The sequence below is a fragment of the Spirochaetota bacterium genome (genome assembly GCA_004297825.1).
Lineage (GTDB): Bacteria > Spirochaetota > UBA4802 > UBA4802 > UBA5368 > FW300-bin19.
On the sequence record SCSX01000080.1, the window covers coordinates 1 to 57,671 of the forward strand.

Sequence of the window (57,671 nt, forward strand, 5' to 3'; positions counted from 1 at the left end):
TGAAATATATTGAGGATCAAGGCAAGGAGCCCACAGATACCGACTTTAAAACTGATGATGATCTTTAGTCGGCTTTAGCCGAACACGAAGCCACCGCCTTCAGGCGGTGTGTGGTTCACTCCCGCATCATGCTCTCTGGACCCGATTTCCCCGCTGCCGCATTCCTGACAATGATACTATACCGGCAATAATAACCAGGGTGAGTGAAACAATGCCGAATATCCAGGGGGTGCGCGCGCCCGTCGTATGCCGGATGTACAGTGCCGCAGCCAGTCCCATCGCGTTGTAGAAAGCGCCGGTCACGGCAACGGTGACTATCGCCCACGGCTCGCTTTTCCGGAAGGGAACGAGGAGCAGGGTCATGATTGTGCCTGAAAAAAGAATCGTGACGCCGCCGATAAGCTTCACCATCACACGGAGCAGGTCCCTCGTACCCGCCGGAAGCGCGCTCCAGGGGATGCCGATCGCTTCCAGGTGGTAGGGCATGACGTCTGGAGTAACGATATACAGCATCCCGCCGAGTATCCCCGCGAAGGAAAGAAGGGCGTAGATATAAAATGAGACTTGTTGTGCCTTGGTCATCAGGTTAACCTTTTTATGTACCCTGCGAACGCGATGCCGGCCCCATGCTCATGGAAGCTGGTCTATGTAAAGCCGCGATTAATCGCGGCTTTACATAGAGGATCAATTCATTTGGGCCAGCCGCAAACCGGAATCCGTCTGGTAATCTATATATGGGTAATGCAACTTACCAGCCAGAGACAAAATTAGAAAGTGAATGACCTTTGTGGGCTCGCATGCGTAAGTTCGCCATTTGAGTCATAACCGTAAACCGCCCAATGGTAGGTAATTCCAAGTGGCGTGAAAGAATTCGTTTCGTCAACGTCATTCGTACTTGGGTCATAGACATAGAGGTCGCTTTGATCAACACTATCGCGAGTGAATCCAGGCAAGGTTGTATGGTTACCTGCCCTATAATTACCCTCATTAATAATTGTTTTCTGGTCAGTTTGAATGGTACTATCAAATACCGCAATTACTGCAAATTCAACTTCAGATGGAAGGTTAAATGTAAATTTACCTCCATTTGCGCTGAGATCCGTATTATTCAAGGGCATCACAAGTTCAATACTTTCGACTCCTGAAAAAATAAGAGTCGAGGGCTGTTCTTCCGGTTGAGGTTGGCACCCAGTCAAAATTAACGCCACGGAAATTATTGCAGCAGAAATCGATTTAATAATTAGTATTCTCATCTCACCCCTCCACATTAAAAGAAATACTTCACGCCGCCGCCGAAGGTGATGTGATTGAAAGAATATTCGGTGTCATGCGATTTAAGTCCGCCAAGTAAACCCTGGCTCTCGAATACCTCGCGCGTAGCCTTGACGGGATAGTAATAATATCGTCCCTCAAGGAAAATACCGATTTTAGCGAACGGTGCGATTGTCGCGCCCAGTTTCAACCCCATGTGCATAAGGCTCTGGCTGGCGAGTTTTTCCCGGTCATTGTCCCTGCTCTTGTTCGTGCGGAAATCCGTGAGCGATGTGTATCCTATGAACGCACCCCCGTACGGGGTTACATAGCTTGATATCTCGAAGGGTATCACCGCCGCGTGAGCCGTAAGGCTGAAGTACCGATACCAGCGCTCCTGGGTGATGTCCCCGAACGGGGTGTCGATGACCTGGTTGTGGTCGATTACGGCGTAGCCCATCTCACCCGAAATGTTCAGCCGGTTATAGGTATGTCCCACAAAAAGGGTGAAGAGCGGGGCGCCGTCCAGCTCCTTGTAGAACGGTTTCAGGTAGCTCACCCCCAGCCCTATTTCCGACCTGTTACGTACCCGGCTCTCGCCCAGGTAGGGGGTCCAGTTCTCCCGCGCGTCCTTCGCGATAGTAAGCTCGGTTTCCGCGTCAAGGTAGCCGCTCTTGACGGCCTTCAGTCTATGGGCGCCCGCGGCGAGCTTGTAGTCTACCAGGGGTGCCTTTCCCGCGAGAAGCCCGTCCACATAGACGTCGGCGCCGTCGGGGGTGGTGGAGACGCTCAGGATGCCCAGCGCCTCGCCGGAAATGACCGCGGCCATGGAGAGGGCCGCCTGGTTGGCCATGTCGAAGAGGTCGGCGAGCGGGGCCTTGACCACGCGTCCGTCCAGGACCCGGCCGGTGGCGATATCCACGGCCTTGATGGTGAGCACTATGTTCTCGGGATTGCCGGAGTACGATCCCAGGATGAGCACGTCGGCCTTGACCAGGGTGCCCGCGCCCGTGACCATCTGTTCGTCGAAAAGCCCGGTCTGGCTCAGGGCGATCTCGCTAATGATCGCTCCTATCTGACCCCGCTCCACGATCCTTATGCCCTGCGCCTGCGCAAGGCCCGCGGAGATGGATTCCGGAAGCGAATTAGTCAGATACTGGAGGCCCTTCCCGCCCGTGTGGTTGGTGAAATTCACGACCGCGACCGCACGGGGCGCTGCGAGCGCGCCGTATGACCACAGCATGGTCCCCGCGAAAAGGAGCAGAATCGATAATCGTTTCATAATGATACCGTTACCCGTAATATCTTACCCGTGTATCGGCGCCCGCGCCTGAATAATGCCGTTTTAAGCGGCCCGGTGCACGACAACTATTCCGGGGTACATGGCCCGGTCCCTGATAGAATTATCCATGATTTGCCCGCCAATGCAATTATTTCTTGAAAAACTCGTTAAAATATATGCAAATATAATAGAATTGATGCGAAACTGCCGTCTTAAGGAATGGGAGAGGGCGCGCCAAGTGGCGCCAAGGACCGCATTCAATCAGGAGAAGCACATGGAGGATGCCATGAACGGGGACGCTCCCGCAGCACCGCGTTATACGGGGATCGGCGCGAAGGACACGCCGCCGGCAATGCTCGCGATCATTGAAAAGATCGGGACGCACATGGCGAAAGCCGGTTACATCCTGCGTTCCGGGGGGGCCCTGGGGGCCAGCGCCTCGTTCGAGCTCGCCTGCGACAGGGCGGGGGGCAAGAAGGAGATATACCTGCCGTGGCAGGGGTTCAACAAGAACCGGTCCATGTTCTACAATGTCCCGGACAGGGCCCACATGTTCGTCAAGGAGTTCAATCCCCAGTGGTCGACGCAGAGCGACGCCTCCCGGAAGGTCCAGGCCCGTTATGCGCAGGCGTTCCTGGGCCAGGACCTGGGCCGCGCCTCCGTGTGCGTTATCTGCTACACAAAAGAGGGCAAGCTCAAGGGCGGCACCGGGCAGGCCCTCCAGGTGGCCCTCAAGCACGGCATCCCCGTGTTCAACCTCGGGGAGTTCGAGTCCGATACCGCCCTCCTGGCCGAAAAGCTCCGTGGGTTCCTCAAGGGGCTGTCCATCCCGGACGAGGGCCTCGCAATCTGACTGTCGCGCTTTTCCCGCGACTCCCGGACGCCGATAATTAATCCATGAAGATACGCGTTATCGGCGGGCGGGCGCTCGTCGTTTTCCTCGCCATGATGCTCGCGGGCATGGCGGCATGTTCGCCCCCCCACCTGCGCGGCGGGAGGACGTTCAGCAGCGCGGACCGCGCCAGGATCGTCGCCACGGCGGAGCGCTGCCTGGGGACGCCGTACCGCTACGGCGGGGAAAGCCCCGGCGGCTTCGACTGCTCGGGGCTCGTGATGTATGTATTCGGGAAGCATGGGATCGCGCTGCCCCGCACCGCTGGCGATCAGTTCGAGGACGGCGCGCGCGTGCCCCTCGCCGCGCTCCAGCCGGGGGATCTCGTGTTTTTCCGCACGGCCGGCGGGCGCGGCATTTCCCACGTGGGGATCTATACGGGAAAGGGCGAATTCATACACGCGCCGCGCACGGGGACGACGGTGTCCTATGCCCGCCTGGACAATAAATACTGGAAGAGGCATTATGCGGGCGCGGTGACCTATTTCAGGCGAAAAAACGCCGCAGGAACCGGATAAATCCCCGAGAACGGGGAAAATCGTGTAAAACACCCGGTAGGCCCTCTGTTTGTCAACTTATTTCTTGACAAAAACTACATGCGCTGCTAACGTGAGAGGGCTGGAAAGGTACTGGTTGACTTTTTATGCGGATTGGGATATACCCCGGATCGTTTGATCCGTTAACGAATGGACACATCGACATTATTGAAAGAGCCCGGCAGCTCTGCGATAAGCTTTTCATCGCGGTTGCTAAGAACACCTCCAAGAACCCCTTCTTCAGCATGGAAGAAAGGGTGGAGATGCTCCAGTTCTGCTGCTCCGGAGATAGTTCTCAACTGGAAATCGTTGCTTTCGAGGGCCTGCTGGTAGACCTTTGCCGCAGGCAAAACGTGTCGTTTATAATACGCGGACTCAGGGCCCTGGTGGATTTCGATTACGAATACGCCATCGCGCTCATGAACCGCAAGCTGGCCCCCGAGGTTGAGACGGTGTTCCTCATGGCGCGGAGTGAATACTCCTTCGTCTCCTCGAATATCGTGAAAGAAGTCGCGTATTTCGGGGGGGATATATCCACGCTCGTTCCCCAATTCGTCCATAAAAGGCTCCAGGAGAAACTTTCCAGGAAAACTTAATCCTGGTGGGTAGTCATTCTCGAATCGTTTAAAAACCGGGTCCGTTCCAAACCGAAACGGATCGTATTCGCCGAAGGCGATGACCCGCGGGTTATCCAGGCCGTCGTACGCATGCGCGCCGATAAACTCCTGGGCGAAGCCGTGCTCCTGGGTCCCGGTGAGGCCATAACCCGCTCCCTTTTCGAGCACGGCAAGCCCGACGGCGTGACCGTCGTCGATACGGGAGCCATTTCCGGGACGGCGAAGTACCGGAACGAGTATATCAAGGCGCGCAACCTGAGCGTGCTCGAGAACGAGATACTTTCGGCCGCGATGAAAAACCCGGTGGTACTGGGCGCCCTCATGCTCCGCATGGGCGAGGCGGACGGGTTTATCGGCGGGGTACGGACGAACACATCGGAAATCCTGAGCAACGGCCTGCACATCATCAAGGCGCACCGCAGCGCGGGCGTCGTCACCTCGCTGTGCGTGATATCGGCCCCCGACAAATCCCTGGGAAGCGACGGCATCCTCGTCATCGCCGATCCCGTGGTGAACCCGGACCCCTCGGTCGGGGTTCTGGTCAAGATTGCCGAGGCGGCCGCGCGCTTCGCCCGTAGCTTCCTGAAGATAACCCCCCGGGTCGCGTTCCTCTCCTATTCGACGAAGGGAAGCGGCATGGGCAAATCCGTCGACAAGATGCGCATCGCCGCGGACCGCGCGCGCGCCCGCATGCCCGAAATAGTGGTGGACGGCGAGCTCCAGCTTGACGCGGCGATCTCGCCGGAGGTCGCCGCGCGCAAGGCGCCGGGAAGCCCCCTCGCGGGAAGCGCGAACGTGCTCATATTCCCGAATCTCGACAGCGCGAACCTGGCATGCAAAATCCTCAGCTTTTTCGGGAACGCGGTTATTATCGGACCCATCATCTACGGGCTGTCGAAGCCGTATAACGACATTTCACGGGCAGCCCGCGTCGAAGATATCATAAATTTATCCGTCATTACACAGCTCCAGGAGTAGCAAACCAATGGTCTTATATAGTCGAAAGAATCGGTTGCTCAATAAATTATAAGGAGGATTGTTATGGAACTATCGACAATTCTCCTGGTTTTAGCGATCCCCGTTGTTGGCTCGGCGGGCTTTGCGGTCCGCGCCTATCTTGGAAAGGCGCGGCTCAGCTCAGCGGAGGCCGAAGCCCGCAGGATCAGGCAGGATTCCATCAAGGACGCCGAAGCGAAGCGGAAAGAACTCCTTATCGAAGCGAAAGACCAGATTTTGAAGGAAAAGAACACCTTCGAAAAGGAGATCAGGGACCGCCGGCAGGAGCTCCAGTCCATAGAGAAAAGGATACTGCAAAAGGAGGAGTCCCTCGAGAACCGGGGTGAAAATCTCGAGAAGAGGGAAAAAGTCCTGCAGCACAGGGAGACTGAAAATCAGGAAAAAGATGAAGAATTAAAAAGGGAATTCGAAAAACATCGTAAAGAGCTGGAGCGGATTTCAGGGCTCACGACGGACCAGGCCAAAGACATACTCCTGAAAAACGTCGAGAATGAAGCGCGCTTCGAATCGATCAAGCTCATCAACAAGATCGAGGAGGAGGCGAAACGCACTGCCGAGAAAAAGGCGAAGGAGATCGTGCTTTCGGCGATCCAGCGGAACGCCTCCGACTTCACCTCGGAATGCACCATCACGACGGTATCCCTTCCCTCCGACGACATGAAGGGAAGGATTATCGGGCGTGAGGGACGCAACATCCGCACCCTGGAAAACCTCACGGGCGTTGACATGATCATCGACGACACCCCCGAGGTCGTGGTGATATCGGGTTTCGACCCGGTGCGCCGCGAAATCGCGAGGCTCTCTCTCGAGAGGCTCATCCAGAACGGCCGCATCCACCCCGCCCGCATCGAGGAGGTCGTGGAGAAGGTAACCACCGAGCTCGAGGAGAATATGCTCGAGGAAGGGGAAAAGGCCGCGTTCGAGCTGGGCATTCCCGGGCTTTCGAAGGACGCGCTTTATCACGTGGGAAAGCTCCGCTACCGGCTGAGCTACGGGCAGAACATCCTGGCCCACAGCAAGGAGGTCGCCAACCTTTCCGGCATCATGGCCGGGGAGATGGGGCTCGACGTGCTGCTGGCGAAGCGTTCGGGCCTTTTGCATGATATCGGCAAGGGGAGCATTGTCGAGGGCGAAGGGGCGCACGCGCTTATCGGCGCCGATATGGCGAAGAAGTTCGGGGAAAGCGGTCACGTGGTGAACATCATCGCGGCGCACCACAACGACCGGGAGCCCGAGAGCTTCGAGGCGGTGCTCATCCAGGTCGCCGACGCGATCTCGGCCTCGAGGCCGGGGGCGCGCCGTGAATCGCTCGAGACCTACCTGAAGCGCCTGGAAAATCTTGAGTCCATCGCATACGGATTCAAGGGCGTGGAGAAATGCTACGCGATCCAGGCGGGAAGGGAGCTCCGGGTTCTTGTTGCCAACGATCTCGTGACCGACGAGCGCGCCGAGCTGCTGGCGCGCGAGATCGCGCAGAAGATCGAATCGGAGCTCAAGTACCCGGGCATCGTCCGCGTGACGCTGATACGGGAGAAGAGGATAGTCGAATACGCGAAATAGGCGCGCGCCCGCGGCGCGATAGAACGCACGAAGGGCAAGCCATAGGTGCCGGAAATATCGGTACCTATGGTCTTTGCTTTTTCAAGGATTTCAAATTCCGTGGGTGTTGCTGAACTTACACGTCTGTTAAATTCAGGACGTTACGGAAAGGAGATGAGGAGATAAAGGATTCACGGCGATTGAAGAGACAGGGATCACCTCTTTTCATTAACATGTTTCGTGATGAAAAGAACAGTTTTGCCGGAGGAAGGATTAATGGACGATAAGCTTGTCGTGCTCGTGATAGGCGACGTCGTGGGCAAGCCGGGGCGCAAGATCATCTCCCGGAAGCTCGTCGACCTGCGCAACGAGTACGGGGCGGACCTGGTGATCGCGAACGGCGAGAACGGGGCCGGGGGAAACGCGATCACCCCGGGGGTCTGTCACGAGCTTTTCAACTGTGGCGTCGACGTGATCACCACGGGCAACCATATCTGGGACAACAGGGACATCCTCCAGGTCATCGACACCGAGCCTCGTCTCCTGCGTCCCGCGAACTTCCCCCCGGGAGTCCCGGGGCACGGGGTGTTCACCGGGATCGCGAACGGATGGCCGGTGTGCGTGGTCAACCTCCAGGGCCGCGTGAATCTGCCCCCGCTGGACGATCCCTTCCGGGCGTTCGACGCGATACACGCGCGCTATTCAAAGGATTACCGCATCATGCTGGTGGACCTTCACGCGGAAGCGACCTCGGAGAAGAGGGCGTTCGGCTGGTACGTCGACGGAAGGGCCTCGGCGGTGTACGGAACCCACACGCACGTCCAGACATCCGACGAGGAGGTCCTGCCCCGCGGTACCGCCTACATAACGGACATAGGCATGACCGGATCGTTCAACTCCGTGATAGGCATGGACAAGCAGAAATCGATAGAGCGATTCATCACGCAGGCGCGGGTGAAATACGAAATTGCCGAGGGAAACGTGAAGCTCAACGGCGCGGTCATCACGATAAGGCCCGACGGGAAGGCGGAGAGAATTACTAGACTTATCGTAACGGAGTAGGTAGCTTATCCTCGGGAACCGGGAACGGCATGGTACTGGATACGATACATAAGATTCGGGATTTGAAAAAGCTCTCGATCGAAGAGCTTGAAACGCTCGGTGACGAGGTGCGCGAGCGGATCATCGACGTGGTGTCCAGGAACGGGGGACACCTTTCCTCTTCGCTGGGCGTCGTCGAGCTCACCGTTGCGCTTCACTACGTGTTCAACACCCCGACGGACAAGCTCATATGGGACGTAGGCCACCAGAGTTATGCCCACAAGATCCTTACCGGCCGCGCGGAGCGTTTCTCCACGATCCGGACCCTGGGCGGGATCAGCGGCTTTCCCAAGATGTCGGAAAGCCCGTTCGATTCGTTCAATACCGGGCATTCGAGCACGAGCCTTTCGCTCGCGCTGGGCGAAGCGGTCGCGCGCGATTTGAAGCGGGAGAAGCACAGCGTAATCGCGGTGATCGGGGACGGCTCGCTCACCGGCGGCATGGCCTTCGAGGCGCTCAACCAGATAGGGCATCTGAAAAAGGACATAATTATCGTCCTCAACGACAATGAGCATTCAATCTCGAAGAACGTGGGCGCGATCTCCGAGTACCTGCTGCGCATCATTACCGGCGGGCTGTATAACCGGCTGCGGCGCCGCTCCTACGACATCATCCGGAAGATTCCCCGGTTCGGGGACGGGCTCTACGATTTTATCTACAAGCAGGAGGCCCGGCTCAAGGGCCTGTTCGTCCCGGGTCTCATTTTCGAGGAGATGGGCCTGCGCTACTTCGGGCCTATCGACGGGCACAACACCGGGCTTCTCATCGAGATATTCGAGGGCATCAAGAACATCAAGAACGGTCCCAAGATCGTACATGTCATCACCAAGAAGGGCAGGGGATTCGCGCCGGCCGAGCACCACCCGGCGAAATTTCACGGGGTAGGGCCCTTCGAACGGTCGACCGGGCTATCGATCAAACCGGCCTCGCTCTCCTATTCGGAGATCGCGGGACGGACGCTCGCGGAGCTTTCACGGACCGATAAAAAGATACTCGCGATCACCGCCGCGATGAAGCTCGGCACCGGGCTCTACGAGTTCGAGAAGCGCGCGCCCTCCCGGTTCTTCGACGTAGGTATCGCGGAACAGCACGCGGTCACCTTTTCGGCCGCGCTTGCCGCCAGGGGGTTCAAGCCCTTCGTCTCGATATACTCGACGTTCCTCCAGAGGGCGATAGACCAGCTCATCCATGACGTGGCGACCATGAACCTGCCCGTACGGCTGCTCGTGGACCGCGCGGGGATCGTGGGGGAAGACGGCGAGACCCATCACGGGCTTTTCGATATCGGGATCATCAAGAACATCCCGAACTTCATGTTCCTGGCGCCCTCCAGCGGCATGGAACTGCGCGACATGATTCACTTCGCCGCCGCGTACGACAAGGGCCCTATAGCCATCCGCTACGCCCGCGGCGGTGAGGCGGCGGGGGAGATGGATTTCGCGTCCCACGAGCGCTTCACCCCCAGCAAAATAAAGCGGCTCACGAAGGGAAAGGACATCGCCGTTTTCGCGGTGGGAGACATGGTTCAGCCCGCGCTGCGGCTCGCGGCGATCCTCGCCGAATCGGGATACAAGGCCGGCGTGGTGAACCTGCTTTCGATCAAGCCCCTGGATCTTCGCGGTATCGAGCGGGTGATCCTGGAATCCGGCGGCTTCATCACCATGGAGAACGGGTACCTCTCGGGCGGGATCGGGGAATACCTGCTTTCGCGCATCCGCCCGGAGCTCAGGGAGAAATTTTTATGGTCGGCGGGATTCCCGGACGAGTTTATCGGCCAGGGGAAAAACAGGGAGCTTTTCGCGCTCCACGGAATGGACCCGGAGTCGCTCGCAAAGCGGCTCGCGCCGGCGCTCGCACGCACGCGGTACAATGAAAAAAGGGACACGATTAGACGCGTATCTGGCTGAGAAGGGCCTCTCGGACTCCAGGGAGAAGGCGAAGCGCGAGATTCTCGCGGGCTGGGTCAAGGTGGACGGCGAGACCGTGAGAGAGCCCGCGCGCCCGGTGGGTGAAAACCGCGATGTCGCGGTAGAGCGTCCGGGGGGCGTGTTCGCGAGCCGGGGCGGCGAAAAGCTTGCGCATGCGCTCGAGCATTTCGGCATCGATGTGCGCGGGAGGGTCGTCGCCGACCTGGGGGCCTCTACCGGCGGCTTCACCGACTGCCTGCTTGAGCGCGGCGCCTCGCTCGTATACGCGATCGACGTCGGGTACGGCCAGCTCGATTACAGGCTTCGCCGGGACCCCCGCGTCGTGGTTCGCGAACGGACCAACGTACGGCATGTCGGCCGTGCGGAATTCGAGCAGCAGCCCGGTTTCGTTACCGCCGATCTTTCCTTCATCTCCATCGTCAAGGTGGCGCCCGTCATCAGGGACGTATTCGGTCCCGTCGAAGGCGTGGTATTGGTCAAGCCCCAGTTCGAAGCCGAAAAACATGAACAAAAGAAGGGTGTGGTCAGGAAACCCGATATCCACGAGCGCATCCTGGGCCGCGTAATCGACGGCCTTCTGGACGCCGGGTGGGCAATCCGGGGGCTGTGTTATTCGCCCCTGAAGGGCCCGGCAGGCAATATCGAGTTTTTATTGTACTTCAGCGTGGGAATTCCGGGAAGTCCTGAAACCCCGATGGCCGATATCGGACAAATTATAAATCGTGTTGTGCGTGAAGCGCACATGAATCTTGATATTTAATGTTTGAAATATTCGGGAGGACAGCTATAGTATTTACAGGGCGGCCTGGTGCGTTCGTCCTCTTTTTTTATAAATAACGGAACTGGAATGGGAAAACACAGGATACTGGTTGTCGAGGACGAAGCGATCGTCTCGATGGAAATTAAGTACATGATCGAGAGCATGGGCTACGAGGTCGCGGGATCGGCCTCGAACGGCGATGACGCGGTCAAGCTCGCGGGCAAGCTGGGACCCGATCTCATCCTCATGGACATTCTCCTGCAGGGGGACCGCGACGGCATCGACACCGCCGAGGAGATTCGCAAGGATTACAGCATTCCCATCATTTACGTGACGGCATTCGCCGACGATTCCACCCTGCAGCGGGCAAAGATCACGAGCCCGTACGGGTACGTGATCAAGCCCATACAGTACAAGGAGCTCAATACCGCGATCGAGATCGCCCTCTACAAGCACCGCGCGGACATGCAGCTGCAGCAGCATATAGAGAAGCTGCACAAGACTATCGAGGGAATCATAAACGCGATGGCCAAGACGGTCGAGATACGCGATCCCTATACGGCGGGCCACCAGCGCCGGGTGGCCAGACTCGCGAAGCTCATATCGGAACGCCTGGGGCTCAGTGAGGCGGAGATAGACGGGGTATACATGGCGAGCATGATCCACGATATCGGCAAGCTTTCGATACCGTCGGAAATACTCAGCAAGCCGGGAAAGCTCTCGGAGACCGAGTTTAACATCCTGAAAATCCATCCCGAATCCGGTCACGAGATACTCAAGAACATCGAATTTCCCTGGCCCATAGCCGAGATGGTGCTGCAGCATCATGAGAGGCTCAACGGAAGCGGGTACCCGCAGGGCCTGACGGGCGATAAAATGCTCGCGGGCGCACGGGTGATGGTCGTATCGGACGTAGTGGAGGCGATGGCCTCTCACCGTCCCTACCGCGCGGCCCTGGGGGTCGGCCGCGCGCTTGAGGAGATCACCCAGAACCGGGGCATCCTGTACGATCCCATAGTCGTCGACGCCTGCATAAACCTCGTGAATCACCCGGGATTTGATTTAAACACGGAACTCGACAAATAATTCTTGACCGTCCACTTCTTGTCTGTTGGGGTATTCCGTACTAAATAACATGTGAAGCGCCCCTTGAAGAAAACAATCGCGATACTTGTAACCTTGATTCTATTTAGTGCCACGGGCGTTCACGCCCTGAACCTTGGCAAGGTGGTCGCATACCCTGTTCCCTTTAATCCCAACGCTGGATCGGGTCTTCTGAAACTGCTGGATAAAAGCGGGAGCGTGACGGGGCCCTTTTCGGTAACACTTGAAATATTCGATATCAACGGTGACAAGGTACTGGGTAAAAACTATTCAGGCGTTAATTTAGCCAGTGCGTTGAATCCGGTTGTTTGGAATGGCAGGAACGGCGCCGGTAAAAAGGTGAAGCCCGGCTTCTACATCATCAAGCTCACGGTTGAAGACCCCGCTTCCAACGCTTTTAGCAGCACGACCATTCGTATACTAATCGACTACTAGCATGGGAAAGAATGCGATGCGGCCGACAGTTCCGATACTCATGAATCCCGCACGGTGCAGGCAGGCGGTAGTTGACCGCGCAGGAAAGCTCGCTGCGACGGCCGTAATTATCGGCGCGCTAGCGCTTAACCTTGGAATCCCCGGGAAATTGTACGCCCAGGACGCGGGAAGCCGCGCCTCCTACACCCGCGGGGGCTGGGTGGGGGCCAAGTATGTGGGAATGGGAAAGGCCGCCGAGGTGGTCGCCGACGACGTGTTCGCGATTTACTGGAACCCGGCGGGGCTTCCCGAGCTCAAGAACCTTGAACGCCTGACCCCCGACGAGATTCGGGAAAAGGTGAAGAAGGGCGACGTGAAGGGAATATCCGAGGAGGACCTCCTCAAGTTTTCGGAAGACACGAAGGCGAAGAATTTTTTCCATATTGGCGTTTCGGGCGGGATGCTCGACATCGAGCGGGAGACGGGGTTCGCGGGGGTCGCGTTCAACCTCTTTTCCGGGGTTGCGGGCGCGGGCGTGTACTCGATCCAGTCGCGCGACATTACGGCCACGGACGAGTCGGGGAGCATCACCGGGTCGCTCGATTACACGGCGTCGGTGGGATTTCTTTCGTACGGATGGTCGACCGGCGCGGCGCAGGTGGGCTTCTCCGTCAAGGGGCTCCAGGAAACGATCGGGAAACGCACCTATTATGGGGGCGGGGTCGATTTCGGCACGATCGTGGACGTGCTTCCGTTCCTGAAGCTGGCCTTCGTGCTGCAAGACATCGGGACCGGCCTGTACACGGACAGGCACACCGCGACGGGCACCGACAAGTTCGATTTCGCGTACCCTTCCATGAAGCTTTCGGCGTCGCTGGCGAGCTCCCAGGAGTTCATTTTCGCGGTAACATTGGTGAAGAAACTGGAACAAAAGGATTATCAGGCAAACGCGGGGCTTCGCTACAGCCTCACGAAGAGGTTCGACCTTTACCTGGGGATGAGCGATACCAGCCTGTCCTCGGGGTTCAGCCTGAAGCTGCTCAACATGAACGTCGGCTATGCCTTCGCGATCGACAACGTCAACCTGGGATACAACAATATCGTATCCCTGACCATGGTGTTCTAGTGAGCGCCGCAACGCACCGGACGCTCATTATGGGCATACTCAACGTGACGCCGGACTCCTTCCACGACGGCGGCCGCTACGCGGATACTGAATGTGCCGTGGCGCGCGCACATGAGATGATCGCGGAAGGCGCGGACATCGTGGACGTGGGAGGGGAATCGAGCAGGCCGGGCGCCGTCCCGGTTTCCGCACAGGAGGAAATCGACCGGGTGTGCCCGGTGATCGAGCGCATCGCGCGCGAGTGGGACGCCGTGATCTCGGTCGACACGTACAAATCCCGGGTCGCGCGGGAAGCGCTCCGTGCGGGGGCGCGCATCGTCAACGATATCAGCGGGCTCGGGGGCGACGAGGCCATGGCCGGTGTGGTCGCGGAACACGGCGCGCGGATCGTCGTCATGCACATGAAGGGAACACCGGCGACCATGCAGCAGTCTCCCGCGTACCGCGATCTCCTGGCGGAGGTGCGTGAGGGCCTGGAGAGGGGAATTTCACGTGCGCGCGCGGCGGGCATTCCGGCCGATACTATAATCGTCGATCCGGGAATCGGATTCGGGAAGACCATGGAGCACAATTACGAAATTCTCAGAAATATCCCCTTTTTTAAAGCGATGGGATACCCGGTGCTCATAGGTCTTTCCAGGAAATCGCTCATCAAGGGGCTCTATGAGGGCGAGGCCGACAGGCTTCCCGCGACGATCGCGCTTAACGCGGCCGCGGTAATGACGGGCGCGGACATTATCCGCGTGCACGACGTGAAGGAACACAGGCTCGCAATGGCCGCGATAGAAATGCTTAAAAGGGTACCGGCGGAGAATGGAAGCGCTGTTCGATAAAATAATGTACATCGTCCTCTCGTTCTGGGACTATTTCCGCATCGTCCTGGACGTGATGCTGGTCGCGCTTCTCTTTTACTGGGTCTACGTATTCATATCCAATACGCGCGCGCTGCAACTGGTCAAGGGGCTCGTGGCGATCCTGGTGGTCGCGATTTTGTCGCAACTCCTGCGCCTGGATACCCTGAGCTGGCTCATCACGAACATCACCTCCTACGTCGTGATCGCGGTCATCATCCTCTTCCAGCCGGAGCTCAGGCGGCTTCTCACGCAGTTCGGACAGCGCAACTGGTTCGCGGGCGCGATCGCGACCGACACCTTTCCCCTGGACGAGATCGTGAGCGCGCTTGTGTCCATGTCCGAGGAACGGGTGGGCTCGCTCATCGTGATCGAGCGCAACGCGAACCTGCGTACCTACATCGAATCGGGCGTGCCCATTAATTCGCAGATATCCGAGGAGGTGATAAGGACCGTGTTTTTTCCCAATACGCCGCTGCACGACGGCGCGATCATCATCCAGAGCGCGCGTATCGCCGCGGCGGCCTGCTACTTGCCCCTCTCGGATTCGCGCCAGCTCAAGAAAAACCACGGCGCCCGCCACCGCGCCGCCCTGGGGATCGCGGAGGAGACGGACGCGCTCGTGCTCGTCACGTCGGAAGAGACCGGCGGGATTTCGATCATGGTCAACGGCAAGCTCTATTCCAAGCTCAAGATCACGGACCTGAAAAACATGATCCTCTACTTCATGAACCCGAAAACGGCGTTCGAGGAGAAGTACCCGATCAAATGAAACGCCTTCTGGAAAAACTCCTGGTGATCCTGCGTGAGCGCAATATCGCCGCCAAGCTCGTCTGCCTGGTGCTGGCCGTGGTGCTGTGGGCCTATATCAGCAGCACCAAGATGGGGGATCTCAAGTACCGCATCCGCGTGGAATTCAAGAATACGCCGCACACGCTCGTGGTTACCTCCCCGCAAAATCCGTATATTACGGTCATGGTGAGCGGCACGAAGGACCTCCTGAAAGACGTGCGCCCGGAAAAGATCAAGGCGTTCGTCAACCTTGATCGCGCCGTTGCGGGGGAGGATCAGAAATTCACGGTCGAGATTACGAGGACCGAGCTCCCGGACAACCTGAGCGTGGGCACGGCAACCCACCGGATAGGCGTGACCATCGAGAAGCGGCTGGTCCGGCGGGTGCGCGTGGTCCCGAAGATTACGGGGGACGTCCAGGACGGGTTTATCGCGGGCTCCCCGCGCGCGGTGCCGGAGTCGGTGACGGTAACCGGGGCGGAATCGGTCGTGTCGAAGATGGACGCGGTCTACACGAAACCCGTTTCCATCGACAAACTCGCAAAGACGGCGAACCGTGACGCGATCCTGGACGCCGGGGACAATGGCGCGATCACCCTCGACACGCAGAAGGTCGTCGTCGTCGTGCCGGTGTACCCGGGCAAGGACCTGGTCAAGATCGAGAAAAAAGCGACGGTCAAAGACGCGGGGGGCCGATATCGCCTTTCGATTCCGGAGGACCTCGTCGTCCTCTACGTGCGCAAGCTTCAGCACGACGCTGAAATCGAGCCCGATGATTTCGACGTAACGATAGACCCGGAGGTTCACACCGTCGCCGAACAGCTTGACAAGGGCGACGAACGCGAGATACATAAGCTTTGTCTGGTGAACGCTTTCCAGAAGGCGCATTTCGAGCGGGTACGGCTCGTGCTGGTCGTTCCGGACATGATCTGGGTGAAGATCGCGAAGAAAAACTGAGTGCGGGTGGAGAGTATCATGCTTGGCGGAATATTCAGATTCGTAATATTATTCATAGTCATCTATATAATTTATTCGCTTATAGTCAACGCGATCGGTATTTACAGGAAAATACGGCGCGAACAGGCCGAGATGCGCTCCCGCACGGAGAAGGCCAAAAAGCGCGATAAGGTGATCGAACTTGATAAAGACCAGTATAAAGTCGAGTAGCCCGGGCAGGTACGCCATCGCGATTCTGTTCGCGGGGGCCCTCGCGGTGCTTTCATGCGGCAAGCCGGGAGGGGATTTCGCGTTCAAGAAACCAATGGAGGACGTGTACCGCAAGGTCGCCCAGCCGCCCGAGTTCGAACGCGAGGAGGCCGTGGACTGGGTATTCGCGCTGAAAGGGCTCGGGGGCTCGCCCGTGAAACTGGCCGTATTTCTCGTAAAGAAGGAGCTCGTATGGGTTGAGCTGCATACCCGGACCGAATCGGTTACCAGGGACAGGGCATTTATCTACGGCACGATCGAGGGACTGAAAAAAGGACGCTACAAGATCATCATCGCGCGCGGGGGGGACGTCGTGGGAGAGCAGGAATTCGACATCTACGACGAGACCGACGACGGGGTCTTCGATTGACCTTCGCGGCCGGTCAGTAAATCCCCAGCGCGAGACAGAGCGCGACAAACACCACGAAGTTGAAATCCACGATGAATTCGTATTTCAGCGCGAAAAAATAGCTCTTCGAGGGGAATCGCACGAAGAGTATCCCCAGGTAAACCAGGTTAACGAGGAAGTACAGGTATATCGGCGCCCCGCGCGCCAGCACGAGCGCGGCGTACAGGAGAGACGTCGCGACCACGATTATGGCACCCAGGCGCTGGGTCTGCCGCGGGCCTATCGTTACGGGAAGCGTCTGCCTGCCCAGTATGAGGTCGCCCTGCGACGCAATGATGTCGAGGAGCAGGTAGCGCAGGAGTATCATCGAAAACACGAAGGCGTTGAGCGCGATCATCGCCGGGGCCTGCGCGCCGCGCCCCAGGAGCGGCAGGAGCGCGACGGCGATGGTCCATCCGACCGACGAGATGATGTTCTTCTCCGAATAGACGAGCCTCGCCAATCGCACCGGCACGAGCTGTACCGCTTTTTTTATGAGTCCGGTCGAATACACGCACCCGAGAAGCGCGGAAACCCCGTATACCGCCCCGATCCACCACGGGTGGGAGGATAGTACGAGCCCGGAGACGGCCAGCGAGAGCGCGGCCATCGGGAGGAGGAGGTATCTCGATCTTTTCAGGAGCGCGTATTTAACCGGGTTGCGCACCAGGAGCCATTGCATCTCGAGGAAATTGTTCACCGTGTACATCGAAAAAATGTAGAGCATCGATACCAGGCAAAGCCCCCTGTCCGGTACGAGTCCCGCATAGGATTGCACGAAGGCGGTTATGAAATACGCGGTGACGGCGGAAAAAATGTTCGTGCGCAGCATGAATTGAAGGAGGCGAATAGGGATGTTCACCAGGAAAAAGCTGTTACGGAAATTGATATCGTACAGCCGTTCCATGACGTTGTTGATGATCCAGCCCGGGGTCGAGGCGCCGGCGGTGACCAGCACCTTGCGGACGTTCCTGAAATCAGCGTGAAGAAGCTCCTCCTCGGTCTCGATGTGAAAGGTCTTCACGCCGTACTCGCGTCCCATCTGCGCGAGACGCTGGGTGTTCGCCGATTTTCGCCCGCCCACGACGACGAGAGCGTCCGCGCCGCCCTTGACGCCCTCGGTGACGTCGGATTGGCGGTTGTGCGTCGATTCACAAATCGTGTTGAACACGGTAAGCCCGGGGAAGCGCGCCTGTATCCCCGTAACGATCTCGTCGAAACGGTCGGCGTCCTGGGTCGTCTGCGAAACCACCAGGTGGTTGGCGGCGGGGGGAATTAAAGGAATCTCCTGAACGTCCGATATCACGGAAACCCCCGCCTGCGCGTAGCTCTTGAGGCCGAGCACCTCCGCGTGGTCATGGTCGCCCACGATGATCGTATAGTACCCCATGCCGGAGTATTTGCGGATAATGCCCTGGACGCGCGACACCTTGGGGCAGGTCAGGTTGTAGTACCGCGCCGCGCGTCCCTTGATTTCCCGGAGCTTGTCGGCGGTTATGCCATGGGTGCGGATCGCGATGGTTTTCCCGGCGATTCCGTCCAGGTCGTGAACGGTGCGGAGTCCCCTGGTTTCCAGGATCTGGGTCGTTTGCGGGTTGTGGATGAGCGGGCCATACACGAGAATTTCGTCGTCCGAGTGATTAAGCTCCCGCACGATTCGGAGTATCGCGTCGCGTACCCCCATGCAGAAGCCGGAGTGGCAGGCAAGCTCAATCTTCAACAGGCTGATCCTTTTCCGTTTCCGGGACCGGGGCCTTACCCTTTTCCCTTGGCCTGTCTTTCTCCTTTTCCTTGCCCCCCTTCGTCCAGGGGAACGTCGCCTTGGGATTTTTAAGGGGTCCGGTGAGCGTGATCTTGAGATTTTCCCCGTTTTTCTTCGCACCGCCCAGGAGGATGGCGTAATCCTCGAGGACGCGCGAGTCGGGGTCCAGTTCTATGGTGAGGTTCAGGTTCGAGCTCGCGATGCCCTTGGCGAGCGAGAGCATGCCGTGAATATTGCCCTGGAGATCGGGCCCGGCAATTTTCATGCTCGCAAGGCGCAGGTTGCCGCGCTGAATGGTCGAATCGCCCCGGATGGATGAAAATTTTATCGGCGGAACGTCGAAGTCCTTGATCTTAATCCCCTTCAGAAACGCGTTGTTGAGTTCGAGCTTGAGAAAACCGTCCGCGGGAGGTCCCGATTCCGGAAACGCGAGATCGAAGTCGCTCTTGAGGGCGGCGGTTACGGTGGTATCGGTGAGCGTATAGCGGAAATCCTGGATGGAAATCATTCCCCGCAGGGTCTTTTTCACGAGCGTGGTATACGGGTTGATGGCGATGTTGAACTTGATATCCTTCAGCACAAGCTCGCCGTCCTGAAGGCTTATGACGATGGAATCTATCTCGGAATTGCCGAACAGGCTGAAATCGATCTCCCCCACGGCGATCGAGCGCCCCATGGACTTTTCGAGGTTGTGAAACTGTTCGCGAATAAGCAGCTCGTACGGGAATGTCATTACGAAAAAGACGAGCGTCAGGACCACCGCCGCGGCGAGATAGAGTTTCACGTAGGGGAGCTTCCACATCTCCCGGAGCCTGCCGCCCAGCGACTGGAAAAAAGCGCGAATACCCGCCCGTATCGAATTTACATCCATGGCTCTCCCGTCATTGCTGAGTGAAACTGTCGATTTTTATGATTACATCGTACGTATCGGCGCCCTTCATTCCCTGGTAAATCTTCAGGTAGCTGACTTTTAGAAGGCTGTTGGAATTCTCAATCTCGTAAAGGAACCGGAAAAATTTCTGGACGGGCACCGCGTCCAGCTTGATATCCGAAGTGAACTTCGTGTACTTGTTCTGGATGTTCGCCTGCGTGCGGCGGTTATACGCGATGTTCTTCGAGACATCGGCGGTGTTCGCCCATTGCTCGATCAATGTGCTGATGTTTTCGTTCCGGTTTCCCAGCTGGGTCTGGTAGCGCGTTTTGCGCTGCTTGATATCGCGGTACTGGTCGTAGAGCGCCTCCAGCCGGGTGATGTCGCTCACGTTCTTGCGCGTCTCCTGCTGCGTGGACGAGCGGTATTCCACGAGCGGCATTATGATCAGGTAATAGGCGAGCGTGAACGCCAGCATCCCGCCCAGGGCGTAAAGAAGGTATTTTTCCCTTGACGAGAGCTTCATTTTGCTTCACCCCGTTCCGCGGGTTTCGCCTTTCCGCCCCGGATTTTCTGCTTGATGATCATGGTGAATGTGGTCTGATTCGCGCGCGCCTGGTTGGTGGTAAAATTCACCGAATCGTATTTTTTCGTGTCGACCAGGCGGTTGCGGTAGTCATCCAGGGTTTTCACCGTTCCCACGGTCCCGTCGATACGGACGGAATTGTCGTTTACCACGACGCTGGTAAGAACGAATCCATCGTCCCCCGGGAATGCGGTGACCACCCCTTTCATGAGATCGATAAGCCTCTCGTCGGACTGGATGATGTTGTCGATCGCCTCCACGTCCTTCTTCTCGTCGTTGACGAGCTTCTGCGCGGCTTTCACCGGGTCGGCCTCGGCGGGTTTGGTGTGAAAGTATTTCTGAAACCGGTCGTTCAGGAGCGCCGAATATTCCGAGCTCGTTCTATAATTGATGACCGCCGCGGTCACGAGGTTCACGGCAAGTACGATCGCGGCGGCGACCCCTACCGCTCCCGCGAAATAATAGATCTTGCGCGAATTGGAAACGAAGTCGGGGAGGAATTCACCCTTCAGGAAGTTGATGGACGCCTGCCTGCGATCGAGGTAGGAGAGCACGGTTCCGAACACTATGGGGAACTGCGATTGGATTTTACGCTCGGTATAGTCCGGAAGGAAGGGGAGACCGGCTACCGGTACGTTGAAACTCCTGGACAGCAGCATGCCCAATCCCGCGATGTTGGAGCCCCCGCCCGATATGAGCATGCGGCCGAACTCGATGCTGCCGTATTCCACCGCGAAGGATTTGAGCGTGATCGCCACCTGCTCTATGAGCTGGTCCACGACCGCGCACGACGTTTCATAGATGCGTTTCAGCCTGGGACGGGTGATGCCCAGGGTCTTGTAGTATTCGCGCTGGAGGTTGTTTTCCAGGGACGTGAGATCCAGGTTGAGCTCCTCGAAAAGCCGGCCGGCCTCCGCGAGCGTCATCTTGTGAGCCGTGGCGATCTCCCGGTAGATGTCCGATGTGCCCAGGGTTATGCAGCGGGTGTAGATGAGGAAATTGTCCCGTATGACGTTGACGACGGTTTTCGAATGCCCGATATCGAGCTGGATGACGGATTCGCCCCCGACCCGGTTGAAATATCGGTAACACTCGAAGAGGGCGTTCGCCTCGAGTCCCATGCGCACGGGCTGTATGCCGCATTCCTGGAGCGCGGCGAGCAGGTCGCGCAGCTGGTCCTTGTGGGAGGCCGCCAGGAGGATGCGGCCCTCTTCAGGGTTCGATCCCCTGAGCGACTGGAAGTCCATTGAAAGCTCGTCCATCCGGAAGGGGATGTTTTCCTCGGCCTCGAAGGGAATCGCCGATCGTATCTTTTCGAGATCGCTGAAGGGAAAGGTTATGTTCCTGATAATCGCCTTCTCCATGGGAAGGTTGACGAATACCGTGTATCCCTTGAGGGGATTCTCCTCCAGCATTTTACCGAGCGTCGCGGCAATGGGCGACGCATCCTCCGTGTCCCCGGGGCCTATGTCCTCGTAGGTCATGGAGGTAATCTGGAAATTCCTGAGGCTCGTCCGGATGGTGATCATCTTTATGGAGGATGACCCTATATCCAGCGCCGCGATGTTCTCAAACAAGGCAGGTCCTCCGTCCAGGCGGCGTCATTGCTCGCCCACATAATAATACTTCTTGGTGTCACGGTTGTATACGGCCACGATGGTGACCTCGGTGTCGTTCACGGTCCCCGTCGAATCGATCCTGAAAATGAAGGAGCGCACGGAGAGGTGATTTTTTCGAAAGGTGTCATCCGGAACGAGGTCCTTTATTTCGTCAACGGTCTCGAAGGGCTTCTGCTGCCGCCTCCGGACGAGCTCGGTCACGATATCATCGGTCATGGTATCTGTCAACGCCGATAAGACGCGGTATGACGCGGTGTTGATATTTATTTTATTCAGGTCGCTCAGGTAGTCGGTCCGGTCGCCGTGAACGCGAAAGTAATCGGAAAGCCTGCGGCTCCGCTCCTTTCCTATGGGGCGCTCGAGCCCCTTGAAGCTCATGGTCTTTTCCGCGAGACCCTTGTTTCCCGGGGCGAATTTTTCCACGGCGGCCGCGTCCAGGTTCTGGTTACCGCGATTGTCGTCAACGAGGTTCGTCTCGTTGACGGGCGGGTCGCCCAGGCCGTAATAGATCTCCGGCGTAATCCCCCTGACAAGCAGCATCTCCTGGATGCTGTCCATTTCGCGGTTCTTCGCGTGGTAGGGGGAGGGCAGGGTCAGGTAATAATCCGAAGACTCCGCGCCGTAGGGAGACCGCGAATCATCCAGGTCCACCCAGTCGAGCAGGCAGTCGGCGAGGTCCATGGGAAGGCCCATGTTCAGGAAGAAGCGCTGGGTAATTGAATAGTAGGGCGTGCGATCCACCACCTCGGTGCCCAGCACGCTCAGGTTGATCTTCGAATTTTCGTCGTTGATGCGCAGCTTCAGGTCCCCGTATTCAAGGGGAATCTCCGGGAAGTTGAGGGCCCAGAGATCCTGGTATGAATCGACCGCGGAATTCGAGGACGCCCCCTGCATGATGCTCGAGGAGCCCCCCTTCTTGTCGGCGTCCAGTATGTAGGCGCACAGGGCCGTCCCCGCCTTCGCGAGCGTCCAGGCCTTGAGCTTCTGGTCGAACCCGCGCTTGTAGTGCATGTTGGTGACCGCGGTGATGAAGAACTCCGACGACACCGATACGAGCAGCGTGATCATGAGAAAGACGATCACGAGCACGAACCCCCGGGAGCCGCGCATCCGAACGAATACGCCGTGCGCGCGAAGGTCCGCGGCCCTCCGGGCATAGTCGTGCCGGAAGGCTGACGCATAACGCGCCATGAGGCCGCGGATCTTCATGGAGTATTTCATCATGGTCATCGTGTTCTCGCTCAGTTCATGGGGGTCAGGTAACTCACCAGGGTGAACGATTCCTCGGCCTGCTTCCCGGGCTCGTCGGCGGACATGCGGTAGCTTTTCATCTTGAGGGTCGTACGCACGGCGACCGGGAACTTCTTGTCGTTCTTCGAGTCCCAGTGCGAGCTCCAGTCGTTCCGCAGCCAGAATTCGAACTTGATATCGGCGACGTGTTTTAGCAGGATGCTCGACGCGCCCCCGGTCTGCGGGGCGTCGTCGTAGGTGAGCTTTTCACGCCGCATTAAAAGGTAGCTTCCCTCGAACCCGGGATCGGGCGTTTTATCCTCCATGAGATAGTATCCCACTTCCTTGACGTCGCTTCGGGGAAAGGATTCACGGGGGTCCGATGATACCGTCGACGCGACGCGATTCACGGCGACGAATGAGATCTTCCCGTTGGAAAAGGTGCCGGAAGAATTTTCGCCCGATATCTGTACGTTCGGGTTCAGCTTGTTGGAGAACGCGTAGGTCAGGTCCTTGTCAACGCGGTAGAGCGCGAGGTTCAGGCTTTCGTAGAATCCCGCCACCCCGGCCGAGTGGCGGATAGACGCGATCACCGAGCGGTGCGCCGTATAGGCCATGATGAGGATGAGGGAGGATACCGACATCGCGACCACCATCTCGATGAGCGAGAACCCCTGGTCTTCCGCGAGGAGCGAGTGTAATCGTGTGAAAAGGCGCCGCATCTCCGTCATTTCTCCGGGTAAATGTAACTGATGGAATAGTTTCTCTGCGTGCCGCGCTCCTCCCATTTCACGGTAATTTCGAGCTTCTTGGCCGCGAGCGGCCCGAAAAATTCATGCTCGAAACGGGTGACCGTGCGGCTGTAGGTGAAACCCTCGTACTCCTTCACTATATCGTTCTGTATATCGGGGGCGCGCATGCGCATGATCTGGAATTCGGCGAGCTTGTTTTTCGCGATGAGCATCGCCTTGGTGATATTGCGATTCTGCGCGATCGCGAGAATTCCCTTCGATACCCCCGAGATGATTCCCAGCAGCACGATCGAGAGTATCGTGATGGCGATGAGAAGCTCGATTATCGCGAAGCCCTCGTGCGGGCCGCGGCGCGTTTCCCGTCTATTCGTAGCGCGCATAGCCCTGCTCGATTGACGGCTCTTTTAGAAACTTTGATATCCGCACGGACCGCTGATCCGTGCCGTTCACCAGTACGTGGACGATCACGTCGTCGGAATAGCCCGCGGGGTGGAAGGGAACGAGCACGTTCCCGCGCCTCACGACCTGGCCCCCGGCGAAGAGGACCTCCTCGATGCGAAAGGCGTCGGAGAACTCATGGAAGCGGAGCAGGCGCTGGGGAGAGTCCGTGAATTTTCCCTCGGGGGAAAGATTCAGGACCGAGATGGCGTTCTTCCGTTCGAACACGCCCTCGTTGAATTTTGAAAGTTCCATATCGCGCTCGTAGAGGTGGAATACGACGTAGTTGGTCCGTCCCTTTACGAACGCGTCGTCGAACGCCTTGGAGATGAGCGCGCGCACCACGATGAGCCCGCTCCGCTCGGCGTTCATGAAATTGGCGATGCGGGGGGCGACGACCATCGCCATGACCGAGAGTATCGAAATGACGATGATGAGCTCTACCAGCGTGAATCCCTCACGGCCGGAGAGCGCGCGGATGAACGGTCGGCGGCTCACGTCGGGACGGCCGGGCTATTCCCAGCTCCTGATATCGGCGTTTTCGCCCTCGCCGCCGTCCTTCCCGTCGGCGCCCAGGCTCACGAGCTCGTAATCCTTGCTCTGCTCGCCGGGCGAGCGGTACAGGAACGCGCGTCCCCACGGGTCCTTGGGCACCTCCCGCTTTTTCAGGTAGCCGCCCTCGTTGTAATTCTGCGGTGAGGGCTCGCTGGACGGCTTGTTTATCAGCGCCTCGAGACCCTGCTCGGTCGTGGGATAGTTTCCATTGTCGCTGCTGTACATCTCGAGGGCCATGCCTATATCGGCGATCTGCTGTTTCGCCGCGGCCACTCGCGCCTTCTTGGGAAGGTCCATGAATCGCGGGACCACCATCACCGCGAGGATGCCGAGAATGGTTATCACGATCATGATCTCCAGGAGCGAAAAGCCGCCCCGTCCCGCGAGATCGCGCCCGAGCCTCGAGATCCGGTTCATACACGCGCGCATCAGCTGTTTCATGCTTATTCTCCTTATTGTAGAATCAGGTTCATTTCGAATATGGGGAGGAGTACCGATACCACCAGCAGGCCGATAAAAAGCCCCATCACCACTATGATGATGGGCTCGATAAGCCGGGTGAGGCTCGATATGGTAAGGTCCAGCTCCGTTTCGTAGACATTGCCGATCTTCACGAGCATAGTATCGAGCGTGTCGCTCGCCTCGCCCGCGGCGATCATGCCCATCACGAGCCGGGGAAGGAACCCGCTCTTCGCGAGGGCCGTCGATACGGTCGCCCCCTCGCGGATCTTTTTCGCCGCCTCGTCGATGCGCTCCTCGACGACGGAATTGACGACGATCTTTTTCACGATCTCGAACGATTTTAAGATGTCGACGCGGTTGTTCAATAATATTCCCAGGTTCTGCGTGAAACGGAGCACCAGGAGCTTTTTATAGAGCTGGCTCACCAGGGGCAGCGTGAGCTTGAGCTCGTCCATCTTCCGCCTTCCCTCGGGGGTCTTCCGATACTGGTTAAAGAAGTATCCCCCGGTGATGAGCAGGGTGAGCGGGATGAACCAGTAGTTCGCCAGGAAGTCGCTCACCGCCATGACGATCCGCGTGGGCAGGGGCAGGCTCTTGCCCAGGTCCAGGAAAAGGCGCGAGAGCGAGGGGATCACGTATATCATTATCAGGAAGATGACCACGAACGAGACGATCACCAGGAACGCGGGATACCATAGGGCCGCGTTGATCTTGCTTTTCAGGACGGTCCTCTTTTCTTCCAGGTCGGCGAGGCGCTCCATGACCTGGTCGAGCGAGCCCAGGCTCTCTCCGACGCGCACCATGCTTATAAACATGTCCGAGAATAAAACCTTGTGTCGCTCCAGGCAGTTCGAGAACGAGGAGCCTTCCTCGAGCTTGCCCTTGATGTCGACGATAATGCTCTTGAATACCTGGTTGTCAATCTGGTCGATGATATCGGTGATCGCGACCAGCAGCGGCATGCCGGCGTTCAGGAGCGTCGCGAGCTGGCGGGAGAAGATGCCCACCTCCTTCACGCTCATGCGAAGGCTCACGTAATGAGAAAGCCGGTCGTAATAGGCGCGTAAGGCGCTCCCGCCTTCGGAGGGACCCGTTCCCATGACCGCGTGCGGCTTGATGCTCGTCACGTAGAGCCCCTGCGCGCGGAGCCTCTGTCGCGCGGCGACGTCGCTCGTCGCGTCTATGAGATCGGAAACAGCCGTCCCCTTGCGGTCCAGGGCCTGGTATTCATAGATCATGTCAGCTCACCCGCCGGACTTCTTCGATGGTGGTGATTCCCTGGAAGGCTTTTTCGAGCCCGTCGGTGAGGAGCGTGGGCATGCCCTCGGTTATGGCCTGCTGCTTGATCTCCTGGGCCTCGGAGCGCGAGAGAATCATGCGCCGGATATCCGCCGAAAGCGGCAGGAACTCGTAGATTCCAGTCCTTCCCAGGTATCCCGTGTTGAGACATTTCTCGCAGCCTTTCCCGCGATAGAGCTTGTTGCCCTTGATATGCGTCCGGTCCGCGCCGAGCTCTTTCAGCATCGCGGCCGTGGGCTTGTAGCTCTCCCGGCAGTGCGGGCATATCGTGCGCACCAGGCGCTGGGCCAGAAACGCGTTCACCGATGAGGTGATGAGGAAGGGCTCCACGCCCATGTCGATGAGGCGCGTGATGCCGCTCGCGGCGTCGTTGGTATGCAGCGTTGAAAACACCCGGTGTCCCGTGAGCGCCGACTGCACCGCGATTTCGGCGGTTTCCAGGTCGCGGATTTCCCCGATCATGATCACGTCGGGGTCCTGCCGCAGTATGGAGCGAAGACCGTTCGCGAAGGTGAGATCGATCTTGGGCTTCACCTGCATCTGGCCTATGCCCGGGATCTGGTACTCGATGGGGTCCTCGACCGTGAGGATGTTGATGTCCGCGCTCTTGAGCGACGAAAGCACCGCATAGAGCGTCGTGCTCTTTCCGCTTCCCGTGGGACCGGTCACCAGCACCACGCCGAATGTCTTGCGGATGATCTGATTGAACCCCGCGAGCGTCGATGCGGAAAATCCGAGCGACGACAGGTCGAAGCTCATATCGGTCTTGTTCAGGAGACGGAGCACCACGCGCTCGCCGTAGTAGGTGGGGAATATCGAAACGCGGATGTCGATGTCTTTCCCCCCGATCTTGATCTGGATGCGCCCGTCTTGCGGAAGGCGGTTCTCGGCGATGTTCAGGTTCGCCATGATCTTGATACGGGATATTATCGCCCCCTGGTATTTCTTGGGCGGCGTGAACATCTGGTACAGTATACCGTCGATACGGTACCGCACGACAAGTTCCTTCTCGTAGGGCTCAAGGTGAATGTCGCTCGCGCGGTCCTGCACCGCCTGTGAGACGACCATGTTGACGAGCTTGATGATGGGGGCCTCATTCGCGAGGTCCATTATGTCCTCGGTCTCCATGATGGGCGAGGTGAGGATCTCGAACTCGGACTCTTCGAGGGTCTCGATGACCTCCCCGGTCGTATCGCCCTTCATCATCTCGAAATGGGCGGCGATGACGCGCTGTATCTCGAGCTCGCCGGAGAGCGCGAATTCCAACGTATATCCCGGAAAAATCATCTTGAGATCGTCGAAGGGATGGAAATTGAGCGGGTCAGAGATCGCGACATGTATTAATGTGCCCGATACGCGGTAAGGCGCCACGCGATTCTTCCTGAGAAAGTACACGGGGACTTGCGAGAAAACGCCGTCCTTGTCCTCGAAGTGAAGCGATTTCACGTAGGGCATGCCAAACTGCGCGGCCAGTGCGTCAAGTACGTCGTCCTCGGCAGCGAGCCCCTTTTTCACGACGATGGCGCCCAGGCGCAGGGTCGTGCCTTTCTGCGCAAGCAAAAGCTCCTGGAGCTGTTCGACCGTGAGCACGCCGCGCTCGACGAGAATGGCCCCCAGCATCTTGTTCTTCTTGGAAGGCATGGCGTCCCTAGTTACCCCTGATCCGGCGCTGCTCCTCGCGCTTCTGCTCGGTGATGGCGTCCATGCGATCCTGCTTCGTCAGCAGGTGCGGCGTTATGAACACGAGCAGGTTCGTCTTGCTGTAGGAAACGTTCTTCCGCTTGAAGAACCACCCCAGGAGCGGGATGTCGCCGAGCACCGGGACCTTCGTTTCCTCGACGTTCTTGTTATTGCGGATGAGGCCGCCCACCACGATCGTCTTGCCGTCGTGCACCGTGATCTTGGTCTTGATGTCGCGCTTGCCCAGGCTGGGCGGAATGACCGCGCCCGTGCTCGTTGTCGTGGTCGCGCCCAGCACGGAGTTGACCTCCTGGTAAAGGTCCAGGGTGATCTGGTCCGCCTTGGTGATGTGGGGCGTGATCTTGAGCTTTACGCCCACGGATTTGTATTCGAAGGTGTAGAAGGCGACGCCCGTGTCGCTGATGCGGTTGTTCGTGGGCACCGGGATTTCCTCGCCCACGTTCAGCTCCGCCTCCTGGTTGTCTATGGTAAGGATCTGGGGGGTCGATAGGATATTGAAATTTTTATCGGTGCCCGTGGCGTTAAGGAGCACGAAGCCCAGCATGTCGGTATCGCTCAGGTAGCCCAGCTGGAGTCCCGTCGCGAGCGGGACCGCGATTTTCTTGCCCGTGAGCCCGGTGGGAACCGAGTAGCTCGGCACACCCCCCATGATGGACGATCCCCCGAACAGGTTCGAACCCGCCTGGCCGCCCAGCATCCAGTCGATGCCCAGCCCCCAGCCGTTTTCCGCCGAGACCTCGACGATGAGGGCCTCGATAAGCACCTGCTCGCGTACGATGTCGAGCTCCTTGATGACGCGCTTGATCTCGTTGAACTCCTCCTGCGTCGCGGTGATGATGAGCGAGTTGGTCTCCTTGTTTGCGACGATGGAAAGCTTCGCCTGCGTTTTCTGTTGCCCGGGCTGGACGGTAACGGGCTTGGGTTTCGCTTCGCCCGGTTTTCGCTCGTCGGCCTGGGGCTGTTCCGTGTGCAGGGGGCTTGTGTCGATCTTCGCCGCGTCCGAGAAGGGGATGCGGGCGAGGACCGCGCCCAGCTGCTCGGCGTCCGCGTTTTCCAGGTGGACGACGTGGATGTTGCCGTGCTTCGCCTTGTCGTCCTTCAACTCGTCTATTTTACGGTCGAGCTGGCGCGCCACCTGGACCAGCCCGTTAATCTCTGACGAGGTGCCGGTGAAGATCACGGTGTTGAGGGGCGCGTATACCACGATTTCCGTATTGGCGGACTTGAGCGCCTTGAGGACGTTCGCTATTTCGTTGACGCTCGCGTATTCGACGTCGAGCAGATAGGTGATCGTTTTATCCGTTTCGGCGGGCAGCTTCTTCTTTTCGTCTATGAGCACCTCGACGTTTTTCCGAATGGCTTCTTTAATGGGGAGCACCTTGATCATGTTTTCGGATTCGACGATCGCGAAGCCCTTTACCTCGAGTATGGACTTCATGATGTCGTACGCCTGGTCGACGGGGATGCGTTTCGCCGAGGTGATGCTTATCTTGCCCTTGACCTTCTCGTCGATGATAATGTTCTTCTCGATGAGCTGGCTCATGATCGTCAGGAACTCGGATATCTCCACGTCCTTGAAGTTCAGGGTGAAGTATTTGGTCTGGTCGGGGGCCTTTTGCGCCGCGGCCTTTTCGTCTTTCTTCGCGGCGTCGGCGGGCTGCGCCGTTTTCTGGACGGTCTCGACCTGCACCTTCTTCACGGACGTGTCGTCGCCGGCGGGCTTGTCGACCGGTTTTTCTGCGGGCTTCGTCTCTTCCTCGGCGGGACGGGATTCCTTCGTCTCGTCGGGCTGCTGCGGAAATACGGCGGGCCACGGCCCCGCGCACAGGATCATGGTGATGGCGATGAGCGCAATCCTGCCGCACGCAAAAGGTTTCTTCATGGCATAGGTTCCCCTGGAACGTTATTCGGTGATCGTAAACTCATAATTCATGGGCTGGCCGTCGCGCTCAAGGTCAACGGTGATGCGCGACTCGCCCTGTATATTTTTCCACATTTCGATCAGCTTCTCAGTGCTGTCGATCGGGTGCCCGTTGACGCGCTTGATGACGTCGCCGCTGCGCGCCCCCAACCGGTAGAGCATGCTCTCGTTCTGTACGCGCAGGAGCTTGTAGCCCTGTATCTTATTGTCGACCCTGTGCGGACCGGCCTTGATTCCCTTGAGCGCGTTATCCATGTCGTTGAGAACCTTCTGCTGGAGCTCGGCGCGGCTCAGGTTCTGCTTCACGCGGCTGGAACCGCCCTGGGGGGTGCTTTTCCCCGAGGGGCCGGGCTTCTTGGGCGGCGCGAACATATCGAGCACCTCGTATTTTTTCTGCGGGGTGAGGAGCACGACCTTTGAGTTGTCGATTCCGACGAGGATATTGCCGTATACGTTTCCCCAGAGCGCGAAGACATCGGGGCCCTTCTCGGACGTTTTCTTGATGAGGGCCTTGGATATGGCGGGGAGACCGGTTATGGTTCCCAGCAGCTGAAGGTCGGCCACTTCGCTCGAAACCGATTCCGCCCCGTCGCCCTTACCGGAATCGCCGCCGGCAAGCCGGAAAAAGCCCGCGTCCAGGATGGACTTATAGTCATCGAACCCCTTCGCGGGTCCCTCTCCCGCGCGGGCCTGCGTCCGTGCGGATTGCTTCCCGGGCAGCGTGCTTACCCCCATGCGGAAGAACTGGTTGATGGTGCTCGCGAGCAGAAATGAGAAAACGATGACCGATAGTGAGTTCACCAGATGATACTTGATGTTCTGCATGTAGCCTACAAACCCCGAAGCCCTAACTATAGATTGAACCTTTTTCGCCGCACAAGTTACATGGATGCATAAGGAAAAGCGCACCGGGTGCGCATGGAAAACCGTTCGGGAAACCCGCGGAGAATGGCCACCGCGGGCGCGCATATTGGGGGTAATCTAGGTATCCGAGGCGGTGTTGTCAATCGATAATTGCGTACGGGAAAGACGGGTGAAATGAAAAACACGGCGGAGGACCGCCGTGTCCGGATGGAATATCCGCAGAAGCGGTTTTCAGGCCGCGAACATGTCTACCGCCTTTATAAGGGAAATAGGAATGCGGACCTCGTGGTTGTTCTTGTCGTAGATGACGATCTCGTCCTTTACAAGCGCCCTGTTCTTGTTCAGTTCCATCATGGAGCCGTTGTGCAGATACACGATAATGTCGAGTCCCTTGATGGCCAGGTATTTCTTGAGCTGGCTTTTAAAGCTTTTTATTTTATGCGCCATCGGTCAGTCCCCCGCATTTTTTTATTATGTCCCATCTATTGTATCGGCCGGTAGGGACTTCTTTTTAGAGTTTTTTTAATAAAAATGCCAATTCCGGCACATAAAATGCGTATCAGACCCCTTATCTGTCGTTTAAGATATGCTTGACAAATATTTAATGATCTTTAGTATGGCTGGTGGTAATACCAGCAGCCACGAGGAGAACGATGACCGAGCTTCTTGCACCCATCCAATCACAGAGCCTTGTCGAGGTGTTCGTCGAACGCTTTGAACGGCTCATTCTCTCCGGCCAGATTTCCGTAGGGGAGCGGCTGCCCTCCGAAAGGGAGCTTGCCCTGAAGCTTGGGGTAAGCCGGCCGGTCGTGCACGAGGGGCTCGTGGAGCTTCAGGTACGGGGACTGGTCTCGGTCGTTTCACGCAAGGGCGTTTTCGTAAACGATTACCGGAAGCAGGGGTCCCTCGCGATGCTCGAATCGCTCCTGGTCTACCAGCAGGGCGCCCTGGAGCCGCGGCTCATGAAGAGCCTCCTCGAGATGCGCCGGCTCTTCGAGTGCGAAACCGCGCGCATGGCGGCGCGCATCCGCGCGGAGGACGGGGTGAAGGCCCTTCGGGAAATCGTGGACGAGGAGAAGGCGTGCGATCACCGGGACACCGCGCGCGTGGTCGAGCTCGATTTCCAGTTTCACCTTAACGTGGCGATCGCCTCGGGAAACCTCGTGTACCCGCTCCTCATGAATTCCTTCCGCGGCGTGTATACGAATATCACCGGGCAGTTCTTCACGGTTACGGCCTTCGTCGTGGAGGTGTTCGGCTTCCACGAGGGGCTCGCCCTCGCGATCGAGGCCGGCGATGAGGAGCGCTCCTGCGCGATAATGCAGCGCCTGCTGGAGCACGGCGCGGTCAATCTTGAGCACATCCTGGGCGGGGCGAAAGCGTCTCGGCCCCCACTATACGGACTCTAAGGAGGAAGATCATGGAAAGCGCGGCGGTAAAGTTCCAGATAAAAGAACCCAAGGGTCTCTCGCCCAGAATAGCCTGGCTCAGGGACTATTTCTTTTCCGGGGCGGACAGGTCCTGGAACAATGAATACACCTCCTGGACCACGGGCACGCCGTGGGACGTCCAGTATGACGAAATCGCTTATTATATCGTGCCCGAGACCTATCCGTTCCTCCAGACCTTCCGCTCGTCGATGCACCAGAACGCGCGGCCGGTGAAGCTGGACCCCGAATTCTGGTCATGGGGCCTGCCGGAACGCCGCGCATGGTTCGTGAGGGAGGTCATGGTAAACTACGTGCCCCAGGAGATCCTGCCGGGCGATCTCATCGCCGGTTCGCGCTTCAATCTCCAGGCGTCCCGCTGCTGGTCGAAAAATGAGCTTAAGAAACGCGATGGTCTGATATACGGGAAGAAGGGGGCGCGCGCGTTCATGAAGTGGTTCCATGACCACGGGTACGGCAATGCCGGCGCGACCTCCGGCCACCTCATCCCCGGCTACGAGCGCGTGCTCTCGGTCGGATGGAAGGGCGTTCACGAGGATCTGAAATCGAAATACGAGTCGCTCACCCCGCGCGAACGCAAGGGCGGGAAGGGCGCGCAGCTCAGGGCGATGATGACGGCCGCGACGATGCCGCGCGACCTGGCGGCGAAGTACGCGTCGCTCTGCAAAAAACTCGTGCAGAAGGAGGTGCTTCCCTCGCGGCGGGACGAGCTCGCGCAGATGGCGGCGAACCTCGAGCGCGTTCCCTGGGAGCCCGCGGCGAATTTCTGGGAAGCGGTGCAGGCGCTGTGGCTGAGCCACATGCTTGTAATGAGCGACGAGAATTATCCCGGCCCGGGGGTTTCGTTCGGGAGACTGGACCAGTATCTCTACCCGTACTGGGAAAAATCCGTCGGGGAGGGCATGGACCGGGAATACGGAAAGGAAATATTGAAGTGCTTCTGGGTCCACGCCAATACCGCGTACGACGCGATGATTCGCGTGGGCGGCAACCAGGGCATCACGGCGGGATTCGGCCAGCTTTTCAACCTTTCGGGCATGGGGCCGGATGGAAAAGACATGACGAACGAGCTCACCTACGTGATGCTCGAGGTGATCGACGAGATGACGCCCATCCTTGAGCCCAAGCCTAATGTGCGGCTGCACCGGAACTCGCCCGACGAACTGCTGGACCGGGTTATCGACATGATCTCGTCGAGCCAGGGCGCGCCGTTCCTGTTGAACTTCGATGAGCGCTCCATGGCCGGCATGATGCGCGAGGCGAAGATGGCGGGGGTGGGTGAGCTTATCAACGAGGGCAACGTGCATGACTATGCCTCGGTGGGCTGCCTCGAGAACACGATGGTGGGCAACGACCGCTCGGGCACCGTCGACTGCAATCTGAACCTGTTGAAAGCGGTGGAGCTCGCGCTTGCCGGCGGCAGGGACATGCTCCCCGTGACCGATTTCATGACCGGGAAACCCGGCGCGATCGCACAGGACGGGCCGGCCACGGGCGACGCTCGAAAGTTTTCTACCTGGGACGAGTTCTGGAAGGCGTACGAGACCCAGACGCGCTACCTGGTTAAAAAATGCGTTGGGCTTTACGAAGTTTCGGAACGCGTGCGTGCGTCGTTTTCTCCCACGCCCTACCTTTCATGCCTCGTGAAGGGGTGCGCCGAAAAGGGCCTGGACATCACGCAGGGAGGTCCGGAGCTCGGTTTCGTGACCATCGAGGGCGTGAGTTTCGCCACTACCGTGGATTCGCTCCTGGCCGTAAAGTACCTGGTGTTCGATAAAAAGGAATGCACTATGGGCGAGCTTATCGACGCCCTCAGGGACAACTGGGCGGGGCACGAGATCCTTCAGGCAAAGGCGAAGTTTCGGGCGCCGAAATACGGGCGGGACGACGACGAAGCCGATGCGATGGCGAAGCGGGTGATGGACCTCTGGACCGGGGAAACCTGGAAATATAAAACCGTGTCGACCGGCAGACAGTTCCGGCCGGGGATGCTCTCTTGGAACTACTGGGTGAGCGACGGCTACATTCTCGCCGCCAGCGCCGACGGACGGCCCAAGGGCCAGTTCCTGTCGAACGCGATATGTCCCTCGAACGGCGCGGATGTCAACGGTCCCACCGCGAACGCGAATTCCGTGGGGAAGGCCCTGGGCGGGCGCGCGAATAACGGCGCGGGCGACTGGAAGGACTACGTGAGCAGCCTGCCCAACGGCGCCAGCCACACGATCACCTTCAACCCGTCCCTGCTGCGCGACCCGGAGCACCGCGCGAAATTTCGGGCGTTTCTTAAAGGCTATATCGAGAACGGCGGATCGGCGCTCCAGATTAATATGATCGACGCGGACATGCTCAAGGACGCGCAAAAGCACCCCCGTCTTTATCGGCACCTCCTGGTGCGCGTAACCGGATACAACGCGTACTTCACGAGCATCGGGCGGGAGCTCCAGGACGAGATAATCGCCCGGGAAAGCCATAACAAGTATTGACGGGAACGGATTCCGGGTAACGGAGAGGACGAGGCGTGAACACGATACATTCAGGCGCGGGTATGACGGAAACCGGGACGGCCATGGTGCTCAACATCCAGAGGATGTCGACCGAGGACGGTCCGGGTCTTCGAACTACGGTGTTTTTCAAGGGCTGCGGGCTTCGCTGTGCGTGGTGCCACAACCCCGAAAGTATCTCGACCCATCCCGAATTGCAATGGCTGGAATCGCGCTGTATAGGGTGCAGGACGTGCATTTCGGCGTGCCCACGGAACGCGCTCACGGCGGACGAGCGGGGAATCCAGATCGATCGCGCGCTCTGCGACGGATGCGGCACATGCGCGGGCGAGTGCCCGGCGACGGCCATGGAGCTCATGGGTGAACGGTGGACCGTGGACCGGCTCGTGGCGGAGGTCGTCAAGGATCGTTCGTACATACTCAACTCCGAGGGGGGCGGGATCACCGCATCGGGCGGGGACCCCATGGTACAGGCCCCCTTCGTCGCCGAGTTTCTTCGCCGCTGCAGGGCCGAGGGATTCCATACCGCTCTGGATACCTGTGGGCTGGGATCGGAAGCATCGTTCGACCTCGTGCTTCCCCATACGGACCTGGTGCTCTTCGACCTGAAGCTCGCGGACGAATCGGCACACGAGCTTCATACGGGACGCTCGAACGAGCGCGTTCTCGAAAACCTGGTCCGCATTCGCGATCGTATCCGTATCAACGGCGCCCCGGAGCTTTGGGTGCGCACCCCGATCATACCGGGGGCCACCGATACCGACGAGAATATAGCCGGTATCGGACAGCTGATCGAAAGCCTCCTGGACGGCGCGGTGAGCCGCTGGGAGCTGTGCGCGTTCAACAACCTGTGCCGCGACAAGTACGCACGGCTCGGAATCGAATGGCGTTTCCGCGAGTCCGGGCTTCTCGATAAGGGAATGATGGAACACCTGGCGACCGTTGCGCGACACTCCGTTGGCAAACCCGGCATCGTGCGCTGGAGCGGGGCCACGCGTAGCGAAGCCGCGGCGGACAACGCGCGTGCGGCCGAACGGCAGCCGGCGGCGCACCTCGTGAAGGGGTGCGGTTAATTACCAGAGGAGGGCCTTATGACCACCATGTACAAAGAGTTCGACCCAGCCGACCTGAAGGAATTCGAGCCCGAGGCCAAGATCGGGCTTATCGCCACGGTGAGCCCGGAAGGCCTTCCGCACCTCACGCTCATCACCGCGCTCCAGGCGCGGGGGACGCGCGAGCTCATCTGGGGTCAGTTCAGCGAGGGCCGCAGCAAGAAAAACGTGAAGCGGAACGGGCGCACGGCGTTTCTCATAATGAATTTGAACAAAGAGCTCTGGAGGGGGAAGGCGCTCTGGACCCACGAGGAGAAAGAGGGCCCCGAGTACGAAATGTACAACAAGAAGCCCATGTTCCGATACAACTCCTACTTCGGCATCCACACGGTCCACTACATGGACCTTGTGGAAACCGGCGGAAGGGAAAAACTTCCCCTGGGAGCGGTGGTCCGCGCGGCGCTCGCGACGAAGATTGCGAAGGGTGGGGCGGCCACCGGGAACCCCGCGCGGATTCTCAAGGAATGGGGCCAGGGACTATTCAACCGCATGGACAGCCTGAAGTTCCTCTCCTACGTGGGCGGGGACGGGTTTCCCGTCATAGTACCCCTGATCCAGTGCCAGGCCGCCGACAGCAGGAGGCTTGCGTTTTCGACGGCGGCGTACGGGGACGAGCTCGAGCGGATACCCGCGGGCGCGTCCGTCGCGGTCTTCGGCATGACCTTCGACATGGAGGATGTGCTCGTCCGCGGTACGTTCGGAGGGTTTTCGAGGAGCAGGGGATTCCGGCTGGGGACGGTCGATATCGAATGGGTGTATAATTCGATGCCCCCCGTACAGGGGCAGGTCTATCCGGCGACTGAGCTCAAACCGGTGACGGAGTTTTAATCGGCGACCGCGGCGATCCTTGAAAGCCCGGACTTCGCCGAGGAGTTTTCCGGATCCAGCGCAAGCAGCTTTTCGAGCAGGGGCACCGCCTCTCCGGGTTTCCCCAGCTTTTCGAGCGCCCGCGCCCACACCAGGAGCGGACCGCGGAAATCCTTGCGAAGCTGGCACGCCTTCTGCGCGCACTTCGACGCGTTTTCGTAATCCTTCACGTTAAAATACGCTGCCGAAAGCTTGTACAGCGTATCGGCGTCTTCGCTGTGCAGTCCCAGGTACAAGAGCAACTGTTCGATTGCGAGGGCGAATTCCCCCTTCTGCATGTGGCAGCGCGCGAGCAGCTGGTGCACCTGTTCGTCCGCCGTGCCCAGGCTCATGGCGGCGCGCAGTTCCACGATCGCCTCGTCCAGGTTGCGGTTGTACATGAGCTCCAGGCCGCGGTTCCGGTGGTTGATGAGTTCCTGGTAGGCGGGATCGACCTCGATGAGCAGGAAGGTCACATCGTCGCGGATGGGCGTATCGGACACGAACTCCTCCCATGTGCGGATGATATGCGTGCGGGCCTCGCGAATATTCATGTCGCGTGAATCCACGAGCGTACGCTGGAGCATCGACAGGCCGAACTGCTCGTCGTTCGCGTTGCGCGCCTCGACCAGCCCGTCCGTGAAAAGCAGCATCCTGTCCCCGAAGTCGAGCATATCGTGTTTTTCCTCGTAGGTCTCCCCCGCGTTCTCGAGGGCTCCCACGAACAGCCCGTTGGTGTCCCACGTCTCGATCTCCGCCGTGCGCTTCCGGAGCACCATCGCCTTGTGATGCGACGCATTGGTATAGAATACCTCGAAGGAAGGGCTGATCACCGCGACGAACGCGGTGAGGTAGTCCTGGGTCTTGATCGTTTCAAGAAGGGCCGTGTTCACCCTGGTGAGTATGTCCCTGGGGAAAAGGTTCTTCTGCGTCGCCTCGATGAAGCTGATCTTGCCGATCGCGGATATGAAGGCCGCGGGAATGCCGTGTCCCGAGACGTCGGCGATGAAGATGCAGACGTGGCCCCCGCTCATGGGAATGATATCGAAGAAATCCCCGCCGATCTTGTCCATGGAGCGGTAGAACGCCTCGATAGAAATGCCGTTATACGAAATAGGAGTCGCGGGGAGGATTCCCCGCTGTATGTCCGAGGCGATGTCCATTTCCTTGTCTATGTACAGGTCGCGCTCTTTTAGATTTGCGAGGGCGGTCTCGCTGGTGCGTTTGGCACTCTTGACCTCGATGCGCTGGCGCCTGAACTCGCCTGCAAGGAAGGCGATGAAGATCGCGGCGGGCAGGAAACAGCCGGTATAGAACATCTCGAAAGGCAGCGAGCCGTTCTGGCCAAGCACCGTTATAGCGAAGGCCGATGCTCCTATCTGGAGCGTCGCCGAGGCGAGCACGAGCACCAGCGCCTGCACGAAGGTGAGGCTGGAAAGCATGAAGGCGAGCGCCATATAGGCGAGCAGCAGCGCGGCGGAACGGACCTCGTTAAGGATCACCACCCATATCCCATGTATGATCAACCATGCGATGAATTGGAGGAGGGTGAAGGAAAATGAATACCTGCTGCTTATCGGCTTGGAGCTCATCCGGGTAATAAAGAAAAAAACAAGGCTTATGCCCGTGGCCATCGCGGTAATAATAGAAAGCCAGAGGTACGAGATGTTCGCGAGCCCCAGGATGCGCGCCATAAAAGCGGCCACTATGGCTATACAATAGGCGAGAACGATATAGCTTGAGTTTCTCAGCAGGATTTGCCTGCGTCGAGCGTGTTTATCGAAGGATATGTCTCGTTTTTCCATTGTAGATCGAGCCTGTCGTCCCTGTGAGCAGATCATAGTAAGCGGCGCTGAACTATTTGTCAACACGGGAATTTTCGGGATGAATTATTATTGATCATACCGGGTGCGGGCGCGCGCATCGCGGTGGCGGACGAACAGGCGCTCCTGGTCGTGTAAGAATGCGCGGGCGTTACGCGCTATTTCATGCCGCTCTCGATGAGCATCTCGAAGAGCCCCTTGTGGGTGAACGAGATCGAGGTGAAAAGCTTGTAGGCCTTGTTGGGGATGAGCGTGAGATCGGTATCGGTCGGGTAGTACAGGTAGCCCCTGTTGGTCTGCATGAACACCCTGAGCTCGCCGATCACCTGCCGTATGCTCGCGCGCGAGAACGGGTTGGTGAACGATCCGTCCGGGTGCGTGAAACCGTAACCCGGCTCCCCCGTTTCGAGCGGGTGCACCGCGAGCGTGAGCGGGACTATGCCCTTGCGCGCCTCCACTATGTTCTTGGAAAGCTCCGGGTTGATTTCGCTTATGGTGCAGCTGTTGCGAAGGTCGCGCTCGAGCTTGTATATCTCGACCTGCTTGAGCTGTCCCGCAAGCGAGGACCGGGGATTGTTCTTCACCACTTTTTCCACGATGTTAAGCGTGAATACGTAGAGTCGCGAGAGGTATTCTATGAAGGCCTCGGCCGGTTTGCGCACGAAGAAGAGCGAACCGCGCTCGTCCATGATGAAAAAATAGCAGTACTTGTTCTCCTGCTGAAAATAGATCTGGATGCAGTTTTCCTTATGGTTTTCGAGGATCTTTCTAAGATAGTTGAGCTCGCTCAGACCCGGATCGATCCTGAGGCTGGTGAGCGCGCCGTTGTTGTTGCTCAGAATGTAGAGGAGCTGGGCCTCCGATTCGCACATGGTCGCCGAGATGCTCTCCTCCTGACCGACGCGCTTGTTCGAATACAGGAAGAACTTGTTTCCGATCACCGATATGTAGCGCCTGCGCACGTTGTCGGAGGTATCAATGAAAAAGCGGTACATGTCGCGTATGATGGCCGTCAGGCGGTCGAATTCCCTGGTCGAGCCGTAGGGCAGCGAGGACGAGAGGTGAACCGCCGCGGTGTAGTCCTTGCGCGTGAGCAGGGCTCCCTGAAGTATTCTCCCGAACACCTTTGCAAGGTCGATCTCGTTCTTGAAGGAATCGAATTTCGTTTCGCCCCAGCTCGTATGATAAAGAAAAATAATGTCGTCGATCTTCTTCGAATATTTCGAATAGGGGTTGATAATGATATAGCTGACGACGGGGAACGCCTCTTTGAGGAAATAGGCGTTGTGCAGCTCGATGCGCTTGTAGGTGAAATGCGTGGTGAGCTGCGCGATGAGCTCCCGTATGTAATTCGGGTCCGCCGGGAGTATCCCGGGGTCCATTTCCAGCCGGGTGTAGTCCTTCTGGAAGAGCCGGTTCAGGCCCAGCCACACGATGATGCCCACGAAGCGGTTGTCCTTGTATAGAATTACCTTTGCGGGGGAATTGCTTATTATCACCCGCTTGGAAAGCAGCCAGAATTCCCGCCCCTCCTTGTCGCGTACGAATTCGATGGTGAGAAGCTTTTCCGGCGGGTAATTCTTGAAACTCAGCGTATTGTCGATCTTGTTGTCGGCGATCGCGAAGTGGGAATATATCTTGCGGGAAATCCCCTGGAGCTCGCTATCGGAAAGCAGGTGCGCGGCCTTCTTGGATTCGATCGCACCCAGGATGTCCTTGTAACCGCGCAGCATGAATTTCTTGGTGTCGTTCATGAGCTTGGTGACGGAATCGATATCCAGGTTTTCGAAGTTGTCGAGCTTGGCCAGGAGCGAATCGGCCCACTCCCACTTGGCGATGTACGCGGCCATGTTCCGGACCTTTTCGCTCTGCGCGGCCTCGGGATGGTTCCTGGGGGTATACGACAGCCGCGGATCGACTTTCAGATAAAAGCATATGGTGAGGAGCTCGGTCGCGAGGCTGTCTTTAATCATCGCGGCGTAGTAATTGTAAACCTGGTTAAACATGATGACGTAGGAATCGACCGCCTGGGTGTAGAGCTTCCCCTCGTGGACGTTTTTCTTGATAATCGTGCTAATAAAGGGATTCGTTCCGGTGGAGTGAATGTAGCGCTCGAGGAGCCCCAGCTTCAGTATAGATTTGAACGGGCTTCCCAGCGATTTCAGAAGCTGGAACAGGGCGGCGACAAGGAAATCGTCGCGCCCGATCATGGACAGATTTCCCAGGTCGATATACTCGTTCACGAGCGCGGCGCCATCCGCAGCAAGGAGCCATTCCCCGTATTCGGAATCGCTGCAGCCGGCGGGTACCACCCACCAGAACGGCGTCTTGCCGGCGATGATGATCGAGCTTCTGAAGAATTCCTCTTTCAAAAGCACGCCCAGCGATGTCCCGGAAAAGTTGTCCTCGCTGTTGTCGTCGAATATATTGCGGCGGACTTTCGATATGTCGTTGAGGAAGAAATGGACCTCGACGTTGAAGTGCTCGGCGATCCATTCCTCGATGAGACGGAATTTCGATTTGAAAATTCTCAAGGCCTCGGGGCTCGCCTGCGATTCGTCCGCGCACACCCAGAAATCGAAATCGGAATGCTTCGAGAAAGCTATCGTGCCGCCGCTGCCCATGAGCGCGAACATCTGGATAAAGGGCTGTATCCCCTGGCCGGTGGAAATATTCGCGGCGGGGAACAAGCCGCGTACGAACGCGGGGACCCTGGGCTTCGCCTCGTACCGGTAAATGCCCTGCGGCATTTCGGGGTATTCCACGAAGCCCGGGAGACTCGGCTGGTTAACGCTCAACAGGAACGGGATCGAGTCGAAGAGATCGATGATCTTCTGGTCGCCAATCGCCGCGTACAGGCTTTCGACCTTGCGGGAATTGAAGGCGCGGAAGGCCTTGTCAAATGCGGCTACCTTTCCCAGTATTTCCGATTTTTTTTCAGTTTCCATTTCCTTCTCGCAGGGATCGCTTTGGGTTTCCATCGATTACGCGCAATTTCTCTTTGAGCCTTTATGCGCGCACCGATGCGTGCGGTTCCGGCAATCCGATGCGTCCGCCTGTGAACAAACGATAGCGTACGCGTCCCAATAATTCAATGATTTTATCCTCGCGTCCGGGGCGCCTCTGTCCTAGAATACGGACTTTTCGAGCACCTTGAGCGCCGTTTCCTCGAGTATCTTCACCGCGAAGATGAGCATGGCAAACCGCTGGTCTTTCGTCTGGCCGTGATAAAAGCGGTAATATATCTGCTGCGCGATCACGGCCAGACGGAACAGGCCGAAGCAAAAATAATAATCGAAATTGTCGACGGGGATCCCGCTGTGCCTGGAGTAGTATTCGACCAGTTCATCCCTGGTCATCGCGCCGTCAAGGTGCGTGGGCAGCATGCGGACGGCCTGGAAATTCGCGGGATCGGTTTTCTCGACCCAGTACGCGATGGACGAACCGAGATCCATCAGGGGATCGCCTATGGTCGCCATCTCCCAGTCGAGCACCCCGATTATTTTCAGGGGATTCGCCGGATCGAGGACCACGTTGTCGAACTTGTAATCGTTGTGAATAACGGCGACATAGGGGGAATCTGCGGGCATTTTTTCCGCGAGCCACGACATGACGGTTTCAAAATCGGGCGCGTCGGGCGTGCGCGCGTCCCGGTAGCGGCGGCTCCAGCCGGTCACCTGCCGTTCGACGTACCCCTCGGGCTTGCCGTAATCCGCGAGTCCGGCCGCGCGGTAATCGACCTTGTGGAGTGCGATCTGGACGTCCGCAAGCTCCTTGCACAGGGCGCGCATCTCGGGCGGCGAAAGGCTAAGACCCTTCGGCAGATTTTTCCTGAGTATGATTCCCTTTATCCGCTCCATCACGTAGAACGGGCATCCCATGATGCCCTCGTCCTCGGAATACGCGAGCGGGGCGGGGCAGTAGGGAAACACCGGTTTGAGCGCGGAAAGCATGCGGAACTCGCGCCCCATGTCGTGCGCGGTCTTAGCCTTGCGGCCGAACGGGGGCCTGCGGAGCACGAGCTCGCGCGTTCCGAATTTAATGAAATAGGTGAGGTTCGAGAAGCCGCTCGGGAACTGGCTGATCCGGAATTCACCCGAGAGCCCGGCTATGGAATCCTTTAAAAAGGCTTCGACCCTGCCCGGATCGAGCTCTTCCCCCGGGCGTGTATTCGTGGCCTCGTCGATATATTCGCTCATGTGATGGTCTCCTTAGCCGCGGCGGTCGAGGTATGATTCGACGAATCCGGTCACGAATGCCGCGTAATCCTCCGCGCTTACCTTGCGGGTCCTGTACTTCCAACGCTTGAGATACCAGTCTTGCAGAATGGATTTGATGAGCGACGCGGTCATGATCGTGTCGTGATCGGCGAAGGCGCCCGCCCGGCTGCCTTCCTCGAGTATCCCGGCGAAGAGCCCCTCGGTGAACAGCTCGCTTTCGATGGCGGCCTTCTGGTCCTTCTTTCCAAGGTTTTTGGCCTCCATGTATGAAAAATAAAACCAGGCATGCATGATCTCGCTCAGGAAAATGTGCGCGTAGATGAGGGTGCGCAGCCTCGTGCGCGCGTCGGGCACCGCCAGCATCCGCTCCCCGAGCACGCGCGCCACGGTGCGGCGCCCGTATTCCTGGATAAGGGCGAGCAGCTCTTCCTTGCTCGAAAAGTAGGCGTACATGGCGCCCAGGCTCAGTCCCGTAGCCGCGCTCAGGTCCCGCATGCTCATGGCCTGGAAGCCCTGGCGGTTCGCGATCTCCAGGGTCGCCTCGGAAATGCGGCGCAGGTTTTCCACCGCGCGCGCCTCTTTCTTGATGCGGATCACCGACGGATTTTCCTGGACGATCTCGCGGATGGCCGCGTCCTGGGACGCGGCGACAAGCTTCTCGAATTCCCTGATGTCCATCATGCCCGATAGCGCGTTCAATTCGGCATTTCCCCTTGAAGTTGATCGACGTCCCCGGGGCGATCCGGATTCGGGCCGGGTGAATTACTCGGCGCCCGGAATATCGATTCCATCTTTCCGATCCGTCCGTCGTGCAAGAGCCTGCCGTGAGGCATAGACGATACGTGCGGCCTCTATTTCCCCGCGAACCGCCGTATCGGACCCCTCCCGCGCCGCTTCGAGCGCTTCCCCGGCCCCACACGTGCCTATCCTTCCCAGGGACCACGCGCACATCGCCCGTACACGCCAGTCCCCCGCCTCCGCGAGCCCGCGCGCAAGGCTGCTCACGTACGTGGGATCAAGGCTGTTGCCCATCGCCCGCGCGGCGTTCATCTGCCATCGCCACAGGTCCTCGGGCGGCATGTAGAACATGTGCGGCCAGACGTTCGCCGTGTAGTACGCCGTGTCCATGTTCAATATTTCACGCAGGTCGAAATGCGCCGCGCGCGCGCGGACGCGCTCGTTCACGGGACGGTCGGCCGCCAGCCACGCCTGGTTGCGGGGGCACACGTTCTGGCAGCGGTCGCAGCCGTAGACCCAGAGTCCCATGGGCTCCCTGAGCTCCACGGGCGTGAGATCGTTTCCATAATAGCTCAGGTACGAGATGCAGCGCCGGGGGTCGATTTTCCTGGGTCCCTTCAGGGCGCCGGTGGGACAGGCCGATATGCACGCGTTCCTGCACCATTCGGGGCACCCCACGCTCACGGTGGGGGCATCGGGCTCGAAATCGCGGTCGACGAGGAAGGCGAGGGGGAGCACGAAGGAGCTTCCCCGGGCGGCGCGATGTCCGTAAAAGAGGCAGTTTTTGCCGAACGTGCCCAGTCCCGCGCGTGCCGCCGCGAGGCGGTGCGGCACGTGAAACGGGACCTTCGAATCCATGCCATGTTCCTTCAGGAAGGCGCGAAAGGCCTTGAGCCTCACCGCGAGCCCGTCGCGCGTAACGCGATCGTCGTCCAGGTAACAGCGCCCGTAATGCGTCTCGAGGCCGCGGGGGAATCCCTCCCGGAAATAATTTTCCAGCAGCACTATGATCGACCGGCATTCCGGATACACCGCGCGGGGGTCCGTTCCCTGGAAGAGGTCCAGCCCCAGCGAGACGCACCACTCGTACATGTCGCGCCGCGCCTCGAGCACCTCGCGATGGTCTTCGAACGGCTCACAGCCCGTGAAGCCCGCGTCCTCGAACCCCAGCTCCCGCGCCTTGTTCCTGATATCTTCCTTCGAAATATTCATTCCCGTTACCTGTAGGTGATGAGTGCGCCCCCGTCGTTCATTTCGAGGTGGCAGTAGTCGTTAAACGATGCCAGGGTGAGCCTCTCCTCGCTGTATTTGAAGCGCGTCACGGAGCTGTTCACGACCTGCCAGCAGAGCCTCATGGTCTCTTCGCCCGAGAGGCCCGTCGCATACTGCACCGATGCCGAAATGGTTCCCCCGGAGGTGAACACGATCACGCGCTTCCCGGCGCCGTTTTCCTTCATGATGCGCGTGAGGGAGTGCTTCACCCTTTCCTGGAACTCATTCCAGGACTCAAGTCCGTTTGATTCGAATCCGCCTCCCACCCACCTGAGCATCGCGCGCTCGAACACGCGCTGAAATGATTTGCGGCTGGTAAACAGCGCCTCTATGTCCGGCGCGAGCGTGGGGTCTTCCCGGACGAGACCGGGAAGGATCGCGGTGAGAATCGCCTTCGAGTCGTATTCGTCGAGTCCGGGAATCGTCACCGGCGCGGGAAGCTCGACGCCCTGCGTTGTATAATAGTCGATGAACGCGGCCGCCGAATAGCGCTGGCGTTCGAGCGTGCCCGAGTACAGCGCGTCGAAGCGTGCGCCCAGCGCGTGCAGGTGGGAGGCGAGCAGTGCCGATTGCCGTGTCCCCGTGGGCGACAAGACATCATAGTTTTCCTTGCCGAACGAGGCCTGCCCGTGTCTGATACAATAGAGTTCACTCATGCCCGCACCTTTCCCAGAAACTAGCGCCGTACCGGGAACCGGTCAAGAAAAATATGAACGATCGTTCGTTTTTTTATTGTCAGCCCGCACAGGTCGCGTAGTATGAGGTCTGATACACCAGGCAATGGACGGGCGTATGAAAATTCTGGTATGCATAAAACAGGTAGCGGATGCGGAATCGAGGTTCCATATCGCCCCCGGCGGGAGTCGTATCCTCTTCGATCCGGGCGCGGTCTACCGCATGAACCGCTACGACGAATTCGCGCTGGAGGAGGCGCTCAGGGTGAAGGACGCCGCGCCGGACACCCTGGTCCATGCGGTATCCCTGGGTCCCCCGCGCGCGGAGAGCACGCTCAGGCGCGCGCTGGAGATGGGCGCCCATGACGCATTCCGGATCGAGGGCGACGACGAGGGCGTGATGCCCGCGCTGTGGAAGGCGCGCATGATAGCCGCGTGGGCGGTTACGTGCGGATACGACCTTGTCCTGGCAGGGGTGATGTCGGAGGACAGCATGTCCTGCCAGTTCGCGCCCGCACTCGCGGAATACATGGGGGCGGCATCGGCGACGGGGGTCATGGAAATCGCGATCGCCCCGGCGGGCGGCCGCGTCACCGTTGGGCGCGAGATCGATTCCAACACGCGCGAGATCGTGGAGCTCTCCCTGCCGGCGGTGCTCGCGGTGCAATCGGGCATCAATCGTCCTCGCTACCCATCGCTCTCCAACGTGCTGCGCGCGAAGGAGCGAATGATCACGACGGTTCGTTCCGATACTCCCGCGGGCCCCGATCAGGACATCCGGTATCACGAGGCCCCGCGCGGCAGGGAAGGACGCATCCTGGCCGGGAGCCCCGCGGAAAAGGCGGCCGCACTCTGCGATTTCTTCCACGAGGTCTCGCTGCTATGACGCGCGTTCTCATCGTCCTCGCCGAGCGCGCACAGGGCCCGGCGCCGTTCGCGATGGCGGGCGAGCTCGCCGCCTGCGCGCGCGCATTCGGTGGTAACGACGCCGAAATCGCCCTGGCATTGCTGGGGGGCGGCACCGAAGAAATGACGACCGAACTTTCGCGCGCGACCGGGTGCCCCGTGTATTCTTTCGAGTATCCCCACGGAGCTGTGTATTCGTGCGAAACCTGCACGACCGCGCTTGCCGCGCTCGCGCGGGAAACCGGCGCGTCCGTAGTGCTCGTTCCGCATACCCCGCGCGGGTACGATTTCGCCCCGCGTCTCGCCGCGCGGTTGGGCGCGGCGTGCGTGACCGGGGTGGAAGGAATCGAGCGTAACGGTGACACCGTCAGGTTTTCCCGGTCCGCGTGTTTCGGGAAGCTTCGAGCTGCGATCGCGCGCGGGGAAGGCCTGGTCGTCGCGACCGTGATGCCGGGCTCGTTTGGCGCGCCTGACAATGCGTGCGCGGGATCGCCGGAGGTGTATCGGCGCCCCGCCCCCGGGCCGTGGATGTGGACGCACACGGTGAGCGAACGCGTCACGGGAAGCGGGAGCCAGGATTTTTCAAGCGCGGAGGTGATCGTGTCCGCGGGGAAGGGCATGCAGAAAAAGGAAAACGTGGAGCTCGCACGGGAGCTCGCGAAGCGCTTTCCGCGATCGGCGGTGGGCGGTTCCAGGATCGCCTGCGACCTGGGCTGGCTGGGATACGAATCGCAGATAGGAATTACCGGCAGGAGCGTCGCCCCCCGGCTCTACATCGCCTGCGGCATCTCGGGCGCGTTCCAGCACGTCTCGGCGATCCGGGGTTCGCGCTACATTGCGGCGATCAACCGCGACCCGTGGGCGGCGATATTCCGGGAGGCCGATATCGGCGTGGTGGAAGACGCTGTTCATTTCATCCCCCTCCTTATCGCCGAGATCGATCGCAGAAAGGGAACGTCCTGAACCGCGCTTTTTATTGACATTTCGCGGGAATCATGCGGAAATCCACCTGCATCGCGGAACTCACGAAAATAAGGCCGCGATGGTGCGGGAAGGAGAACGCTCGTGGGCTTTTTGGAAACCTTTTACGCGAATTTTTTTACGGTAGGGGCGCTCATACCCACCATTTTCAATTTTTTCCTGGCCTACCTGTTTCTCTCAATAAAAGAGAAGTCGCGTTCCACGTTCCACATCGGGATGAGCATGCTGCTCCTTGCCGTGTTCAACCTCGCCTACCTGGTCGCGGGGAGCTTCTATCATCCCTGGGCGGCCTATCACCGATGGGTCACGACCGGCGTAATATTGCTTATCGAAACGCATTTTACCTTCTTCATTTATCATATCGGCAGGGAGGAGCGTACGCCCGCGGCACGATGGCTGTTCCGGGGGATGTATGCGTGCAGCCTCCTTGTGGCGGTGTTCTTCTACGCCTCCACGGTCAGTGCCGGGAAGGTTTTCATCGCGTCGGCGCACCAGTGGGATTTCGCGACGGAGGGTGCGAGCAGGGTGGTGGGAGTATTCATATTGGTATATATCCTTATTTTCGTCGGGGTGATGGCGTGGAAACTCTACGATATGCGGGGACGCAGTTTTGGGCCTATCCTCGCCATGAGCATCACCTACCTCGTTTCAGGAATAGTGCCCACCATCGCCAATATTCTCAGCCGCAACGGCGTAATCGAACGCGGGCTCTACCAGGTGATATGGGATCTCTTCATTATATTCGGGTTTTTCATCATAGCCATCCTGTATCTCAACTACACGGAGGATCGGACCAGTTTCATGGCAAAAATCGTGGGGATCAGCATGGTGACCATGCTGGTGATCCTGCAGGGCTTCAGCTATTATTCATTCAAGGATCATGAAGTCGCCTACGATGCCGCGCACTCGGTAAAAACCCATCTTGCGGCGGAGACCGGTGAAATTCTCCCCGAGATGTCGTACGCGTACCGGGTGTCGACTGGCGGGAAAACCGCGCCCGACCGCATCTATGGCGTAATGGACGAGATGAAGCCGGTCATAGGCCGTTGGCGCGGCGAGCTCTACAACGCCGCGCTGCGGGCGCGCCTCGCCCGTATCCCCGGCGGGGAATTTGAAAAGACCGTAATCGACGCCGTGCGAAACACGCCGTCCCATTGCACGGCCTATAGGATGTTCATCCTCACGGTGCTCCAGAACGCTTCCGGGGACGGGAGCGCGAAAAAGGAAACGGTCCTGGGCGCACTGGACCGCATATCCCGCGCGGTGCGCTATCATCGCGGAAAGATAGAGGCCATGGGGGACGATTCGTTCAGGGAGGAGGTCGTCGCGTACACCGACCGTCACCGCGAGGATTTCTACCCTTTCGCACAGGTTCTGGCAAGCCATGTGCGCTACAGCGGGAGCGAGGGTGCGGCGCTCAGGGACGAGGTCCTGGCGTTCATAGCCCCCATGGACGAACCGGGCACCCGGCGCTACCGGGAGAGCGGGGACGAGCGTTTCGTTTCGTTCATCCATGTTGACGGGGGCGGCGAGTGGGCCTTTGAAGCCGGCTTCCCCTACCGGGGATACCGCGCGTACCTCCATCCCGCGGCCATGAAATTCGTATGGGCGCTTTTTATCATCATGGTGTTCGTGACCCTGGGATACGGCATTTTTTTCCAGGGGGTATTGATAGGCCCCCTGAACGAGCTTGTGCACGGTCTCGAGGAGGTGCGGAAGGGGAACCTGGGGGTAACCATCCCGGTAAGGAAAGAGGACGAGGTCGGTTTCATGGTGCGAAGCTTCAACACCATGGTCGAGGGGCTGGGAGACGCGCGTGCGCGTCTCGATTCTTACGCGGACGAGCTCGAGGAGATGGTGGCCGAACGGACCCGGGAGCTCCAGGCATCGGAGGCCCGGTACAAAAACATTCTCGCGAGCATAGGGGAGGGGTATTACGAGGTCGATCTCAAGGGGAACGTCACCTTCGTCAACGATTCCATCGCGCGCATCCTGGGATACTCGCTGGAGGAAGTGCTGGCCATGAACTACAGCCAGTTCATGCCGGATAATGACGTGGGTAAAAAGATATTCCAGATATTCAATGTAATATACGCCTCCGGCGAGCCGTCGCCCATCTTCGATTGGAAGGTGTTGCGCAAGGACGGCACGGTGCGCACCACCGAGGGTACCGCCTCGCTCATCGTGGATTCCGGCGGGAATCCCGCCGGTTTCAGGGGGATCCTGCGCGACATGACCGAGAAGCTCGAGGCGGAGGAGGCGCTCAATCGCAGCGAGAAGAAATTCCAGGCGATCATCGCGACCATCCACGAAGGAATCTATGAAGCGGACCTGGCTGGAAATTTCACGTTCGTGAACGACGCCATCGCCGAATTTTTCGGGTATTCGAAAGATGAAATGCTGAACGTCAACTTTTCGCGGATCGTGCCCCCGGAATCGGTCCAGTCCGTGTTTGAAATCTATCACGAGGTCTACATCACCGGCAAGCGCAAGGAGCTCATCGTGTTCGAAATAGTGCGCCGCGACGGGAGGCGCCGCTACGCGGAACATTCCATAGAGCTTATTACAGCCCCGGACGGCACGAAAACGGGATTCAGGGGGGTATCCCGGGACATCACCGCGCGCAAAAAAGCGGAAGAGGCCCTGGTGGAGCTCGACCGCCAGAAATCGCGCTTTTTCGCGAATATATCCCACGAAATCCGCACGCCCCTCACCCTCATGCTGTCTCCCATCGAGTCGGTCATCCAGGGGGATTACGGGAAAAATATTTCCGCCGATTTTTTCAGGAGCCTTCACAAGAACGGGATCAGGCTGCTCAAGCTCATCAACGATCTGCTGGATTTCTCGAAGATCGAGGCGGGCCGCATGAACCTCCGCGTGCAGGAAATCGATGCGGTCGATTTCCTCATGTCCTTTCTCCGGACCGTCCGCTCCGCGGCCGGCGCGAAGCGTGTGGCGATACGGTTTTCGCAACCCCAGGCTCCTCTCATGATCTGGGCGGATAGCGACAAGCTCGAGAAGATAGTAATGAACATATTCTCGAACGCCCTCAAATACACGGAGGGCGGAGGGAGCATCACGGTTTCGGTGAAGGCGGACGGGGACGTCTGCCGTATAGCGTGCGAGGACACGGGGGAAGGCGTGCCGCCGGAAAGCCTGGGAAGAATATTCGACCGGTTTGGACAGGCGGGCGAGGGGCCGGGGGGGCATCGCGAGGGTACGGGTATCGGCCTCGCCCTGGCCAGGGAATTCGCGCTGCTCCACGGAGGGGACATTCGCGTTGAAAGCCGGCACAAGGCGCACTACCCTGAAAACCATGGGAGCGTGTTCACGGTATCCCTGCCCCTTGGCAAAAAGCACCTGGAATACCGTGAGGACGCGGCGTTCATCGAGTCAGGGGAGATCGAATCGGCGATCTCCGACCATGCGCGCATCGCCCTGCATGCCCTGCAGGATCCTGGCGGGGAGTCGCGGACGGAGGACGGCGGGGGCGCAGATACCGGCGTGTCGGAAGACCGGGCCGTTACGCTCCTGGTCGTCGACGATAACCAGGAGATGCAGTCCTTTATCGGGTTTCTCCTCGGAAAGGAATACCGGCTCCTGTTCGCGTCCAACGGCGAGGAAGGCCTGTCTGCCGCGCGGGAACACCGGCCGGACCTGATCGTCACCGACGTCATGATGCCGGTCATGGACGGGTACGAGATGACGCGCCTGCTGAAATCGGACCCCGCGTTGAAACAGATACCGGTGCTCATGATCACCGCGAAGGCGGAGCTCGCCAACAAGATCGAGGGACTGGAACACGGCGCGGACGATTACCTTACCAAGCCCTTCAACTCGAAGGAGCTCCTGGTGCGCATCCACTCCCTGTTAAGAATGTACGAATACCAGCGCCTCATTTCGGCGCGGAACCTGGAAATCGAATACGAGCTCGACATGGCGCGCCTGATACTCGAACGCCTCCTGCCGAGCCAGGTTCCCCTTGTGCCGGGAATACGCACACATGCCGTGTGCATGCCCATGGACAAGGTGGGGGGAGATTTCTACGATCTCTACGAGCAGGACGGGCGGCTGTATTTCTTCATCGCCGACGTCTCGGGCCACGGACTGCACGGCGCATTTCTTTCGCTCATAGCCAAGATGGCGCTGGACGGCGCCCGCGAAAAAAGCGCGCCCCCGCTCGCGCTGGCGGCGGTGAACCGCGCGGTGTACCGGTCGACGGTCAACAGCAACTTCGTGACCGCGTTCTACGGGGTGCTCGATGTGGCTTCGCGCCGGGTGCGCTATTCCTGCGCGGGGCATCCCGCGCAGATCCTGCATCGCCGCTCCACGGAAGAATTTATCGAGCTCAAGACGAAGGGAATGCCGCTCGGCTGGTTTCCCTCGGTGCGGCTGGAAGAGGCCGAGGTGACGCTTCGCGCGGGCGATCGTCTTCTCATCTTCACCGACGGTATCACCGAGTGTCTCAGCGAAGCGAAGGAATTGTTCGGGGAGGAGAGGCTCATGGACTGCATGCGGCGCGGCGCGGGGGACAAGGCGGATTATTTCTCGGGGCGCCTTGTTAAGGAATTGGCGTCATTCCGCGGATCCGACAGGTTCAATGACGATCTCAGCTTTATCGTCATTGACGCTGAGGTTTAGCATGGGCGGAGGCCTGCCGCGTGAAAATCCCGTCCCGAAACACCGCCGTTATCTCCCCGGCGATCTTTTCGATATCGACGGGAGCCTTCTCATTTTTCTTGTGCACGAAATAATGATACGCGACGTGAAGCAGGGCCCCGTCCAGCAGATTGGCGGTTAATTCGACGTTCAGGTCTTTGCGGACGTTTCCCGCGCGAATCCCGAGCTCGAGATCGCCCTGAATAAGGGTGTAAATCCTTTTTTCCATCTTCCTGATGATTGACTCGAAGTCCCTTTGAAGCCCGTGTCCCATGCGCAGCACTATGTTGCACATTTCACGGTCGCTTTCGAAGAACACGAGCGTCATGCGCACCCTGTGCCTGAAATAGTCCACGGGGTCTATCGTCTTGATGGATACCCCGGTGATGCCCGTGGACACCGCGTTCTCCCATTGCCGGTAAAAATTGTCGAGCAGGGTGGTGAAGATATCATCCTTGTTCTTGAAATACTGGTACACGGTGCCGCGCGCGATGTCGGCGGCCTTCACGATGTCGCTTATCTGGGTCTCGTAGTAGCCATTCCTTGAAAAAAGTCTCTTGGCAACCTCGAGTATCTGTCTCTTCCGCTCTTCCGCATTCATTGTTCGGATCCCTTGGCTCTCTATCTTTCGCGAACCCTGACACATTGCGCCGATTATGTCAATTTCATTTTATCCCCGGGAACAGGATGCCGCCGGACATCGGTTTGAAAAGTCAACGGGTAAGCGGGAATAGCGAACGCCGCGTTTCACACACAATCCGGGAATGTGAATTTGCAGTAAAATCTGCTTGATAGGCGGACTTTTCTATAGTAGGCATTTTGCATGAGTATCGTGAAAAAATTCTCTGCGTCCATTCTTGTCCTCGGTATTGCGATATTCGTTGCGGGCTCTTGTTCCCGAAAGCCGCGCGTGTGGATATACGCGAGCATCTATAAGGAAGTAATCGCGGAGATGAAGCCCCTGCTCGAAAAGGCGCTGCCGCCCGGTGTCGAGGTCATGTGGTTTCAGGGGGGAAGCGAAACCATCGCGAGCAAGGTGAATGCGGAGCTTGCCGCCGGCCGCACCCGCGCCGATATCATCCTTACCAGCGATCCCTTCTGGTATTACGAGCTGAAAATGGCCGGCATGCTCCTGCCGTACGAATGCGCCGCCGCGTCCGAGGTCCCGGGATATTTCATGGATCCCGACCGTCATTTCGCGGGCGTGAGGCTCCCGGTCATGGTGATCGCCTACAACCCGAAAGCACTCGACGAAAAGGACGCGCCCCGATCCTGGAAAGATATTATCGGCCCCCCGCACAAGGGAAAGGTCAGCATGCCCAATCCCCTCGAATCGGGATCGGCGTTCACTGCGGTCGCGATGCTCGAGCGGATGTTCGGCTGGGATTATTTCAGGGAGCTTCGCGCGCAGGACTTGCTGGTCGCCGGGGGAAACAGTTCGGTCATCACGCGCATGGAAACGGGAGAACGGCCGGTGGGCATCGTCCTCCTGGAAAACGTGCTCAAGGCGCGCCGGAAGGGCTCGCCCGTCATTCCCGTCTACCCCCTGGACGGGACCATACCGGTCATAAGTCCCATCGCCATCATGAAGGACAGCCGCCGGCCCGAGCTCGCGCGAAAAATCTACGACTGGTTCTTCACCGACGAGGCGCAGCGGGCCATCACGGCGGGATACATGTATTCGCCCCTGAAGCGGATGCCCGCGCCTCCCGGCGGCAGGGAGTTCGCCCAACTGGAACCGGGGCTCATGCCCTGGTCCCTCGAAATACAAAAGGAAATCTATTCCCGGCGGCAGGAACTTAAAAACACCTTTACGGATATTCTGCTGCGCTGATGGACCTTTCATTCCTCAATGAACCGGTGGTAAAGGAAGCCATAGTGCGGTCTCTCTGGCTGAGCCTCGCCGTGTCCGGATTCTCGGGACTGTTCGGGTGCGTCATGGCCTGGATCGCCTCCCGCACCGATGTCGCGGGGAAGGGCGCCCTCGCCACGCTGCTTTCGATCCCGTACGCGATTCCCGCCTACCTGCTGGGAATGGCCTGGATCGTGCTTGGCAACCCCGCGGTGGGAATACTCCGGGGCGTGTTTCCCTCCCAGGGCATTTACGGCTTCTGGGGAATGGTGCTCGTGGAAACCACCGTGGCCTTCGCGTTTCCCTACCTGGAACTGCGCGCCGGGTTCGACCGGCTTGATCCCTCGCTCGAGGAGGCGGCGCGCATGAGCGGCGCCCCGCCGTGGCGCGTATTCCGGGACGTGAGCCTGCCGCTGCTGTGGCCGCCGCTGCTCAACGGGATGAGTCTCGCCTTTCTCTATACACTCTCGTCGTTCGGAGTACCGGCGATGCTCGGCATGCCGGTGCGCGAGTTCGTGCTCACGACGCTCATTTATTCGCAGTTCAAGCTGGGCGGATTCCAGGGGCTCATGACGGGATTCAAGCTCGCCGCCCTGCTGCTCGTGATCGCGCTCGCCGTGCTCGTGTTCTCCAACAGGCTCATGCACGCCTATCGCAAACGGGCGGGCGCCTTCCTCGCGGCCCGCTCATCACGGCCCTCGCTCGTCCTCCTGGGACGGGCGCGCATTCCGCTCAGCGCGATCTCGTGGGCGCTCGTGGGCGTGATGCTCGCCCTGCCGTGGTGCGCGCTCGCCCTGTCGGCGCTGGCGCCCGTCGCCGGCACCTACGCGCCCTCGGCATGGACGCTGCGCAACCTGGGCTACGTGATCTCGCTCCCGGATTTCCGAGAGGCCCTGGTGAACTCGCTCACCCTTGCAGGGGCAGTATCGGCCCTGCTGGTCTTTGCCGGTTTCCTCGTGGCGTACGCCGCGGTGCGCAGGGGGAGCAGGGCGGCCCGATGGTGCATAGAGTCGCTCGGTGCCGGGTTCGCTGCCCCCGGCACCGTGATCGCGCTCATTATTATCATCGTATCCGCGCGGGTGAGCGTGTCTCTGGGCGATTACGGATTCATGGCCGATATGCCGCTCGTGTGGATGGGAATCGCCTACGCCGTCAAGTACGGGGCGCTCGGCTCCAGGATGCTCGCGGCCTCCTTCCGCCAGGTTCACCCCGCCCTGGAGGAATCGGCGCGGGTATGCGGCGCGGGCACCGCGCGCGTACTCGCCGACATATGGGCGCCCATCCTAAAGAAAACCATCGCGGCGGCGCTCTTCCTGAGCGCGCTGCCCATGTTCACCGAGCTCACCATGAGCGTGCTCCTCACGGGCCCGGGCGCCGCGACCCTGGGCACCGTATTGTTCCAGCTCCAGGAATACGCCGATCAGCCGTCGGCGGCCGCGCTCGCCTGGATGATCCTCACCGCGGCGCTGGCGGTCGCGCTCGCCGCGCGGGGCGGGAAGACCGTAGACATACTGGAGGAGCGTTCATGAACGTACTGCGTCTTACCGGGGTATACAAAAGCTTTGGACACAACGAGGTGCTGCGCGACATTTCGCTCTCGGTGACCCACGGCAGCTTTCTCGCGCTGCTGGGCCCCAGCGGCTGCGGGAAAACGACGCTCCTGCGCATCGTCGCGGGCCTCGAGGAGCCCGATACGGGAGAGGTGCTCCTGGATGAAAGAATCCTGTTTGGGGAAGGGAGTTTTCTCCCGCCCGAAAAACGGGGATTCGGAATGGTCTTCCAATCCTACGCGGTGTGGCCTCACATGACCGTGCATGAAAACGTGGAATACCCGCTCAGGATCAGGAAACTTATCAAGCCGGTCCGCGGGGAAAAGGTCGCCCGCGCGCTCGAGCTGGTACACCTGGACGGGTTGGGCGGGCGTTTCCCGCACCAGCTTTCGGGCGGGCAGCAGCAGCGCGTCGCCCTCGCGCGGGGCATCGTCATGGAACCGCCCGTGCTCCTGCTCGACGAGCCGCTCTCGAATCTGGACGCGAAGCTGCGCGCCGAGATGCGCCGGGAGCTGCGGGACCTGCACCGCGCGCTCGGGATCACGATTCTGTACGTCACACACGACCAGCGCGAAGCGTTCGAGATGGCGACCAGGGTCGCCGTCATGAACGAGGGGCGCATCGAACAGGACGGCTCACCCGAGGAGATTCGAACCCATCCCGCCCCGGGGTTCGTCGCGGATTTTTTATCGGACCATTGAGCCGCCCTTCGACTGCGCTCAGGGTGACTCCCCTTTGACCGCGGCCAGGGTGACCGTAGGGTCTCAGCAGGGGCAGGCATGATCCGCAAGCTAAAAAGCGCCCCCCATACCCCCCGGCGGGGGGCAACGACATCTGCCAATGGTAAAAAATGCATATTCTGCCGATTGTTGAAGTCCCCCTCCGGGGGATTTAGGGGGCCTCCTCAGGAAGTTTTCGTGATACAGGGAATGATCAGCCAGGGTGTTGCGGTGCGCGCGCGCGAAAAGTGATGAATTTGCGGTGTCTTATCTCCGACAATATTAATGGAAGCGGCGGTCCTCATGCCTGCGTATTTTCGCGGGATCCCGGGGACATGGATTACACGGATGGCACGGAAAGCTCACGGATGAATAAAAAAGTGGTTGATATCGCTGCATACAGGATCGAGAAAACCCTCCAAAAGAGCGGTTTTGCCGTAAAGAAAGACAAGAACAAGAATATCAAGCTCCTCATCAAAATCAATGCAAAATGACTTTTCACATGCGTGAGCGGAGCAATCTCACACCGGCGAGGTATCGGCATGGATGACTCCATCGAAGAAAAAAAGCTCAAACTGCGGGAAGAGCTCGACCGGCTCAAGTACGAATTCAAGGTCGAGCTCCCGAAGCGCATCGCCGAGGCCCGGACATACGGCGATCTCAAGGAGAACGCAGAATATCACGCCGCGCGCGAGCGCCAGGGGATGGTCAAGGCGCGTATCGCCCAGCTCTCGAACCAGTTCAGCCAGTTGTCCAATCTGAACCTGTCCGACATCTCAAAGGATAAAATCGGCTATGGTTCGACGATCGTGGTGCAGGACGTCGAAAGCGGCGACCGGCTCGAATTCACGCTTGTCGCGTCGAACGACGTCAAGCCCTCGGAGGGGAAAATCTCGGCAACCTCACCGGTGGGCATGGCCCTTCAAAATCACACCGTGGGCGAAACGGTCGAGATCACGATACCCGCGGGAAAAAGAAAATTCCTCATCGAGCGCTACATCACCATCCACGGCGGCGTATTCGAGATGGACCCCGAGGGCTGATTCCCCGGAGTCCTCGTTCGGTAAACCCGATCGTACGGCCGGGTCAACAGCCTGTCGGAGCATCGACCCCCACTCCCTTGAACGAAATCTCCCGAATAGTGTACATGGAGATATTGACTTTGGTTGTTTCATCAGGGATGTTCAAGAAAATCCCCCGCCCTTGACGGGAGGGGTTAGGGGAGGGTGAAGCTTTCACCCCCACCCAGCCTCCCCCATCGAGGGGGAGGCTGGGCATGCCCCGGCAATTAATACTTGAAAAAATGCCTCGCGTGCCCACACGTGCCCACTATACTTTATTGAACCAGAGGTTTTCATGGCACGCATCAAGGCATTCAGGGGACTTCGTCCCGAACCAGGGCGCGTTTCCCGTGTCGCGGAGCTTCCCTACGACGTCGTCTCATCGGACGAAGCGAGAGCGATCGCGCAAGACAGGCCCGAGAGCTTTTTCCACGTCTCGAAGCCC

The 57,671-nt window shown here is 58.9% G+C and carries 52 protein-coding genes (1 of these 52 running past the window's edge); 28 read left to right on the forward strand and 24 right to left on the reverse strand.

Translation table 11 applies throughout. The annotated features are described in order from the left end of the window. Nucleotides 1-126: 126 nt before the first annotated feature. The 3 genes from EPN93_17865 to EPN93_17875 all read right to left on the reverse strand — a co-directional run bounded on the left by EPN93_17865 (nt 127) and on the right by EPN93_17875 (nt 2,533). The gene (locus EPN93_17865; GenBank protein ID TAL31330.1) at nt 127-582 is read right to left on the reverse strand and encodes a hypothetical protein; all 456 of its coding nucleotides are present in this window, start codon (nt 580-582) and stop codon (nt 127-129) included. A 185-nt stretch (nt 583-767) separates the two neighbouring features. Then, a complete protein-coding gene (locus EPN93_17870) occupies nt 768-1,253 on the reverse strand; it encodes a hypothetical protein (GenBank protein TAL31331.1) in 486 nt (161 codons plus the stop codon). A gap of 14 nt (nt 1,254-1,267) precedes the next feature. Beyond that, nucleotides 1,268-2,533, reverse strand: a complete 1,266-nt coding sequence (locus EPN93_17875; GenBank protein ID TAL31332.1) for a PEGA domain-containing protein — start codon at nt 2,531-2,533, stop codon at nt 1,268-1,270. Nucleotides 2,534-2,807: 274 nt separating this feature from the next. Between EPN93_17875 and EPN93_17880 the strand changes: the two genes are divergently transcribed. From EPN93_17880 to EPN93_17955, 16 genes are all read left to right on the forward strand, one after another. Continuing rightward, entirely contained in the window at nt 2,808-3,386 is a 579-nt protein-coding gene (locus EPN93_17880; protein TAL31333.1) for a hypothetical protein, read from the forward strand. Between the two features lie 44 nt (nt 3,387-3,430). Further along, nucleotides 3,431-3,943 carry an NlpC/P60 family protein gene (locus EPN93_17885; GenBank protein ID TAL31334.1) on the forward strand — a complete coding sequence of 171 codons (513 nt, stop codon included), beginning with the start codon at nt 3,431-3,433 and terminating at the stop codon, nt 3,941-3,943. A gap of 125 nt (nt 3,944-4,068) precedes the next feature. Continuing rightward, nucleotides 4,069-4,557, forward strand: coding sequence for a pantetheine-phosphate adenylyltransferase (locus EPN93_17890; protein TAL31335.1), 489 nt, complete (start codon nt 4,069-4,071; stop codon nt 4,555-4,557). Nucleotides 4,558-4,572: 15 nt separating this feature from the next. Next, nucleotides 4,573-5,556, forward strand: a complete 984-nt coding sequence (locus tag EPN93_17895) for a phosphate acetyltransferase (protein TAL31336.1) — start codon at nt 4,573-4,575, stop codon at nt 5,554-5,556. Between the two features lie 63 nt (nt 5,557-5,619). Next, a complete protein-coding gene (rny, locus tag EPN93_17900) occupies nt 5,620-7,155 on the forward strand; it encodes a ribonuclease Y (GenBank protein TAL31337.1) in 1,536 nt (511 codons plus the stop codon). Nucleotides 7,156-7,410: 255 nt separating this feature from the next. After that, nucleotides 7,411-8,196, forward strand: a complete 786-nt coding sequence (locus tag EPN93_17905) for a TIGR00282 family metallophosphoesterase (GenBank protein ID TAL31338.1) — start codon at nt 7,411-7,413, stop codon at nt 8,194-8,196. A 29-nt stretch (nt 8,197-8,225) separates the two neighbouring features. Beyond that, nucleotides 8,226-10,142 (forward strand): 1-deoxy-D-xylulose-5-phosphate synthase, encoded by a 1,917-nt coding sequence (dxs, locus tag EPN93_17910; protein ID TAL31339.1) that lies wholly within the window; start codon nt 8,226-8,228, stop codon nt 10,140-10,142. Then, nucleotides 10,105-10,923: a TlyA family RNA methyltransferase gene (locus tag EPN93_17915; GenBank protein TAL31340.1), complete on the forward strand. Its 819-nt coding sequence runs from the start codon at nt 10,105-10,107 to the stop codon at nt 10,921-10,923. Before dxs ends, EPN93_17915 begins: the two co-directional genes overlap by 38 nt. Nucleotides 10,924-11,010: 87 nt before the next feature. Beyond that, nucleotides 11,011-12,009 carry a response regulator gene (locus tag EPN93_17920; GenBank protein TAL31341.1) on the forward strand — a complete coding sequence of 333 codons (999 nt, stop codon included), beginning with the start codon at nt 11,011-11,013 and terminating at the stop codon, nt 12,007-12,009. Nucleotides 12,010-12,072: 63 nt separating this feature from the next. Then, a complete protein-coding gene (locus EPN93_17925; protein TAL31342.1) occupies nt 12,073-12,462 on the forward strand; it encodes a hypothetical protein in 390 nt (129 codons plus the stop codon). A 40-nt stretch (nt 12,463-12,502) separates the two neighbouring features. Further along, the gene (locus EPN93_17930) at nt 12,503-13,567 is read left to right on the forward strand and encodes a hypothetical protein (GenBank protein TAL31343.1); all 1,065 of its coding nucleotides are present in this window, start codon (nt 12,503-12,505) and stop codon (nt 13,565-13,567) included. 29 nt (nt 13,568-13,596) lie between these two features. After that, nucleotides 13,597-14,400, forward strand: coding sequence for a dihydropteroate synthase (gene folP, locus EPN93_17935; protein ID TAL31344.1), 804 nt, complete (start codon nt 13,597-13,599; stop codon nt 14,398-14,400). After that, complete coding sequence (locus tag EPN93_17940) at nt 14,381-15,190, forward strand: TIGR00159 family protein (GenBank protein ID TAL31345.1); 810 nt, start codon at nt 14,381-14,383, stop codon at nt 15,188-15,190. The genes folP and EPN93_17940 overlap by 20 nt, the downstream gene beginning before the upstream one ends. Then, a complete protein-coding gene (locus EPN93_17945) occupies nt 15,187-16,167 on the forward strand; it encodes a YbbR-like domain-containing protein (GenBank protein ID TAL31346.1) in 981 nt (326 codons plus the stop codon). The genes EPN93_17940 and EPN93_17945 overlap by 4 nt, the downstream gene beginning before the upstream one ends. A gap of 18 nt (nt 16,168-16,185) precedes the next feature. Next, on the forward strand, nt 16,186-16,377 hold the full coding sequence (locus EPN93_17950) for a hypothetical protein (protein TAL31347.1): 192 nt from the start codon (nt 16,186-16,188) through the stop codon (nt 16,375-16,377). Further along, entirely contained in the window at nt 16,349-16,786 is a 438-nt protein-coding gene (locus EPN93_17955; protein ID TAL31348.1) for a hypothetical protein, read from the forward strand. The genes EPN93_17950 and EPN93_17955 overlap by 29 nt, the downstream gene beginning before the upstream one ends. Nucleotides 16,787-16,799: 13 nt before the next feature. On the opposite strand, the gene ispH is transcribed toward EPN93_17955, so the two are convergent. From ispH to EPN93_18025, 14 genes are all read right to left on the reverse strand, one after another. Then, complete coding sequence (gene ispH / locus EPN93_17960; GenBank protein TAL31349.1) at nt 16,800-18,524, reverse strand: 4-hydroxy-3-methylbut-2-enyl diphosphate reductase; 1,725 nt, start codon at nt 18,522-18,524, stop codon at nt 16,800-16,802. Further along, nucleotides 18,514-19,437 carry a type II secretion system protein GspN gene (gene gspN / locus EPN93_17965; protein ID TAL31350.1) on the reverse strand — a complete coding sequence of 308 codons (924 nt, stop codon included), beginning with the start codon at nt 19,435-19,437 and terminating at the stop codon, nt 18,514-18,516. Before gspN ends, ispH begins: the two co-directional genes overlap by 11 nt. 10 nt (nt 19,438-19,447) lie before the next feature. Continuing rightward, nucleotides 19,448-19,963 (reverse strand): hypothetical protein, encoded by a 516-nt coding sequence (locus tag EPN93_17970; protein ID TAL31351.1) that lies wholly within the window; start codon nt 19,961-19,963, stop codon nt 19,448-19,450. After that, nucleotides 19,960-21,600 carry a hypothetical protein gene (locus tag EPN93_17975; protein ID TAL31352.1) on the reverse strand — a complete coding sequence of 547 codons (1,641 nt, stop codon included), beginning with the start codon at nt 21,598-21,600 and terminating at the stop codon, nt 19,960-19,962. Before EPN93_17975 ends, EPN93_17970 begins: the two co-directional genes overlap by 4 nt. Nucleotides 21,601-21,624: 24 nt before the next feature. Then, nucleotides 21,625-22,872 carry a general secretion pathway protein GspK gene (locus EPN93_17980; protein ID TAL31353.1) on the reverse strand — a complete coding sequence of 416 codons (1,248 nt, stop codon included), beginning with the start codon at nt 22,870-22,872 and terminating at the stop codon, nt 21,625-21,627. A gap of 11 nt (nt 22,873-22,883) precedes the next feature. Next, nucleotides 22,884-23,660 carry a prepilin-type N-terminal cleavage/methylation domain-containing protein gene (locus tag EPN93_17985; protein TAL31354.1) on the reverse strand — a complete coding sequence of 259 codons (777 nt, stop codon included), beginning with the start codon at nt 23,658-23,660 and terminating at the stop codon, nt 22,884-22,886. Then, nucleotides 23,600-24,004 carry a prepilin-type N-terminal cleavage/methylation domain-containing protein gene (locus EPN93_17990; protein TAL31355.1) on the reverse strand — a complete coding sequence of 135 codons (405 nt, stop codon included), beginning with the start codon at nt 24,002-24,004 and terminating at the stop codon, nt 23,600-23,602. Before EPN93_17990 ends, EPN93_17985 begins: the two co-directional genes overlap by 61 nt. Further along, nucleotides 23,988-24,560, reverse strand: a complete 573-nt coding sequence (locus tag EPN93_17995) for a type II secretion system protein (GenBank protein ID TAL31356.1) — start codon at nt 24,558-24,560, stop codon at nt 23,988-23,990. The genes EPN93_17990 and EPN93_17995 overlap by 17 nt, the downstream gene beginning before the upstream one ends. A 15-nt stretch (nt 24,561-24,575) precedes the next feature. Continuing rightward, entirely contained in the window at nt 24,576-25,034 is a 459-nt protein-coding gene (gene gspG, locus EPN93_18000) for a type II secretion system protein GspG (GenBank protein TAL31380.1), read from the reverse strand. Nucleotides 25,035-25,069: 35 nt separating this feature from the next. Then, nucleotides 25,070-26,317 carry a type II secretion system F family protein gene (locus tag EPN93_18005; protein TAL31357.1) on the reverse strand — a complete coding sequence of 416 codons (1,248 nt, stop codon included), beginning with the start codon at nt 26,315-26,317 and terminating at the stop codon, nt 25,070-25,072. Between the two features lies 1 nt (nt 26,318). Next, nucleotides 26,319-28,019 (reverse strand): type II secretion system protein GspE, encoded by a 1,701-nt coding sequence (gene gspE, locus EPN93_18010; GenBank protein ID TAL31358.1) that lies wholly within the window; start codon nt 28,017-28,019, stop codon nt 26,319-26,321. 7 nt (nt 28,020-28,026) lie between these two features. Beyond that, complete coding sequence (locus EPN93_18015; protein TAL31359.1) at nt 28,027-29,961, reverse strand: type II secretion system protein GspD; 1,935 nt, start codon at nt 29,959-29,961, stop codon at nt 28,027-28,029. 21 nt (nt 29,962-29,982) lie between these two features. Continuing rightward, nucleotides 29,983-30,825, reverse strand: a complete 843-nt coding sequence (locus tag EPN93_18020; protein ID TAL31360.1) for a hypothetical protein — start codon at nt 30,823-30,825, stop codon at nt 29,983-29,985. A 270-nt stretch (nt 30,826-31,095) separates the two neighbouring features. Further along, the gene (locus tag EPN93_18025; GenBank protein ID TAL31361.1) at nt 31,096-31,311 is read right to left on the reverse strand and encodes a hypothetical protein; all 216 of its coding nucleotides are present in this window, start codon (nt 31,309-31,311) and stop codon (nt 31,096-31,098) included. A gap of 206 nt (nt 31,312-31,517) precedes the next feature. Here EPN93_18025 and EPN93_18030 point away from each other — a divergent pair, with 206 nt between their 5' ends. Genes EPN93_18030 through EPN93_18045 form a run of 4 tightly spaced genes read left to right on the forward strand, consistent with a single transcriptional unit; the run spans nt 31,518 to nt 36,753 of the window. After that, nucleotides 31,518-32,273, forward strand: coding sequence for a FadR family transcriptional regulator (locus tag EPN93_18030; protein ID TAL31362.1), 756 nt, complete (start codon nt 31,518-31,520; stop codon nt 32,271-32,273). Nucleotides 32,274-32,284: 11 nt separating this feature from the next. Beyond that, on the forward strand, nt 32,285-34,795 hold the full coding sequence (locus tag EPN93_18035) for a hypothetical protein (protein ID TAL31363.1): 2,511 nt from the start codon (nt 32,285-32,287) through the stop codon (nt 34,793-34,795). A 35-nt stretch (nt 34,796-34,830) separates the two neighbouring features. Then, on the forward strand, nt 34,831-35,886 hold the full coding sequence (locus EPN93_18040; protein ID TAL31364.1) for a glycyl-radical enzyme activating protein: 1,056 nt from the start codon (nt 34,831-34,833) through the stop codon (nt 35,884-35,886). Between the two features lie 18 nt (nt 35,887-35,904). Further along, complete coding sequence (locus EPN93_18045) at nt 35,905-36,753, forward strand: pyridoxamine 5'-phosphate oxidase family protein (protein TAL31365.1); 849 nt, start codon at nt 35,905-35,907, stop codon at nt 36,751-36,753. Here the strand turns inward: EPN93_18045 and EPN93_18050 are convergent. The 6 genes from EPN93_18050 to EPN93_18075 all read right to left on the reverse strand — a co-directional run bounded on the left by EPN93_18050 (nt 36,750) and on the right by EPN93_18075 (nt 45,480). After that, nucleotides 36,750-38,612 (reverse strand): tetratricopeptide repeat protein, encoded by a 1,863-nt coding sequence (locus EPN93_18050; GenBank protein TAL31366.1) that lies wholly within the window; start codon nt 38,610-38,612, stop codon nt 36,750-36,752. The genes EPN93_18045 and EPN93_18050 overlap by 4 nt on opposite strands. A 140-nt stretch (nt 38,613-38,752) precedes the next feature. Further along, entirely contained in the window at nt 38,753-41,575 is a 2,823-nt protein-coding gene (locus tag EPN93_18055; GenBank protein TAL31367.1) for a hypothetical protein, read from the reverse strand. Between the two features lie 147 nt (nt 41,576-41,722). Continuing rightward, the gene (locus EPN93_18060; protein TAL31368.1) at nt 41,723-42,793 is read right to left on the reverse strand and encodes a phosphotransferase family protein; all 1,071 of its coding nucleotides are present in this window, start codon (nt 42,791-42,793) and stop codon (nt 41,723-41,725) included. Nucleotides 42,794-42,805: 12 nt separating this feature from the next. Beyond that, on the reverse strand, nt 42,806-43,492 hold the full coding sequence (locus tag EPN93_18065; GenBank protein ID TAL31381.1) for a TetR/AcrR family transcriptional regulator: 687 nt from the start codon (nt 43,490-43,492) through the stop codon (nt 42,806-42,808). Nucleotides 43,493-43,576: 84 nt separating this feature from the next. Beyond that, entirely contained in the window at nt 43,577-44,764 is a 1,188-nt protein-coding gene (locus EPN93_18070; GenBank protein ID TAL31369.1) for an epoxyqueuosine reductase, read from the reverse strand. 5 nt (nt 44,765-44,769) lie between these two features. Further along, the gene (locus tag EPN93_18075) at nt 44,770-45,480 is read right to left on the reverse strand and encodes a histidine phosphatase family protein (GenBank protein ID TAL31370.1); all 711 of its coding nucleotides are present in this window, start codon (nt 45,478-45,480) and stop codon (nt 44,770-44,772) included. A gap of 124 nt (nt 45,481-45,604) precedes the next feature. On the opposite strand from EPN93_18075, the gene EPN93_18080 reads away from it, so the two are divergent. The 3 genes from EPN93_18080 (at nt 45,605) to EPN93_18090 (ending at nt 52,026) form a co-directional block, all read left to right on the forward strand. Further along, on the forward strand, nt 45,605-46,384 hold the full coding sequence (locus tag EPN93_18080; protein TAL31371.1) for an electron transfer flavoprotein subunit beta/FixA family protein: 780 nt from the start codon (nt 45,605-45,607) through the stop codon (nt 46,382-46,384). Then, on the forward strand, nt 46,381-47,367 hold the full coding sequence (locus EPN93_18085) for an electron transfer flavoprotein subunit alpha/FixB family protein (GenBank protein TAL31372.1): 987 nt from the start codon (nt 46,381-46,383) through the stop codon (nt 47,365-47,367). The genes EPN93_18080 and EPN93_18085 overlap by 4 nt, the downstream gene beginning before the upstream one ends. Nucleotides 47,368-47,469: 102 nt before the next feature. Further along, a complete protein-coding gene (locus EPN93_18090; protein TAL31373.1) occupies nt 47,470-52,026 on the forward strand; it encodes a PAS domain S-box protein in 4,557 nt (1,518 codons plus the stop codon). Here the strand turns inward: EPN93_18090 and EPN93_18095 are convergent. Beyond that, nucleotides 52,007-52,690 (reverse strand): TetR/AcrR family transcriptional regulator, encoded by a 684-nt coding sequence (locus tag EPN93_18095; GenBank protein ID TAL31374.1) that lies wholly within the window; start codon nt 52,688-52,690, stop codon nt 52,007-52,009. The two genes, EPN93_18090 and EPN93_18095, sit on opposite strands and share 20 nt — an antisense overlap. 177 nt (nt 52,691-52,867) lie before the next feature. Between EPN93_18095 and EPN93_18100 the strand changes: the two genes are divergently transcribed. The 5 genes from EPN93_18100 to EPN93_18120 form a co-directional block, all read left to right on the forward strand. Continuing rightward, complete coding sequence (locus tag EPN93_18100) at nt 52,868-53,878, forward strand: extracellular solute-binding protein (GenBank protein ID TAL31375.1); 1,011 nt, start codon at nt 52,868-52,870, stop codon at nt 53,876-53,878. Continuing rightward, nucleotides 53,878-55,425 carry an iron ABC transporter permease gene (locus EPN93_18105; protein ID TAL31376.1) on the forward strand — a complete coding sequence of 516 codons (1,548 nt, stop codon included), beginning with the start codon at nt 53,878-53,880 and terminating at the stop codon, nt 55,423-55,425. The genes EPN93_18100 and EPN93_18105 overlap by 1 nt, the downstream gene beginning before the upstream one ends. Continuing rightward, nucleotides 55,422-56,147 carry an ABC transporter ATP-binding protein gene (locus EPN93_18110; protein TAL31377.1) on the forward strand — a complete coding sequence of 242 codons (726 nt, stop codon included), beginning with the start codon at nt 55,422-55,424 and terminating at the stop codon, nt 56,145-56,147. Before EPN93_18105 ends, EPN93_18110 begins: the two co-directional genes overlap by 4 nt. 560 nt (nt 56,148-56,707) lie before the next feature. Then, nucleotides 56,708-57,208 (forward strand): transcription elongation factor GreA, encoded by a 501-nt coding sequence (locus tag EPN93_18115; GenBank protein TAL31378.1) that lies wholly within the window; start codon nt 56,708-56,710, stop codon nt 57,206-57,208. Between the two features lie 313 nt (nt 57,209-57,521). Further along, nucleotides 57,522-57,671, forward strand: the 5' end (the start) of a protein-coding gene (locus tag EPN93_18120) for a DUF1015 domain-containing protein (protein ID TAL31379.1). Its footprint extends 1,080 nt past the window's final position; only the first 150 of its 1,230 coding nucleotides appear in the window; its start codon is at nt 57,522-57,524; its stop codon lies beyond the right edge, outside the window.

Excerpts from the sequence above, each read along its gene's own strand:
- gspE (TAL31358.1), bottom strand. The coding sequence starts at position 28,019 with ATGCCTTCCAAGAAGAACAAGATGCTGGGGGCCATTCTCGTCGAGCGC.
- EPN93_17875 (TAL31332.1), bottom strand. The coding sequence starts at position 2,533 with ATGAAACGATTATCGATTCTGCTCCTTTTCGCGGGGACCATGCTGTGG.
- EPN93_17880 (TAL31333.1), top strand. The coding sequence starts at position 2,808 with ATGGAGGATGCCATGAACGGGGACGCTCCCGCAGCACCGCGTTATACG.
- EPN93_17980 (TAL31353.1), bottom strand. The coding sequence starts at position 22,872 with ATGACCATGATGAAATACTCCATGAAGATCCGCGGCCTCATGGCGCGT.
- EPN93_18100 (TAL31375.1), top strand. The coding sequence starts at position 52,868 with ATGAGTATCGTGAAAAAATTCTCTGCGTCCATTCTTGTCCTCGGTATT.
- rny (TAL31337.1), top strand. The coding sequence starts at position 5,620 with ATGGAACTATCGACAATTCTCCTGGTTTTAGCGATCCCCGTTGTTGGC.
- folP (TAL31344.1), top strand. The coding sequence starts at position 13,597 with ATGGGCATACTCAACGTGACGCCGGACTCCTTCCACGACGGCGGCCGC.
- EPN93_17990 (TAL31355.1), bottom strand. The coding sequence starts at position 24,004 with ATGCGCGCTACGAATAGACGGGAAACGCGCCGCGGCCCGCACGAGGGC.
- EPN93_18035 (TAL31363.1), top strand. The coding sequence starts at position 32,285 with ATGGAAAGCGCGGCGGTAAAGTTCCAGATAAAAGAACCCAAGGGTCTC.
- gspG (TAL31380.1), bottom strand. The coding sequence starts at position 25,034 with ATGAACCGGATCTCGAGGCTCGGGCGCGATCTCGCGGGACGGGGCGGC.
- EPN93_18095 (TAL31374.1), bottom strand. The coding sequence starts at position 52,690 with ATGTGTCAGGGTTCGCGAAAGATAGAGAGCCAAGGGATCCGAACAATG.
- EPN93_17945 (TAL31346.1), top strand. The coding sequence starts at position 15,187 with ATGAAACGCCTTCTGGAAAAACTCCTGGTGATCCTGCGTGAGCGCAAT.
- EPN93_17940 (TAL31345.1), top strand. The coding sequence starts at position 14,381 with ATGGAAGCGCTGTTCGATAAAATAATGTACATCGTCCTCTCGTTCTGG.
- EPN93_18115 (TAL31378.1), top strand. The coding sequence starts at position 56,708 with ATGGATGACTCCATCGAAGAAAAAAAGCTCAAACTGCGGGAAGAGCTC.
- EPN93_18110 (TAL31377.1), top strand. The coding sequence starts at position 55,422 with ATGAACGTACTGCGTCTTACCGGGGTATACAAAAGCTTTGGACACAAC.
- EPN93_17920 (TAL31341.1), top strand. The coding sequence starts at position 11,011 with ATGGGAAAACACAGGATACTGGTTGTCGAGGACGAAGCGATCGTCTCG.
- EPN93_17950 (TAL31347.1), top strand. The coding sequence starts at position 16,186 with ATGCTTGGCGGAATATTCAGATTCGTAATATTATTCATAGTCATCTAT.
- EPN93_17930 (TAL31343.1), top strand. The coding sequence starts at position 12,503 with ATGAATCCCGCACGGTGCAGGCAGGCGGTAGTTGACCGCGCAGGAAAG.
- EPN93_18015 (TAL31359.1), bottom strand. The coding sequence starts at position 29,961 with ATGAAGAAACCTTTTGCGTGCGGCAGGATTGCGCTCATCGCCATCACC.
- EPN93_18075 (TAL31370.1), bottom strand. The coding sequence starts at position 45,480 with ATGAGTGAACTCTATTGTATCAGACACGGGCAGGCCTCGTTCGGCAAG.
- EPN93_18080 (TAL31371.1), top strand. The coding sequence starts at position 45,605 with ATGGACGGGCGTATGAAAATTCTGGTATGCATAAAACAGGTAGCGGAT.
- EPN93_18050 (TAL31366.1), bottom strand. The coding sequence starts at position 38,612 with ATGATCTGCTCACAGGGACGACAGGCTCGATCTACAATGGAAAAACGA.
- EPN93_18085 (TAL31372.1), top strand. The coding sequence starts at position 46,381 with ATGACGCGCGTTCTCATCGTCCTCGCCGAGCGCGCACAGGGCCCGGCG.
- EPN93_18025 (TAL31361.1), bottom strand. The coding sequence starts at position 31,311 with ATGGCGCATAAAATAAAAAGCTTTAAAAGCCAGCTCAAGAAATACCTG.
- EPN93_17865 (TAL31330.1), bottom strand. The coding sequence starts at position 582 with ATGACCAAGGCACAACAAGTCTCATTTTATATCTACGCCCTTCTTTCC.
- EPN93_17885 (TAL31334.1), top strand. The coding sequence starts at position 3,431 with ATGAAGATACGCGTTATCGGCGGGCGGGCGCTCGTCGTTTTCCTCGCC.
- EPN93_18065 (TAL31381.1), bottom strand. The coding sequence starts at position 43,492 with ATGGACATCAGGGAATTCGAGAAGCTTGTCGCCGCGTCCCAGGACGCG.
- EPN93_17985 (TAL31354.1), bottom strand. The coding sequence starts at position 23,660 with ATGGGAGGAGCGCGGCACGCAGAGAAACTATTCCATCAGTTACATTTA.
- EPN93_18105 (TAL31376.1), top strand. The coding sequence starts at position 53,878 with ATGGACCTTTCATTCCTCAATGAACCGGTGGTAAAGGAAGCCATAGTG.
- EPN93_17970 (TAL31351.1), bottom strand. The coding sequence starts at position 19,963 with ATGAAGCTCTCGTCAAGGGAAAAATACCTTCTTTACGCCCTGGGCGGG.
- EPN93_18055 (TAL31367.1), bottom strand. The coding sequence starts at position 41,575 with ATGGAAACCCAAAGCGATCCCTGCGAGAAGGAAATGGAAACTGAAAAA.
- EPN93_17890 (TAL31335.1), top strand. The coding sequence starts at position 4,069 with ATGCGGATTGGGATATACCCCGGATCGTTTGATCCGTTAACGAATGGA.
- EPN93_18020 (TAL31360.1), bottom strand. The coding sequence starts at position 30,825 with ATGCAGAACATCAAGTATCATCTGGTGAACTCACTATCGGTCATCGTT.
- EPN93_17905 (TAL31338.1), top strand. The coding sequence starts at position 7,411 with ATGGACGATAAGCTTGTCGTGCTCGTGATAGGCGACGTCGTGGGCAAG.
- EPN93_18005 (TAL31357.1), bottom strand. The coding sequence starts at position 26,317 with ATGATCTATGAATACCAGGCCCTGGACCGCAAGGGGACGGCTGTTTCC.
- dxs (TAL31339.1), top strand. The coding sequence starts at position 8,226 with ATGGTACTGGATACGATACATAAGATTCGGGATTTGAAAAAGCTCTCG.
- EPN93_18060 (TAL31368.1), bottom strand. The coding sequence starts at position 42,793 with ATGAGCGAATATATCGACGAGGCCACGAATACACGCCCGGGGGAAGAG.
- EPN93_18070 (TAL31369.1), bottom strand. The coding sequence starts at position 44,764 with ATGAATATTTCGAAGGAAGATATCAGGAACAAGGCGCGGGAGCTGGGG.
- gspN (TAL31350.1), bottom strand. The coding sequence starts at position 19,437 with ATGGATGTAAATTCGATACGGGCGGGTATTCGCGCTTTTTTCCAGTCG.
- EPN93_17915 (TAL31340.1), top strand. The coding sequence starts at position 10,105 with ATGAAAAAAGGGACACGATTAGACGCGTATCTGGCTGAGAAGGGCCTC.
- EPN93_17870 (TAL31331.1), bottom strand. The coding sequence starts at position 1,253 with ATGAGAATACTAATTATTAAATCGATTTCTGCTGCAATAATTTCCGTG.
- EPN93_18045 (TAL31365.1), top strand. The coding sequence starts at position 35,905 with ATGACCACCATGTACAAAGAGTTCGACCCAGCCGACCTGAAGGAATTC.
- EPN93_18030 (TAL31362.1), top strand. The coding sequence starts at position 31,518 with ATGACCGAGCTTCTTGCACCCATCCAATCACAGAGCCTTGTCGAGGTG.